The sequence below is a fragment of the Bradyrhizobium sp. SBR1B genome (genome assembly GCF_014198205.1).
Classification (GTDB): Bacteria; Pseudomonadota; Alphaproteobacteria; order Rhizobiales; family Xanthobacteraceae; genus Bradyrhizobium.
Genome location: NZ_JACIHC010000024.1, coordinates 1 through 55,217, shown reverse-complemented (window position 1 = coordinate 55,217; position 55,217 = coordinate 1). Strand labels below are relative to the sequence as shown.

General features: G+C 64.9%; 56 protein-coding genes (1 of these 56 running past the window's edge). 29 read left to right on the top strand and 27 right to left on the bottom strand.

What is annotated here, in order from left to right; translation table 11 throughout:
- Positions 1–760, top strand: partial view of a DNA-processing protein DprA gene (gene dprA / locus GGD61_RS35920; protein ID WP_092257616.1) — the 3' portion only. Its footprint begins 383 nt before the window's first position; the window shows 760 of its 1,143 coding nt (coding positions 384–1,143); its start codon lies off the left edge, out of view; its stop codon occupies positions 758–760.
- On the opposite strand, the gene GGD61_RS35915 is transcribed toward dprA, so the two are convergent.
- Positions 757–1,179 (bottom strand): helix-turn-helix domain-containing protein, encoded by a 423-nt coding sequence (locus GGD61_RS35915; RefSeq protein ID WP_092257620.1) that lies wholly within the window; start codon positions 1,177–1,179, stop codon positions 757–759. The genes dprA and GGD61_RS35915 overlap by 4 nt on opposite strands.
- An 83-nt stretch (positions 1,180–1,262) precedes the next feature.
- On the opposite strand from GGD61_RS35915, the gene GGD61_RS35910 reads away from it, so the two are divergent.
- Positions 1,263–1,871: an FMN-dependent NADH-azoreductase gene (locus GGD61_RS35910; protein ID WP_092257623.1), complete on the top strand. Its 609-nt coding sequence runs from the start codon at positions 1,263–1,265 to the stop codon at positions 1,869–1,871.
- A 71-nt stretch (positions 1,872–1,942) separates the two neighbouring features.
- Here the strand turns inward: GGD61_RS35910 and GGD61_RS35905 are convergent, their stop codons facing one another.
- Positions 1,943–2,716 carry an SDR family oxidoreductase gene (locus GGD61_RS35905; protein WP_026202489.1) on the bottom strand — a complete coding sequence of 258 codons (774 nt, stop codon included), beginning with the start codon at positions 2,714–2,716 and terminating at the stop codon, positions 1,943–1,945.
- Between the two features lie 121 nt (positions 2,717–2,837).
- Here GGD61_RS35905 and GGD61_RS35900 point away from each other — a divergent pair, with 121 nt between their 5' ends.
- Entirely contained in the window at positions 2,838–3,305 is a 468-nt protein-coding gene (locus tag GGD61_RS35900) for a helix-turn-helix domain-containing protein (RefSeq protein ID WP_018321112.1), read from the top strand.
- A gap of 206 nt (positions 3,306–3,511) precedes the next feature.
- The gene (locus GGD61_RS35895) at positions 3,512–4,039 is read left to right on the top strand and encodes a flavodoxin family protein (RefSeq protein ID WP_246786133.1); all 528 of its coding nucleotides are present in this window, start codon (positions 3,512–3,514) and stop codon (positions 4,037–4,039) included.
- A 311-nt stretch (positions 4,040–4,350) separates the two neighbouring features.
- Here GGD61_RS35895 and GGD61_RS35890 read toward each other — a convergent pair whose 3' ends face one another.
- Positions 4,351–4,614, bottom strand: a complete 264-nt coding sequence (locus tag GGD61_RS35890) for a hypothetical protein (protein ID WP_183232104.1) — start codon at positions 4,612–4,614, stop codon at positions 4,351–4,353.
- A gap of 227 nt (positions 4,615–4,841) precedes the next feature.
- On the opposite strand from GGD61_RS35890, the gene topA reads away from it, so the two are divergent.
- The 4 genes from topA to GGD61_RS35870 are packed head-to-tail and all read left to right on the top strand — an operon-like array spanning position 4,842 to position 11,193.
- Positions 4,842–7,586, top strand: coding sequence for a type I DNA topoisomerase (topA, locus tag GGD61_RS35885; RefSeq protein WP_092257632.1), 2,745 nt, complete (start codon positions 4,842–4,844; stop codon positions 7,584–7,586).
- Between the two features lie 20 nt (positions 7,587–7,606).
- Positions 7,607–9,976, top strand: a complete 2,370-nt coding sequence (gene rnr, locus GGD61_RS35880; RefSeq protein WP_092257635.1) for a ribonuclease R — start codon at positions 7,607–7,609, stop codon at positions 9,974–9,976.
- Positions 9,970–10,410 carry a DUF983 domain-containing protein gene (locus tag GGD61_RS35875; RefSeq protein ID WP_092257638.1) on the top strand — a complete coding sequence of 147 codons (441 nt, stop codon included), beginning with the start codon at positions 9,970–9,972 and terminating at the stop codon, positions 10,408–10,410. Before rnr ends, GGD61_RS35875 begins: the two co-directional genes overlap by 7 nt.
- A 30-nt stretch (positions 10,411–10,440) precedes the next feature.
- Positions 10,441–11,193 (top strand): NUDIX domain-containing protein, encoded by a 753-nt coding sequence (locus GGD61_RS35870; RefSeq protein WP_018321117.1) that lies wholly within the window; start codon positions 10,441–10,443, stop codon positions 11,191–11,193.
- Between the two features lie 102 nt (positions 11,194–11,295).
- Here GGD61_RS35870 and GGD61_RS35865 read toward each other — a convergent pair whose 3' ends face one another.
- Complete coding sequence (locus tag GGD61_RS35865; RefSeq protein ID WP_183232103.1) at positions 11,296–12,597, bottom strand: metallophosphoesterase; 1,302 nt, start codon at positions 12,595–12,597, stop codon at positions 11,296–11,298.
- A 63-nt stretch (positions 12,598–12,660) separates the two neighbouring features.
- On the bottom strand, positions 12,661–13,203 hold the full coding sequence (locus tag GGD61_RS35860) for a hypothetical protein (protein WP_092257644.1): 543 nt from the start codon (positions 13,201–13,203) through the stop codon (positions 12,661–12,663).
- Positions 13,204–13,415: 212 nt separating this feature from the next.
- Here GGD61_RS35860 and GGD61_RS35855 point away from each other — a divergent pair, with 212 nt between their 5' ends.
- The 3 genes from GGD61_RS35855 to GGD61_RS35845 all read left to right on the top strand — a co-directional run bounded on the left by GGD61_RS35855 (position 13,416) and on the right by GGD61_RS35845 (position 16,139).
- Positions 13,416–14,741, top strand: coding sequence for an LLM class flavin-dependent oxidoreductase (locus tag GGD61_RS35855; RefSeq protein ID WP_183232106.1), 1,326 nt, complete (start codon positions 13,416–13,418; stop codon positions 14,739–14,741).
- 208 nt (positions 14,742–14,949) lie between these two features.
- Complete coding sequence (gene rpmG / locus GGD61_RS35850) at positions 14,950–15,117, top strand: 50S ribosomal protein L33 (RefSeq protein ID WP_007603295.1); 168 nt, start codon at positions 14,950–14,952, stop codon at positions 15,115–15,117.
- Between the two features lie 470 nt (positions 15,118–15,587).
- Entirely contained in the window at positions 15,588–16,139 is a 552-nt protein-coding gene (locus GGD61_RS35845) for a hypothetical protein (protein ID WP_177237156.1), read from the top strand.
- Positions 16,140–16,332: 193 nt separating this feature from the next.
- On the opposite strand, the gene GGD61_RS35840 is transcribed toward GGD61_RS35845, so the two are convergent.
- Positions 16,333–17,571 carry an MFS transporter gene (locus GGD61_RS35840; RefSeq protein ID WP_092257647.1) on the bottom strand — a complete coding sequence of 413 codons (1,239 nt, stop codon included), beginning with the start codon at positions 17,569–17,571 and terminating at the stop codon, positions 16,333–16,335.
- A gap of 129 nt (positions 17,572–17,700) precedes the next feature.
- Between GGD61_RS35840 and GGD61_RS35835 the strand changes: the two genes are divergently transcribed.
- Positions 17,701–18,309 carry a TetR/AcrR family transcriptional regulator gene (locus GGD61_RS35835; protein WP_092257799.1) on the top strand — a complete coding sequence of 203 codons (609 nt, stop codon included), beginning with the start codon at positions 17,701–17,703 and terminating at the stop codon, positions 18,307–18,309.
- Between the two features lie 326 nt (positions 18,310–18,635).
- On the opposite strand, the gene GGD61_RS35830 is transcribed toward GGD61_RS35835, so the two are convergent.
- Together GGD61_RS35830 and GGD61_RS35825 are read right to left on the bottom strand one after the other, a co-directional pair.
- Positions 18,636–20,009, bottom strand: a complete 1,374-nt coding sequence (locus GGD61_RS35830) for a PleD family two-component system response regulator (RefSeq protein WP_183232102.1) — start codon at positions 20,007–20,009, stop codon at positions 18,636–18,638.
- Positions 20,010–20,023: 14 nt separating this feature from the next.
- Complete coding sequence (locus GGD61_RS35825; protein WP_008566616.1) at positions 20,024–20,389, bottom strand: response regulator; 366 nt, start codon at positions 20,387–20,389, stop codon at positions 20,024–20,026.
- Positions 20,390–20,630: 241 nt separating this feature from the next.
- Here GGD61_RS35825 and GGD61_RS35820 point away from each other — a divergent pair, with 241 nt between their 5' ends.
- The 3 genes from GGD61_RS35820 (at position 20,631) to GGD61_RS35810 (ending at position 22,982) form a co-directional block, all read left to right on the top strand.
- Positions 20,631–20,930, top strand: a complete 300-nt coding sequence (locus GGD61_RS35820) for a DUF3572 domain-containing protein (RefSeq protein ID WP_092257650.1) — start codon at positions 20,631–20,633, stop codon at positions 20,928–20,930.
- A complete protein-coding gene (locus GGD61_RS35815) occupies positions 20,927–22,216 on the top strand; it encodes a DNA polymerase IV (protein ID WP_092257653.1) in 1,290 nt (429 codons plus the stop codon). Before GGD61_RS35820 ends, GGD61_RS35815 begins: the two co-directional genes overlap by 4 nt.
- 364 nt (positions 22,217–22,580) lie before the next feature.
- On the top strand, positions 22,581–22,982 hold the full coding sequence (locus tag GGD61_RS35810; RefSeq protein WP_183232101.1) for an ACT domain-containing protein: 402 nt from the start codon (positions 22,581–22,583) through the stop codon (positions 22,980–22,982).
- 37 nt (positions 22,983–23,019) lie between these two features.
- Here GGD61_RS35810 and GGD61_RS35805 read toward each other — a convergent pair whose 3' ends face one another.
- Both GGD61_RS35805 and GGD61_RS35800 read right to left on the bottom strand, forming a co-directional pair.
- Complete coding sequence (locus tag GGD61_RS35805; RefSeq protein WP_183232100.1) at positions 23,020–23,421, bottom strand: RidA family protein; 402 nt, start codon at positions 23,419–23,421, stop codon at positions 23,020–23,022.
- Positions 23,422–23,679: 258 nt separating this feature from the next.
- Positions 23,680–24,540 (bottom strand): cell envelope integrity EipB family protein, encoded by an 861-nt coding sequence (locus GGD61_RS35800; RefSeq protein ID WP_183232099.1) that lies wholly within the window; start codon positions 24,538–24,540, stop codon positions 23,680–23,682.
- Positions 24,541–24,787: 247 nt separating this feature from the next.
- On the opposite strand from GGD61_RS35800, the gene GGD61_RS35795 reads away from it, so the two are divergent.
- The 4 genes from GGD61_RS35795 (at position 24,788) to GGD61_RS35780 (ending at position 27,981) form a co-directional block, all read left to right on the top strand.
- Entirely contained in the window at positions 24,788–25,255 is a 468-nt protein-coding gene (locus tag GGD61_RS35795) for a RidA family protein (RefSeq protein WP_018321130.1), read from the top strand.
- A 5-nt stretch (positions 25,256–25,260) separates the two neighbouring features.
- Entirely contained in the window at positions 25,261–26,007 is a 747-nt protein-coding gene (locus tag GGD61_RS35790) for a glycerophosphodiester phosphodiesterase (RefSeq protein WP_183232098.1), read from the top strand.
- Positions 26,008–26,219: 212 nt separating this feature from the next.
- On the top strand, positions 26,220–27,491 hold the full coding sequence (locus GGD61_RS35785) for a GNAT family N-acetyltransferase (RefSeq protein WP_183232097.1): 1,272 nt from the start codon (positions 26,220–26,222) through the stop codon (positions 27,489–27,491).
- Positions 27,492–27,555: 64 nt separating this feature from the next.
- Entirely contained in the window at positions 27,556–27,981 is a 426-nt protein-coding gene (locus GGD61_RS35780) for an HIT domain-containing protein (protein ID WP_092257674.1), read from the top strand.
- A 45-nt stretch (positions 27,982–28,026) separates the two neighbouring features.
- Here GGD61_RS35780 and tsaA read toward each other — a convergent pair whose 3' ends face one another.
- The 4 genes from tsaA to GGD61_RS35760 form a co-directional block, all read right to left on the bottom strand.
- Positions 28,027–28,518 carry a tRNA (N6-threonylcarbamoyladenosine(37)-N6)-methyltransferase TrmO gene (tsaA, locus tag GGD61_RS35775; RefSeq protein ID WP_018321134.1) on the bottom strand — a complete coding sequence of 164 codons (492 nt, stop codon included), beginning with the start codon at positions 28,516–28,518 and terminating at the stop codon, positions 28,027–28,029.
- 32 nt (positions 28,519–28,550) lie between these two features.
- Complete coding sequence (locus GGD61_RS35770; RefSeq protein ID WP_018321135.1) at positions 28,551–28,901, bottom strand: AzlD domain-containing protein; 351 nt, start codon at positions 28,899–28,901, stop codon at positions 28,551–28,553.
- A complete protein-coding gene (locus GGD61_RS35765; protein ID WP_018321136.1) occupies positions 28,898–29,638 on the bottom strand; it encodes an AzlC family ABC transporter permease in 741 nt (246 codons plus the stop codon). The genes GGD61_RS35770 and GGD61_RS35765 overlap by 4 nt, the downstream gene beginning before the upstream one ends.
- Before the next feature lie 159 nt (positions 29,639–29,797).
- Complete coding sequence (locus GGD61_RS35760) at positions 29,798–30,763, bottom strand: lytic transglycosylase domain-containing protein (protein WP_092257679.1); 966 nt, start codon at positions 30,761–30,763, stop codon at positions 29,798–29,800.
- A 76-nt stretch (positions 30,764–30,839) separates the two neighbouring features.
- Between GGD61_RS35760 and GGD61_RS35755 the strand changes: the two genes are divergently transcribed.
- Entirely contained in the window at positions 30,840–31,478 is a 639-nt protein-coding gene (locus GGD61_RS35755; protein ID WP_092257682.1) for an HAD family hydrolase, read from the top strand.
- Here the strand turns inward: GGD61_RS35755 and GGD61_RS35750 are convergent.
- Positions 31,475–32,515: a phenylacetaldoxime dehydratase family protein gene (locus tag GGD61_RS35750; RefSeq protein ID WP_092257685.1), complete on the bottom strand. Its 1,041-nt coding sequence runs from the start codon at positions 32,513–32,515 to the stop codon at positions 31,475–31,477. The two genes, GGD61_RS35755 and GGD61_RS35750, sit on opposite strands and share 4 nt — an antisense overlap.
- Before the next feature lie 28 nt (positions 32,516–32,543).
- On the bottom strand, positions 32,544–33,560 hold the full coding sequence (locus GGD61_RS35745) for a carbon-nitrogen hydrolase family protein (RefSeq protein WP_092257802.1): 1,017 nt from the start codon (positions 33,558–33,560) through the stop codon (positions 32,544–32,546).
- A gap of 196 nt (positions 33,561–33,756) precedes the next feature.
- Here GGD61_RS35745 and GGD61_RS35740 point away from each other — a divergent pair, with 196 nt between their 5' ends.
- The 5 genes from GGD61_RS35740 to GGD61_RS35720 all read left to right on the top strand — a co-directional run bounded on the left by GGD61_RS35740 (position 33,757) and on the right by GGD61_RS35720 (position 38,319).
- Positions 33,757–34,713: a helix-turn-helix domain-containing protein gene (locus GGD61_RS35740; RefSeq protein WP_183232096.1), complete on the top strand. Its 957-nt coding sequence runs from the start codon at positions 33,757–33,759 to the stop codon at positions 34,711–34,713.
- Positions 34,714–34,805: 92 nt separating this feature from the next.
- A complete protein-coding gene (locus GGD61_RS35735; RefSeq protein WP_183232095.1) occupies positions 34,806–35,042 on the top strand; it encodes a hypothetical protein in 237 nt (78 codons plus the stop codon).
- Positions 35,043–35,155: 113 nt separating this feature from the next.
- Positions 35,156–36,181: an aldo/keto reductase gene (locus tag GGD61_RS35730; RefSeq protein ID WP_183232094.1), complete on the top strand. Its 1,026-nt coding sequence runs from the start codon at positions 35,156–35,158 to the stop codon at positions 36,179–36,181.
- 137 nt (positions 36,182–36,318) lie between these two features.
- Positions 36,319–37,740, top strand: a complete 1,422-nt coding sequence (locus tag GGD61_RS35725) for an MFS transporter (protein ID WP_092257696.1) — start codon at positions 36,319–36,321, stop codon at positions 37,738–37,740.
- Positions 37,741–37,869: 129 nt separating this feature from the next.
- Positions 37,870–38,319 carry a PEGA domain-containing protein gene (locus tag GGD61_RS35720; protein ID WP_092257699.1) on the top strand — a complete coding sequence of 150 codons (450 nt, stop codon included), beginning with the start codon at positions 37,870–37,872 and terminating at the stop codon, positions 38,317–38,319.
- 75 nt (positions 38,320–38,394) lie between these two features.
- On the opposite strand, the gene clpA is transcribed toward GGD61_RS35720, so the two are convergent.
- Both clpA and clpS read right to left on the bottom strand, forming a co-directional pair.
- A complete protein-coding gene (gene clpA / locus GGD61_RS35715; protein ID WP_092257702.1) occupies positions 38,395–40,803 on the bottom strand; it encodes an ATP-dependent Clp protease ATP-binding subunit ClpA in 2,409 nt (802 codons plus the stop codon).
- Positions 40,804–41,085: 282 nt separating this feature from the next.
- Positions 41,086–41,418, bottom strand: a complete 333-nt coding sequence (clpS, locus tag GGD61_RS35710; RefSeq protein ID WP_026202494.1) for an ATP-dependent Clp protease adapter ClpS — start codon at positions 41,416–41,418, stop codon at positions 41,086–41,088.
- Between the two features lie 483 nt (positions 41,419–41,901).
- Here clpS and GGD61_RS35705 point away from each other — a divergent pair, with 483 nt between their 5' ends.
- Positions 41,902–43,263 (top strand): TadE/TadG family type IV pilus assembly protein, encoded by a 1,362-nt coding sequence (locus tag GGD61_RS35705; protein ID WP_092257705.1) that lies wholly within the window; start codon positions 41,902–41,904, stop codon positions 43,261–43,263.
- A 74-nt stretch (positions 43,264–43,337) separates the two neighbouring features.
- Here GGD61_RS35705 and GGD61_RS35700 read toward each other — a convergent pair whose 3' ends face one another.
- Complete coding sequence (locus GGD61_RS35700; protein WP_028143975.1) at positions 43,338–43,676, bottom strand: phasin family protein; 339 nt, start codon at positions 43,674–43,676, stop codon at positions 43,338–43,340.
- A 389-nt stretch (positions 43,677–44,065) separates the two neighbouring features.
- On the opposite strand from GGD61_RS35700, the gene GGD61_RS35695 reads away from it, so the two are divergent.
- Positions 44,066–45,904, top strand: coding sequence for a D-alanyl-D-alanine carboxypeptidase (locus GGD61_RS35695; protein WP_092257708.1), 1,839 nt, complete (start codon positions 44,066–44,068; stop codon positions 45,902–45,904).
- 219 nt (positions 45,905–46,123) lie between these two features.
- On the opposite strand, the gene GGD61_RS35690 is transcribed toward GGD61_RS35695, so the two are convergent.
- From GGD61_RS35690 to GGD61_RS35675, 4 genes are all read right to left on the bottom strand, one after another.
- Complete coding sequence (locus GGD61_RS35690) at positions 46,124–46,852, bottom strand: DnaJ domain-containing protein (protein WP_018321151.1); 729 nt, start codon at positions 46,850–46,852, stop codon at positions 46,124–46,126.
- 64 nt (positions 46,853–46,916) lie between these two features.
- On the bottom strand, positions 46,917–47,666 hold the full coding sequence (locus GGD61_RS35685; protein WP_092257711.1) for a hypothetical protein: 750 nt from the start codon (positions 47,664–47,666) through the stop codon (positions 46,917–46,919).
- Between the two features lie 133 nt (positions 47,667–47,799).
- Positions 47,800–48,660, bottom strand: coding sequence for an alpha/beta fold hydrolase (locus GGD61_RS35680; protein WP_018321153.1), 861 nt, complete (start codon positions 48,658–48,660; stop codon positions 47,800–47,802).
- Between the two features lie 353 nt (positions 48,661–49,013).
- A complete protein-coding gene (locus GGD61_RS35675; RefSeq protein WP_183232093.1) occupies positions 49,014–49,937 on the bottom strand; it encodes a division plane positioning ATPase MipZ in 924 nt (307 codons plus the stop codon).
- Between the two features lie 279 nt (positions 49,938–50,216).
- On the opposite strand from GGD61_RS35675, the gene panC reads away from it, so the two are divergent.
- Complete coding sequence (gene panC, locus GGD61_RS35670; RefSeq protein ID WP_092257714.1) at positions 50,217–51,068, top strand: pantoate--beta-alanine ligase; 852 nt, start codon at positions 50,217–50,219, stop codon at positions 51,066–51,068.
- Here panC and GGD61_RS35665 read toward each other — a convergent pair.
- From GGD61_RS35665 to GGD61_RS35650, 4 genes are all read right to left on the bottom strand, one after another.
- A complete protein-coding gene (locus GGD61_RS35665) occupies positions 51,065–51,505 on the bottom strand; it encodes a DUF1489 family protein (RefSeq protein ID WP_092257717.1) in 441 nt (146 codons plus the stop codon). The two genes, panC and GGD61_RS35665, sit on opposite strands and share 4 nt — an antisense overlap.
- A 42-nt stretch (positions 51,506–51,547) precedes the next feature.
- Positions 51,548–52,537: a hypothetical protein gene (locus tag GGD61_RS35660; RefSeq protein WP_092257720.1), complete on the bottom strand. Its 990-nt coding sequence runs from the start codon at positions 52,535–52,537 to the stop codon at positions 51,548–51,550.
- Between the two features lie 159 nt (positions 52,538–52,696).
- The gene (locus GGD61_RS35655) at positions 52,697–52,900 is read right to left on the bottom strand and encodes a hypothetical protein (RefSeq protein ID WP_018321158.1); all 204 of its coding nucleotides are present in this window, start codon (positions 52,898–52,900) and stop codon (positions 52,697–52,699) included.
- Positions 52,901–53,206: 306 nt separating this feature from the next.
- Positions 53,207–53,869, bottom strand: a complete 663-nt coding sequence (locus GGD61_RS35650; RefSeq protein ID WP_092257723.1) for a glutathione S-transferase family protein — start codon at positions 53,867–53,869, stop codon at positions 53,207–53,209.
- A 122-nt stretch (positions 53,870–53,991) separates the two neighbouring features.
- Between GGD61_RS35650 and GGD61_RS35645 the strand changes: the two genes are divergently transcribed.
- Positions 53,992–54,708 (top strand): DUF599 domain-containing protein, encoded by a 717-nt coding sequence (locus GGD61_RS35645; RefSeq protein WP_018321160.1) that lies wholly within the window; start codon positions 53,992–53,994, stop codon positions 54,706–54,708.
- Positions 54,709–55,217 lie beyond the last annotated feature (509 nt).

Here is a 55,217-nt window from a genome sequence, read left to right as displayed (position 1 = left end):
CGCCATCGTCGGCTCGCGCAACGCCTCCGGCGCCGGGCTGAAATTCGCAGGCCTGCTGGCGCGCGAGCTCGGCGAAGCCGGATTCATCGTCATCTCCGGGCTCGCCCGCGGCGTCGATCAGGCCGCCCATCGCGCCAGTGTCGCAAGCGGGACGATCGCGGTGCTCGCCGGTGGACATGATTGCGTCTATCCGCCCGAGCATGGCGACCTGCTCGCAGCGATCCTCGACCACGCGGGGGCTGCGATCTCCGAGATGCCACTCGGCCACGAACCGCGCGCCCGCGACTTTCCCCGGCGCAACCGCCTGATCTCGGGCGCCTCGCTCGGCGTCGTCGTGGTGGAAGCGGCGCACCGCTCGGGCTCGCTGATCACCGCGAGGATGGCGGCCGAACAGGGCCGCGAGGTGTTCGCCGTGCCCGGCTCGCCGCTCGATCCGCGTGCCGCCGGCGCCAATGATCTGATCAAGCAGGGCGCGACCCTCGTCACGGAAGCTGCCGACATCATCAATGCTGTCGCACCGATCATGGAGCGGCCGCTGATGCACCCCGTGAGCGAGCCCGACAGCGAGCCGTTCGAGAGCGATCCGCAGGGCCACGACCGCAACCAGATCACCGGCCTGCTCGGCCCCACCCCGATCTCGATCGACGATCTCGTGCGGATGTCCGGCGCCTCACCTGCGATCGTGCGCACCGTGCTGCTGGAGCTCGAGCTCGCCGGCAAGCTGGAGCGTCACGGCGGCGGGCTGGTGTCGCTGATCTAGCGATCGTTGCGCTCGTCGAAGCGCATGCGCGCCGAAGCGATCTGCTGCTGATGCGCGATCGCCCACTCGCCGAGTGCCTTGACCGGCTGTTGGAGACCACGGCCGAGATCGGTCAACTCATAGTCGACCCGCGGCGGGATGGTGGGGAAGATCGTGCGCGTAACGAGGCCGTCGCGCTCCAGCCCCCGCAGCGTCAATGTCAGCATGCGCTGCGAGATGCCGTTGATCATGCGCTTAAGCTCGTTGAAGCGCTTCGGCCCGTCGCTCAGCATCATGATGACGAACACGCTCCATTTGTCACCGACCCGAGACAGCACGGAGGCGACCCCACGGCAGTCCGCATGGTCGGGATGCGGCATCGGATCGGGCCTCGGCGTCGCAGGAAAACCGGTGTTCTTAGGTTTCAAAGATGTGCCCATGGCTCAAAAAAGTGCGTTCTTGCGGGGTTTTCGATAGTCACTCATGTAGCTCTGGTTACAAACTTATACCAGGGTGACTCCAAATGAAACTGCTTCATCTCGACTCCAGTGTGCTCGGCCCCCACTCCGTCTCCAGGCAGGTCTCCGCCGCCATCGTCGACCGGCTCCGGCAGGCGACGCCCTCACTGGACATCACTTATCGCGACCTGACCCAGACCCCGCTGGCCCACCTCTCGGGATCGCACCTCGCCGCCGCGCAAGGCGCGCCCGCGCCGGCGGAACTCGGACCCGACCTCGCCGCGAGCGCAGCTGCGCTGGATGAGTTCCTGGCCGCCGACATCGTCGTGATCGGCGCGCCCATGTACAACTTTACCATTCCCAGCCAGCTCAAGGCCTGGATCGATCGCATCCTGGTGGTGGGGAAGACCTTCAAATACGGCGCAGCCGGGCCCGAGGGGCTCGCCGGCGGTAAGCGCGTGATCGTGGCGATCTCACGCGGCGGCTATTATGGCGCGGAGACGCCGTATGCGGCCGGCGAGCATCTCGAAACCTATCTGCGCTGGGTGTTCGGCTTCATGGGCATCACCGGCGTCGAATTCATTCCGGCCGACGGCGTCCAGGTCGGCCCGGACCACCGCGAGAAGTCGCTGGCCGGCGCCCTTCAGGCAGCGACCAGCCTGCGCGCGGCATAGTCCTCGCGAGCGCAGAACCGTCCGGCGCAACACACGATCTGCGCCGGACGACTTAAGGCTCGGAGGAGCGATCAACCGCGATAGATCGGCGCGCCGCTCGGCGAGGCCACCGCGCCGCCGTCGACGAAGATCTCCTGGCCCTGTACGTGCGCGGAATCATCGGAGGCGAGGAACAGCACCGTCTTCGCAACGTGATCGGTTTCGCCGATGCGCCCCAGAGGCGTCGACAGCGCGATCCGCTTCTCGAACGCCTTCTCGGCTTCCGGTGTTGCCGTTGCAGGTCCCCAGATCGGCGTGCGGGTCGCGCCGGGCGCGACCACGTTGACGCGGATGCCGCGCGGCGACAGCTCCGAGGCCATGATCCGCGCCATCGCGCGCACGCCGGCCTTCGCGGCGCCGTAAGCCGAGTAGCCGGGAATGCCGAGGACTGAGATCACCGAGCCGTTGAGGATGATCGAGGCATTGTCGCTGAGATAAGGCAGTGCCGCCTGCACCGTGAAGAATACGCTTGTCAGGTTCGTGCTGATGACCTTCTCGAAGACCTCGAGCGTGGCCGAGCCGAGCGGCGTGCCGCCGGCGATGCCGGCGTTGGCGAACACGATGTCGAACTTGCCGAACTTCTCGGCGCCCTGCTTGATCGCAGCTTCCGTCGCGGCGATGTCGGTGGCGTCCGCGGCGAGCGCGAGCGCGTTCGGCCCGAGCTCCTTGGCCGCCGCCTCCAGCGTCTGTTTGTTGCGTCCGGTGATGACCACCTTGGCGCCTTCGGCCACGAACAGTTTTGCGGTCGCAAGGCCAATGCCGCTGTTGCCGCCGGTGATCAGGGCCGTCTTGTTCTTCAGTCTCACGTTCGCCTCCAGTGGTTGCATCATAAAACTATGTTGCCATCTAGGGCATATGGTTTTATCATGCAACCACACAAGCGCGTGATCGGCACACCGGTCGTGCGAACGCGACAGGACCGGAACGATGGTGAAACGAACTAGCTTCGAGGGCGATGCCTGCCCGATCGCGAGATCGCTGGACGCGCTCGGCGATTGGTGGTCGCTGCTGATCATCCGCGAGGCGCTGTTCGGCCTGCGCCGCTTCGGCGAATTCCAGAGCAAGCTCGGCATGGCCAAGAATATTTTGTCGGTCCGGCTGCGCTCGCTGGTCGACCACGGCATCCTGGCAACCGCCCCGGCCTCCGACGGCAGCGCCTACCAGGAATATGTGCTGACGCCGAAGGGCCGCGGTACCTTCCCGATCCTGGTGGCGCTCAGGCAATGGAGCGAGGAGTTCGACGACGCGCCTGAGGAGATCGCGACCATTTTGGTGGATCGCGCCAAGGGCCGCCCGGTGAAGAAGCTGGAAATGCGTGCGGAGGATGGCCGGCTGCTTAGCCCGGCGGATACGACACTGAAGCCACGGCCGGCGTCGCGACGGCGGTCGGCGTGACGAGCCCGGCTCTCGCCACACCGTCAATGCGAGGAGCCCTTGCGACGAAGCAATCCAGACTGCCCCCCGCGGAAAGACTCTGGATTGCTTCCGCCTTCGCCAAGGCTTCGGCGGACAAGTCGCTGAGCTCGCAATGACGGGGTGGCGGGACTTGTGCAAAGTCTCGGCAACGTCAAAGATGGCTAGGCATCCCAAAGCGTCATCCCATGCCCCTGCTCGCCATCGTCTATTTTTCCATCTCCGGCACCACTGAGACGCTGGCGCATGCAGTGGCGCGCGGAGCGGATGGCATAGCGCACGTCGCGCTTTGTCGCATCACAGGCGACGATATCGTGTCGGGCCGCTTCCAGAATGAGAGCTTATTGAACACGATCGACCGCGCCAGCGCGGTCGCATTTGGCAGCCCGACCTACATGGGCGGAGCAGCGGCGCAATTCAAAGCCTTCGCAGACGCCTCAAGCGACCGGTGGACCCAGCAGCGATGGGCCAACAAGTTCGCAGCTGGCTTCACCACGGGGGCTCTCGCGGGGGGCGATCAACTCCACACCTTGACCTACTTCTCCATTCTGGCTGCGCAGCACGGCATGCTCTGGTGCTGGATATTCCGGGCGGGGAGGATCCGAGCGGCCGGAATCGGTTGGGCAGCCAACTTGGCTTGGCCACACACTTGGTTGGCGGCTTGTTACCCCAAAGCGACGTCAGCACGGCCGAATATCTCGGCCAGCGATTGGTGACAATGGCCAGCCGCAACGGCTAACCTCACCGTCCATTGAGCACGGCGAAGCAATCCAGACTGCCGCCGCGGAAAGACTCTGGATTGCTTCCGCCTTCGCCAAGGCTTCGGCGGACAAGTCGCTACGCTCGCAAATGACGGGGATAGAACGGCGCCCATATCTTGCACCGTCACCCTGAGGTGCTCGCCTCTTCGGCGAGCCTCGAAGGGCGACGGCCCGGCTGCATCCCGGCCGTGCATCCTTCGAGGCTCCCGGCGCGATGCCTTGCATCGCGCCACTCGCGCCTCATGATGACGGGTTGGATAGTGCCCTCACGACAGCTTGCGCTTGCTCCGCAGCCTCACATGCTCGTCGGCCTCGAGCTTGGTCATGCCCAGGAGATAGTGCAGCACGTCGAGCTTGTGGCGCTCGGCGAGCTTGCGCAAGGCCCCGACCTGCTCGGCGATGAAGGCCCCGACCTGCTCGGCGATGAAGGCGACGGCCTCGTCGACGCCGCCTTCCCCCGGTTCCTCGTGACGCGAGCCTCCCGGCGCGCCTGATGCGGCGCGCGCCCGTTTCTTTCCCGGCCTAGTCACCAGACCCCACCCGAATCCATGCCCCGCCGAAACATTACGCCGACATCGACCGCAACTCCAAGGTGGTATTTTGCAACTTTCTCGATATGAAACTTTTCTCATCCGGGCGGCTTTCAACAGCCTTCGATTTGACAGCGAGGGCCTCACCACCCATGTTCGGGGCGAAACGGCCGACCCGAGTCCTTTCGTTTTCGGCCTCAGATTTTCCCGTAAGTTACTGGAACTACATGAATATCGTCATTGTGGAGTCGCCGGCGAAAGCCAAGACGATCAACAAATATTTGGGCTCGTCCTATGAGGTTCTGGCCTCGTTCGGCCATGTCCGCGACCTGCCCGCGAAGAACGGCTCCGTCGATCCCGACGCCAATTTCAAGATGATCTGGGAGGTCGACCCCAAGGCGGCCGGCCGGCTCAACGACATCGCCAAGTCCCTGAAGAACGCCGACCGCCTGATTCTCGCCACCGACCCTGATCGCGAGGGCGAGGCCATCTCCTGGCACGTGCTCGAGGTGCTGAAGGAAAAGCGTGCGCTGAAGGACCAGAAGATCGAGCGGGTGGTGTTCAACGCCATCACCAAGCAGGCGGTCTCGGACGCGATGAAGCATCCGCGCCAGATCGACGGCGCGCTGGTCGACGCCTATATGGCGCGCCGGGCGCTGGACTATCTGGTCGGCTTCACCCTCTCCCCGGTGCTGTGGCGGAAGCTGCCGGGCGCCCGCTCCGCCGGCCGCGTGCAGTCGGTGGCGCTGCGCCTCGTCTGCGACCGCGAGCTCGAGATCGAGAAGTTCGTGCCGCGGGAATATTGGTCGCTGATCGCGACCCTGCTCACCCCGCGCGGCGATGCGTTCGAGGCCCGCCTGGTCGGCGCTGACGGCAAGAAGATCCAGCGCCTCGACATCGGAACCGGCGCGGAAGCCGAAGACTTCAAGAAGGCGCTGGAGACGGCCGCCTACACCGTGACCTCGGTCGATGCGAAGCCGGCCCGGCGCAATCCGCAGGCGCCCTTCACCACCTCGACGCTGCAGCAGGAAGCCAGCCGCAAATACGGCTTTGCGCCGGCGCACACGATGCGCATCGCCCAGCGCCTTTATGAGGGCATCGACATCGGCGGCGAGACCACCGGACTCATTACTTATATGCGTACCGACGGCGTGCAGATCGCCCCCGAGGCGATCACCCAGGCGCGCAAGGTGATCGGCGAGGATTACGGCAACGCCTACGTGCCGGACGCGCCGCGCCAGTACCAGGCCAAGGCCAAGAACGCCCAGGAAGCGCACGAAGCGATCCGCCCGACCGACATGTCGCGCCGCCCCGACAGCATGAGCCGCAAGCTCGATGCCGATCAGGCGCGGCTTTATGAGCTGATCTGGAAGCGCACCATCGCCAGCCAGATGGAATCGGCCGAGCTGGAGCGCACCACCGTCGACATCACGGCGAAGGCAGGCTCCCGCACGCTGGAGCTGCGCGCCACCGGCCAGGTGGTCAAGTTCGACGGTTTCCTCGCGCTCTACCAGGAAGGCCGCGACGACGAGGAGGACGAGGACTCCCGCCGTCTGCCCGCGATGAGCCCGAACGACGCGCTGAAGCGACAGTCGCTTGCCGTCACCCAGCACTTCACCGAGCCGCCGCCGCGCTTCTCCGAGGCTTCGCTGGTCAAGCGCATGGAAGAGCTCGGCATCGGCCGGCCCTCGACCTATGCCTCGATCCTCCAGGTCCTGAAGGACCGCGGCTACGTCAAGCTGGAGAAGAAGCGCCTGCACGGCGAGGACAAGGGCCGCGTCGTGATCGCGTTCCTCGAGAGCTTTTTCGCTCGCTACGTCGAATACGACTTCACCGCGGGCCTCGAAGAGCAGCTCGACCGTATCTCCAACAACGAGATCTCCTGGCAGCAGGTGCTGAAGGATTTCTGGACCGGCTTCATTGGCGCCGTCGACGAGATCAAGGATCTGCGCGTAGCCCAGGTGCTCGACGTCCTCGACAATATGCTGGGCCAGCACATCTATCCGCCGCGCGCGGATGGCGGCGATATCAGGCAGTGCCCGAGCTGCGGCAATGGCCGGCTGAATCTCAAGGCCGGCAAGTTCGGTGCCTTCGTCGGCTGCTCGAATTATCCGGAGTGCCGCTACACCCGTCAGCTCGCCGCCGATGGCGAAGCGACCGCTGACCGTTCGCTGGGCCAGGACCCCGAGACGGGGCGCGATGTCTGGGTCAAGGCCGGCCGCTTCGGGCCCTATATCCAGCTCGGCGATCAGAAGGATTATGAGGACGGCGAGAAGCCGAAGCGCGCCGGCATTCCGAAGGGCACCTCGCCCGGCGATGTCGAGCTCGAGCTTGCGCTGAAGCTGCTGTCGCTGCCGCGCGAGATCGGCAAGCATCCGGAGACTGGCCAGCCGATCACCGCAGGCCTCGGCCGCTTCGGGCCGTTCGTCAAGCATGAGAAGACCTATGCCAGCCTGGAGGCCGGCGACGAGGTGTTCGACATCGGTCTCAACCGCGCGGTGACGCTGATCGCGGAAAAGGTCGCCAAGGGCCCGAGCCGCCGGTTCGGCGCCGATCCCGGCAAGGCGATCGGCGATCATCCCTCGCTCGGCACCGTCACCGTGAAGAGCGGCCGCTACGGCGCCTATGTCACCGCGGGCGGCGTCAACGCGACGATCCCCGCCGAGTTCGAAAAGGACACCGTCACGCTGGCCCAGGCGATTGCGCTGATCGACGAGCGCGCAGCCAAAGGCGGCGGCAAGAAGCCGAAGAAGGCGGCGAAGCCGGCCAAGGCCAAGAAGACTACGGCGAAGGCTGCGGACGGCGATGACGCCGCACCGAAACCGAAAAAGGCCGCCGCGAAGAAGGCGGCCAAAACCAAATCCGAATCCACCAGCAAGGCGCGCGCAGCCGTGTCGTCGACCGCAAAAACGTCGCCGACCAAGGCCGCCGCCCCCAAGGCTCCGGCCAAGAAGAGCGCCGGCAAGACTTGAGATCAAGAATTAGAGGTTAAGTGAAACGCAAGAATGACCGTGGCTTTCCCGACAGGCAAGCCATCGTCGCCTTCATCAAGGCAAATCCCGGAAAGGTCGGGACCCGCGAAATTGCGCGCGAGTTCGGCCTGAAGAACGCCGATCGCGTCGAGCTCAAGCGCATATTGCGCGAGCTCGCCGACGACGGAACCATCAAGAAGAAGCGCCACAAGGTGTCCGAGCCGGACGCGCTGCCGCCGACGCTGGTCGCCGACATTACCGGCCGCGACGCCGACGGCGAATTGATCGCCTCCCCCACCGAATGGGACGAGGTCGAGAGTGGCGAGCCCCCCAAAATCCGCATCCAGATGCCGCGCCGGCCGAAGCCAGGCACCGTCGCCGGCGTCCGCGATCGCGTGCTGCTGCGCGTCGAGCGCACGGACGACACCGAAGGCCCGGCCTATCGCGGCCACATCATCAAGGTCTTCGACAAGGCCAAGAGCCGCATCCTCGGCGTGTTCCGCGCGCTTCCCGAAGGCGGCGGGCGGCTCGTCCCCGTCGACAAGAAGTCCGCCGACCGCGAGCTGAACATCGCCGCGGCCGACACGCATGGCGCGCAGGACGGCGATCTCGTCAGTGTCGACATTGTCCGCACGCGCAGCTTTGGGCTGGCGTCCGGCCGCGTGAAGGAGAAGCTCGGCTCGGTCAAGTCGGAGAAGGCGATCAGCCTGATCGCGATCTACGCCCACGACATCCCGCTGCAATTCTCCTCCGCCGCGATGCGCGATGCGGAAGCGGCGGAGCCCGCGAACCTGAAGGGCCGCGAGGATTGGCGCGACGTGCCGCTTCTCACCATCGATCCGCCCGACGCCAAGGATCACGACGACGCGGTGCATGCTGAGGCCGATCCCGATCCCAACAACAAGGGCGGCTTCATCGTCAACGTCGCCATTGCCGATGTCAGCTTCTACGTACAGCCGGGCAGCGCGCTCGACCGCGACGCGCTCGATCGCGGCAATTCGGTCTATTTCCCCGACCGCGTCGTACCGATGCTGCCCGAGCGGATCTCGAACGATCTCTGCTCGCTGGTGCCGGGCGAGCCGCGTGGCGCGCTCGCGGTGCGCATGGTGCTCGGCCCCGACGGCCGCAAGCGCTCGCACAGCTTCCACCGCATCCTCATGCGCTCGGCGGCAAAGCTGAGCTACGCGCAGGCGCAGGCCGCGATCGACGGACGGCCCGACGACACCACCGGCCCCCTGCTCGATCCGATCTTGCGGCCGCTCTACGCCGCCTATGCCTGCGCCAAGCGCGCGCGAGACGAGCGCGATCCGCTCAATCTCGATCTGCCCGAGCGCAAGATCCTCTTGAAGAGCGACGGCACGGTCGACCGCGTCGTCGTCCCTGAGCGACTCGATGCGCACAAGCTGATCGAGGAGTTCATGATCCTCGCCAATGTCGCGGCGGCCGAGATGCTGGAGAAGAAATCGCTGCCGCTAATCTACCGCGTGCACGACGAGCCGACCTTGGAGAAGGTCCACGCACTCGCCGAATTTCTGGAAACGCTCGACGTTCCCTTCGCCAAATCAGGCGCGCTGCGTCCCACCACATTCAACCGCGTGCTGGCCCAGCTCGAAGGCCATGATTACTATCCGCTGGTCAGCGAGGTCGTGCTGCGTGCCCAGGCGCAGGCCGAATACTCGTCCGAGAACTATGGGCACTTCGGCCTGAATTTGCGCCGCTACGCGCATTTCACTTCGCCGATCCGCCGCTATGCCGACCTCGTCGTGCACCGCGCGCTGGTCCGCGCGCTCGGCCTCGGCGAAGGCGCCCTGCCCGACAGCGAGACGCCGGAAACCTTAAGCGAGGTCGCAGCCCACATCTCGGTGACCGAGCGACGCGCGATGAAGGCGGAACGCGAGACCGTCGACCGGCTCATTGCCCATCACCTGGCTGATCGCATCGGCGCGAGTTTCCAGGGCCGGGTCTCCGGCGTCACCCGCGCCGGCCTGTTCGTCAAGCTCGCTGAGACTGGTGCGGACGGCCTGATCCCGATCCGATCCCTCGGCACGGAATATTTCAACTATGACGAGGGCCGACACGCCCTCGTCGGCACGCGCAGCCGCACCATGTATCAGCTCGGCGACGTGGTCGACGTCCGCCTGATCGAGGCAGCGCCGATCGCGGGCGCGCTGCGCTTCGAGCTGCTGTCGTCCTCCAGTGAGACCGCGCCGCGCGAACGCAGGTCATCCGGTCCGCAGCGCCGCCCCTCATTCAAGGCGCATCCCGGACGCAGCCCGGATAGAAAACGCAAGCCGCCGAAGCCAAAATCCGGCAAACCGAAGAAGGGCCAGGGAAAGAATAAAGGAAAGAACAAGGGAAAAGGCGGCGGTAAAAAGGGCAAAGCATGGTGACGATGAGCACGGCCCCAAAAATCTGGACGCGCGAGACGGGTCTCGTCGAGAAGCGCGATCTCTGGACGGCGATGAAGCGCGGCTTTCGCGGCCGCTGCCCGCGCTGTGGCGAGGGCAAGCTGTTCCGCGCCTTCCTGAAGACCGCAGACGATTGCGCCAGCTGCGGCCTCGATTTCACGCCGCACCGCGCCGACGATCTGCCCGCCTATCTCGTCATCGTCATCGTCGGTCACATCGTGGTGCCCACGATCCTCTGGATCGAGACCAATTACACGACGCCGGTCTGGCTCAGCTTCGCGGCCTATCTGCCCTTCACCTTCGTCGCCTCGCTTGCGCTGCTGCAGCCGGTGAAGGGAGCTGTGGTCGGCCTGCAATGGGCTCTGCGCATGCACGGGTTTGACGAGAACCCTCCGGATGGTATTCCGCCTGTGTAAGCAAGAAGCAAAAAGCGTTTGGGTGAGGACATGACGGATATTGCGCAGGTCGCGGAGAAGGCCAAGGTCCACGAGGAGAAGGAAGCCGATCATCATCCCTATTTCCGTCCGAGGGATGCGGCAACCCTGATCCTGGTCGACCGCAGCGGCGCCATTCCGAAGGTGCTGGTCGGCAAGCGCCACGACAAGGTGGTGTTCATGCCCGGCAAGTTCGTCTTCCCGGGCGGACGCGTCGACAAGGCCGACTATCGCGTGCCCTGCGCTGCGCCCATCACCGCCGAGCTGGAGGCCAATCTCGCCAAGGGCAGCCCGAAGACGCCGGCCTCGCGCGCGAAGTCGCTCGCCATTGCCGCGATCCGCGAGGCCTGCGAAGAAACCGGTCTCTGCCTCGGGCGCACGGCCGAGGGCAAAGTGTCAAAGCTCGACGGGCCCTGGAAGCCGTTCGCCGATGCAGGCCTCCTGCCCGATCCCTCCAGCCTGTTCCTGATCGCGCGCGCGATCACTCCGCCCGGCCGCGTCAAACGGTTCGACACGCGCTTCTTCACGGCAGACGCCTCCGCGATCACCCACCGCGTCGACGGCGTGATCCATGCAGATGCCGAACTGGTCGAGCTGGTCTGGGTCGAGCTCGGCTCGAAGCCGCTGGCCGATTTGCATCCGATGACGCGCAATGTACTCAACGAGCTCCATACCCGCCTTGCCACCGGCCCGCTGCGCCACGACGCGCCGGTGCCGTTCTTCCATTTCTACGGCGGCAAGATGCAGAAGGATATTTTGGGCTGATCTCAACGGACATCGCGGCAGTCGCCACAAGCGGACTTCCGCGCGTCACGCGATGAGCAAACTCAGGGCATCCCCCCTGAAGGCACGGTCTTCGCTGCCGCTCTATCCGTGGCCGATCGCCCAATGCCGGGGCCACACAAGCTGCTCCAGCCCTCGCGCCGTCGCAGAGGTGAACGACGACCAGCGCGTGGAGTCCTGACGACGGTACAATAGACCGCCGGGGCCCATATTCGGGTAGATCGCGACGTGAATATCGAAACCCTCGCCCGCCGGAACATCAGGTCCAAACCAATAGGTTGGGCTTCGCCCCGGCTCACGACCAACGATGGCTGTCAGAGTTTGCCTTGGTCCCCGAAGCCCAAGCCAGAACGGCGCGATCGAACCAGGCGCGAAGGCCGTGAAAATCGTCTGGGCCGTTGCAACATCGGCCGCAGCGCTTTGCCCCACAAGCCTCAGCTCGATCCGACGCCCGCTCTCCAAACGTCCGCTAAACGGTGCCTCGACATCTCCGTGCCGCAGCACTTTCCACCCGGCGGGATCAGGATCCGGTAGCGGCCATTCCATCCTCTCCCTGACGACGCCGTCGGTATCCAGCACCTGATAACGCAAGCCTTCCTCGTCAAGCGCGGCTTGAATGCAATGCAGATACTCGACGCCTTCCGGCATCCTGTGAGCCGTTCCTGCGCCCGCAGTGCAAATCTGCAGGACACCACGATGTGCCTGGACGTCGAAGGCGAGGATGTGGCTGCACAGATAGGCAAGCACGTTTTCCTTCACCAGAAGGTCCCAGAACGGACGCGCATATTCGTGGCCGATCTCGCGCTGATACGTCCCGGTAAAGCCGTTGACAGGAAACACCGGGTGATGGCCAAGGACGAGCTTGTGTCGGGCATCACCATGTTCTCTGAGCGTGACTTCCAGCCACGCGAGCTCAACATGGCCCTCACCTCCAAGGCCACTCCAGAGCGTGTTGACGAACACCATCAGGAGGTCGCCGCGCCGCACGAAGTAAGAGAGACCGGCTTGCCCCGGCGGCCCATTGTCCGGCAGGTCCAACACTGCGCGAAACACCGCCTCGCTCATCACGTCATAGGTAGTATGGTTGCCGGTGGTGTGCCAGATCGGAGTGGCCGCACGGTCGAGCCACGCCATTTCCGTTTCCAGCCAGTATCGCCACTGCGCACGCAGAGCGTCCGGGTCCGGCGTGAGTCCGATGATCTCATCGCCCGGAAAGAGAATGAAGTCAGGCTGCGGTATCAGGCGTTGAACGACTGCGTTGACCGAGGCGAAGGTCTTTTCGTGCAAGGCACCGGGCACGCCCGAACACGAGTCACCATACAACAGAAACTGGTGGCCCTTGCCGCGCGGCAGAAGCGCGGGAATGGAATTATTCGCAGAGGTCATGGCCTTCCATCGCGTTGTTCGGCCGCGAGGATGGCAATTTCCGGAACGGGTCGCAACTAGGCCTTAGCTCTCGTCAGGCTCGGTGCCGACATAGTCGCGCGCCGGCAGTTTCAGGAGGCGGCCGATCTCGCTCGCCAACTTGTCCGCCTCCTCGCGCCTAGTGAAGCTCACCAGCGTGATCGGCTCGGTGCCCTTGTTGCCGCAGAGATTGACGTCATAGGTCGTCAGCTCGGGATCGTAGTCGTCGGTGATGCTGATGAAGTGATAATCGGCGAGATCGCGCGATGAGCGGATATTCAGCAGGCCGAACTGCCTTGTGATGACGATCTGGCGCAGCGTCTCGTTGAGCACGACGAAATAGCGGAACGTGAGCAGGATGAGGCCAGGAATGCCGACCAGCAATCCGAGCCCCGTAAACACCAGCACCGGCATGAGGTCATCGGCGAGCCTTCCGAAGCCGAAAAAATCCTGCCGCAGCCCGAGCGCGACATTCCACAGCAGATAGCCGCTCGCCGCCAGCAGCGGCAGCGACAGCAGCCGGCCGACCCATGGCATGGGCCGGTCGATGCGAACGATGCCACCGTCCACGGTCATTGCGCGGGCCATTGAAGCGTCTCCTCACGAGGTCACGGCTTAGGTCGGAGCCAGCGGTGGATTGGTTCGATGGCTCCTGCGGGCTTGCCGCGTGCCCCCCGAAATGACGCGATTGTGCTAACCGCGTCGCGAAAAACAAAAGATTCTTCCCGCCTCCCCCGATGGCGGAGTTCCGTCGCATGCCTATGTCTTTCCCCAACGTCACCAAGAACGGACACCGGGCGATGGCACAACGGCAACTCAAGCTTGGCGCGTTCATGCGCCCGATCAGCATCCACACCGGCGCCTGGCGCTATCCCGGGGCCTGGCCGGACGCCAATTTCAACTTCTCGCACATCAAGACGCTGATCCAGAAGCTCGAGGCCGGCAAGTTCAACGCCTTCTTCATGGCCGATCACCTCGCCGTGCTGAACATGCCGGTCAATGCGCTCAAGCGCAGCCACACGGTGACCTCGTTCGAGCCGTTCACGCTGCTGTCGGCGCTCTCGGCGGTCACCGAGCGGATCGGCCTGATCGCGACGGGCTCGACCACGTTTGACGAGCCCTACCACGTCGCGCGCCGCTTCGCCTCGCTCGATCATCTCAGCGGCGGCCGCGCCGGCTGGAATATCGTCACGACATCGAACCCGGACGCGGCCCTGAATTTCGGCCTCGATGATCACATGGAGCATGCCGAGCGCTACAAACGCGCCCGCGAGTTCTACGATGTCGTCACGGGCCTGTGGGATTCCTTCGCCGACGACGCCTTCGTGCGCGATGTCGAGAGCGGGCTATTTTTCGATCCCGCGAAGATGCACACGCTCGACCACAACGGCAAATATCTGAAGGTGCGCGGCCCCCTCAACATTGGCCGTCCCGTGCAGGGCTGGCCGGTGATCGTGCAGGCCGGCGCCTCCGAAGATGGCAAGCAGCTCGCGGCAGAAACGGCGGAAGCCGTGTTCACCGGCGGCGGCAGCCTCGCCGACGGACAAAAGCTCTATGCCGACATCAAGGGCCGCATGGAGAGGATCGGCCGCGATCCCGAGCATCTGAAGATCCTGCCCGGCGCATTCGTGGTGGTCGGCGACAGCGTCGATGAGGCCAAAGAGAAGCGCACGCTGCTCGACAGCCGCGTGCATTACGACAGCGCCATCGCCTCGCTCTCGGTCATCCTCGGCACCGATGCCTCGGGCTTCGACCCCGACGGCCAACTGCCTGACATCCCCGAGACCAACGCCAGCAAGAGCGGCCGGCAGCGCATGGTCGACCTTGCCAAGCGCGACAAGCTCACCGTGCGCCAGCTCGCCCAGCGCGTCGGGGGCTATGGCGGGCTGTCCTTCGTCGGCACGGCCAAAACCATCGCCGACCAGATGGAGGAATGGCTGGTCGGGCGCGGCTCCGACGGCTTCAACATCATGTTCCCGTTCCTACCCGCAGGCCTCGACGATTTCGTCGACAAGGTCGTCCCCGAGCTGCAGCAGCGCGGGATTTTCCGGAAAGAGTATGAAGGGCCCACTTTGAGGGAGAATCTGGGCCTGCCGCGGCCGAAAAACCGGTTCTTCGAGGGGTAATCGGGCCGTTTTGGGGGGCTTTTGCCGCTAGAGCCCCGTACGGGGGCTCTAGGTTGTTGTTTTTGACGCGTTTTCTTGACGCGAACCGGTGCCCACTTCGCTTGAAAACGCTTCGAAACCTTGACATCAGGCGGTTTCTGGCTAGGTTGCCGGCCAACGCGGGCCGTTTGGCCGGCTCCAGATTCCCTTCATTCCTGAGGTTCTGAACATGGCCAAAGCGGTCACCATCAAGGTCAAGCTCGTGTCCTCGGCCGACACCGGCTTCTACTACGTCGCCAAGAAGAATTCGCGCACCATGACCGACAAGCTGGTCAAGAAGAAGTACGATCCCGTGGCGCGCAAGCACGTCGAATTCCGCGAAGCCAAGATCAAGTAAGATCGCGGACAAGCTGCTGAGTTTTGCGGGGCCTTCACGGGCCCCGTTTTTCTTTACCTATCCTTCTCCGTTATCCTGAGGCGCGAGCCGTGCGATGCAGAGCATCGCGCGGAGAGCCTCGAAGGATGAACGGCCGAGATGCGGCCGGGCTGTCGCCCTTCGAGGCTCGCCCTGCGGGAAACCGCAGGACGAGCACCTCAGGGTGACGGTGAGAGAGCGCGAGCCACAGCCATATCGGCGCGCTGCGCTGCAGAGTCGTTCCCAACCGCTTCGCTTCCGCCTTCGTTCTTCGAGCTTCAGTGGACAAGCCGCCCGCATGGCGGAGCAAGCGCATTCTCTTGTTGGTTGCCATGGCGATGGCGAATTTATCGCTAAGCGATCCCTCAACCCCCGGTTGCTCAATCCTAAATGTCTGTTACCGTGCACTTACCGGCACGGAATTTCCGTCCGGATTTGGGAAGGACATGGTCATGAGATTGTCATCGAGCCTTGTCGTGCCTTCAACCATCGCTGCCTTGTCGACTGCCCTGCTGTGCGCCCCGGCCGCGTCGCAAATTCCGACCGGCTCCGCCGCTACGCTTCCCCCTGTTACGGTCGATGCGCCGAAACAGGTGGCAAAGCCGCACGTGTCGGAGCGGGGAGCAAACACAACGGCGCCGCGTCGAACTGCGTCAACCACTCGAACGGCAACCGCGCGCACGCCTTCCTATGCACCGGGTTCTGTGATGGGGAGGATAGCCAGCCTGGAGAAAGTCGCCAGCAGCTGCAACGGTGGCTGTGCATCAAGCTTCCGGCACGGCAAGGAGCCGTGGATCGGATGCAGCGAGTCGGGCGGCAATGTGAACTATGGACCCTTCTCGCCAACGTGCCGAGACACCATCACCCATTCATCCTACGAGAATTGCGTCGAGACGAAGGTGTTCCTGGGCGAGTTTCGAAACAGAGCCCACTGGTTTTGCAGCAGCCTGCAGGCCGGCAACAGGTTCAAGGTCGCCGATCTCAAGCGCTCAGGACATCGCTAGTCCATACCGCTCGCCGATTGCTGCAAGCGCTTATCCCGATCCGTCATCCTGAGGTGCGAGTGGCGCGATGCAAGAGCATCGCGCCGGGAACCTCGAAGGATGAACGGTCGAGATGCAGCCGCGCCGTCGCCCTTCGAGGCTCGCCGAAGGCGAGCACCTCAGGGTGACGGTGAGAGATACTAATCCCAGAAGCCTACGCCGCCTTCAACACTGGCGTCGGCGGCTGCGACGGCCTGACAAGCGCGAACGCCACCTGCACGATGCCCCCGGCAAGGCCGAGCGCCACGCCGATGCGCCAGGCCATGGTGTAGGAGCCGAGCGCGTCGTAGAGTACCCCGCCTCCGTAGGCGCCGAGGAAGCTGCCGATCTGGTGGCTCATGAAGGCGAGGCCCTGGATCATCGCCTGCCAGCGCAGGCCGAACATCTCGGCGACCGCGCCCGCGACCAGCGGCCCGACGCCCATCCACAGGAAGCCCATGATGGCGCCGAACAGCAGCGTCGAGAACGGCGTTGCCGGCAGCATGAAGTACCAGGCGAGCGCCAGCGAGCGCAGGATGTAGATCGCCCCCAGCAGCGCCAGCTTGTTCCAGCGCTGGCCGGCCCAGCCGAAGAACAGCGAGCCGAGGACGTTGAAGCCGCCGATCATGCCGAGCGTCTGCGCGCTCAGCATCGGATCGAGGCCGCAGATCGCGAGGTATGACGGCAGATGCGTGGTGAGGAAGACCAGTTGCATGCCGCAGACGAGATAGGCGCAGGTCATCACCACGAAGGAGGCATTGCCGAACGCGGTCCTCGCCGCGGTCGCAGCCGTGGCATCGTCGATCTCGTCGGCAGCCGGCTTCGGCAGCGGGACCTGGTCGACGCGCCCCGCGTACCACGCGGCCGGAATCATCAGCACCGACATGACGACGAAGCCGGCAAGTCCGACGCGCCAGCCAAACCCCTCATTGAGCATCTGTCCGATCGGCGCCGACAGCAGCGCGCCGAGCGAACCCGCGCCGGAGACAATGCCGAGCACAGTCGAGCGCACCGTTTCGGGCACCGCGCGCGCCGCCACCGACATCGCGATAGCGGCCGCAGTGCAGGCCAGCGACGTCCCGATCAGCACGCCCGCGCCGATCATGATGCTGACGAGGCCGTTCGCGGTCGCCATCAGAATGAGGCCCACGATGTACATCAGCGCGCCGACGATCATGATCGGGCGGAAGCCGTAGCGCACCGTCATCGCGCCGGCGAGCGGCTGGAGAAAGCCCCAGGCGAGGTTCTGCACCGCCAGCGCCAGCGTGAAATCCGAGATCGAAATGTGGATGTCGTGCGTCAGCGGCTGCATGAAGATGCCGAGGCTCTGCCGCAGCCCCATGCTCAGCGTCAGCATGATCGAGGCGCCCATCAGGATGGGCAATGTCGGACGCAGGACCTGCAGCAGGGGCATTTTCGTCTCCCTCGGGGGCACGGCGCAAATGCCGTCGTCTGAAATATCGGTTGATTTTGGTTACACAGACCTGTGTACCTAGGCTATGTTGCGCCCCAGCTGTCAAGCCAAGAGGATGCGCGTCGCTGCATGGCTCCCCCGCCCGCCCCACAGACGATGAAAGAGCGGATCCTTCAGACCGCCGACAAGCTGTTCTATCTGCAGGGCATTCGCGCCATCGGCGTTGACACCATCGCGGCCGAGATCGGCATCTCCAAGCGCACGCTCTACAACCACTTCCCGTCCAAGGACGCGCTGATCGCGGCATATCTCGAGCGCCGCTTCGTGCACGCATCCCCCTCGGACAAGCCGCCAGCCGAGCAGATTCTCGCAACCTTCGATTCGCTGGAGCGGCGGTTTGCGGCCAAGGACTTTCGCGGCTGCCCGTTCGTGAACGCGGTCGCCGAGCTCGGCCCGGCCGACCGCGCCGTGAAGAAGATCGCGGTCGCCTTCAAGGAAAGCCGCCGCCTCTGGTTTCGCGACCGCCTGGACGAGCTTGGTGTGACCGAGGCGGATGCGCTCGCAACGCAGCTGGTGCTGCTGGTCGACGGCTCGATCGCGCAGGACCTCGTGCGGGACGATCCGGCGATGGCGCGCGCGGCGAAGGAAGCGGCGAAGGTGCTGTTGCGGAATGCAGGGGTGGATGTGGGGGATGCGGGGAAGCCGGCGGAGAAGCGACGCAAGCCGACGCCACAATAACCCTCGCCGCATCGTTCGGTGTCATCACCCGCGAAAGCGGGTGATCCAGTATTCCAGAGGCAGCTGTGATTGAACCGAGAGGCCGCGGCGTACTGGATTCCCCGCTTTCGCGGGGAATGACAGCGGAGTTTGTGGAGGAAGCGTGGACGCCTGACTCCACGTCAGGCCATTTCGCGACGCTACCAACATCCTCCCTGTTTTGCCCGACGGGTCAAAGGGCGCGACGGTCCGCGCAAGCTATCTTTGCCGCGCACGTAACCCGTTGATCCGGCTAGCGCCGGCTACTGCGCATGGGGTTGTTTTCGCGAATTTTGCGCGGGCGGCCCTCACGCCGCCTGCGATACCACGCGGTTGCGCCCGTCGTGCTTGGCCCGATACAGCGCGGTATCGGCGCGCTTGAGGACGTCGGCGACCGCCTCGCCCTTCTGCTCCAGCGTGGTCAGGCCGATCGAGATCGTGACCTCGATGCGCTTGGCGCCTTTGTGGATCGCGAACGGCTCGCCCGCGATCGAGCGGCGCAGGCGCTCGGCGACCATGCCGGCGACGTGGAGATCGGTCTCCGGCATCACGATGACGAACTCCTCGCCGCCGTAGCGGCAGGCCAGGTCAATGCCGCGGATCGACTTGCGCACCCGCACCGCGAATTCACGCAGCACGTCGTCGCCGGCGTCGTGGCCGTAATTGTCGTTGATGGACTTGAAGAAGTCGATGTCCAGGATCATCAGCGCCAGCGGCTTGCCGCGGGTCGAAGCCTGCTCGGCGAGCGTCGCCAGATGGCTCTCCATGTAGCGGCGATTGTGCAGGCCGGTGAGCGCGTCCGTGATCGCCATCTCGATCGAGTTCTGCACGTTGTCGCGCAGATGATCGGTGTAGCGGCGGCGGCGGATCTGGGTGCGGGCCCGCGCCAGCAGCTCGGTCTTGTCGATGGGACGCAGCAGATAGTCGTTGACGCCGATCTCGAGGCCGCGGAGCAGCCGCGTCGAGTTCTCGGGGTCCGCAATCGCCAGGATCGGCACATGGCGCGTGCGCTCCAGCGAGCGCGCCTGGCTGCAGAGCCTCAGGCCGTCGAAATTGTTGAGGTCGAGCGAGACGATCAGCAAATCGTAATTGCCCTCGGCGGCGTGGAACAGCGCCTCCGTCGGGTTCGGCTCGACGTCGATGGTGTGCTCGGCGGCGAGGATCGTTGCCAGCGGCTCATAGGAGGACGGACGGTCGTCGACCAGCAGGATGCGGCCGCCCTTGCCGGTATCGGCCACGGCGCTGCGCTCGGGCGCCTGCATGCCGATCTCGAGCGAGGTGATGGCGCGCATGCGCAGCTCGTCGGTCATCATCTTCAGCCGCGTCAGCGAGCGCACCCGCGCGATCAGCACGACGTCGGAGACGGGTTTGGTCAGGAAGTCGTCGGCGCCCGCTTCCAGCCCCCGGTTACGGTCGGACGGACTGTCGAGCGCCGTCACCATCACGACGGGAATGTGGTGCGTGGCCGGATCGCTCTTGAGGCGGCGGCAAACTTCAAAACCGTCGATGTCGGGCATCATCACGTCGAGCAGGATGATGTCGCATTCAGCGCGATGACAGATCGCCAGCGCCTCGGTGCCGTTCGAGGCGGTCATCACGTCGAAATATTCGGCGGACAGGCGGGCTTCGAGGAGTTTGACGTTGGCAGGGACGTCATCGACAACCAGGATACGCGCGGACACTGTGAACTCACTTCCTATCCGATAAAACGCCGGACCGTCTCAATGAATTTGCCGACCGAGATCGGCTTGGACAAATAGGCCTCGCAGCCGCCCTCGCGGATGCGCTCTTCGTCGCCCTTCATCGCGAACGCCGTGACCGCGACGACGGGAATGGCGCGCAGCTCCGGATCGTCCTTGATCCAGCGTGTCACCTCTAGGCCGGAGACCTGCGGCAATTGGATATCCATCAGCACGAGGTCGGGCCGCATCTTGCGAACGAGGTCGAGCGCCTCGTAGCCGTTGCTGGTGCCGGAGGTCTGGTAGCCGTGCGCCTCCAACAGGTCGCGGAAGAGCTTCATGTTGAGCTCGTTGTCTTCCACGATCAGGACGGTCTTAGCCATCCCGCCCTCCTGATTGGTCCGCAGACCCATACATGTAACGCCTCAGGCGCCGCTCGCCGGCGCTTCGAAAACTGGATTCAAACTAGCCTCAGATTCGCTTGAGTTTCGTTAAACCCGAGGGTCGACTTTCTGCGATGTGGTTTCCAGTTGCTTGCCTGGGGTCGGAAGACTCAGGGCCGAGACTCGGGCATGATGATTCCAAATTAGAGACCGAAAGTTAACGGAAAGGCAAACCGTCCCCTTGAAAAAGCCTGTTCACAACCCCCGCGAAGTCGCTGAAATCGTTGCGATTCAGGCGCTCTCTTTCGTTGCGAGCGATCCCGAGCGGCTGGGCCTGTTTCTGGCCGAGACAGGGGTCGGTCCGGAGACCCTGCGCAATGCCGCCGCGGACCCCAATTTCCTGCTCAGCGTGCTCGATTTCGTGCTGCGCGATGACGCCACTGTGAAGGCCTTTGCCTCGACCGCGGAACTGCATCCGACCAACGTCGCGGCGGCGCGGCAGGTCCTCGGCGACCCCTCCTGGGAGCGCGACGTGCCGTGACCGTTCCCGACCCGGCCGGGCCTCGTTGCTTCTGCCGGGATTGTTCGGCCGATCTCGACATGGGCACGCGGCGCTGTTCCGCCTGCGGTTCCCCTCGCCTCGTCCGCCACCGCGCGCTCGCGGGCCTGACCATCGCCCACATCGACTGCGACGCCTTCTATGCGACGGTCGAGAAGCGCGACAATCCTGACATTGCCGACAAGCCGGTCATCATCGGCGGGGGAAAACGCGGCGTGGTGTCGGCCGCCTGCTACATCGCCCGCACCTACGGCGTGCGCTCGGCCATGCCGATGTTCAAGGCGTTGGAGGCCTGCCCGCACGCGACCGTGATCCCGCCGGATATGGCCAAATATGTCCGCGTCGGCCGCGAGGTGCGCCAGGCCATGCAGGCGCTGACGCCGCTGGTCGAGCCGCTCTCGATCGACGAGGCCTTCCTCGATCTCTCCGGCACCGAACGGGTGCACGGCATGATCCCGGCAAAGGTGCTGGCGCGCTTTGCCCGCGACGTCGAGCGCGACATCGGCATCTCCGTCTCGGTCGGCCTGTCCTGCAACAAGTTTTTGGCCAAGATCGCCTCCGACCTCGACAAGCCGCGCGGCTTCGCCGCGCTCGACCAGGAGGAAGCGCGATCGATGCTTGCCGAGAAGCCAGTCGGCTTCATCTTCGGCGTCGGACCTGCGACGCAGGAGCGCCTGGTGCAGCGCGGCTTCCGCATCATCGCCGATCTGCAAAAGGCCGACGAGATCGAGATGATGCGGCAGTTTCCGAGCGATGGCCGCCGGCTGTGGCGGCTCGCGCGCGGCATCGACGACCGCCGCGTCGAGCCTGACCGGGGCGCCAAGACGATATCGAGCGAAACCACCTTCGAGACCGACATCCGCGATTTCGCGACGCTGGAGAAGATCCTGTGGCGGCTGTGCGAGAAGACCTCGTCGCGGCTCAAGAGCAGCGAGCTCGCCGGCTTGACCGTCACGCTGAAGCTGAAGACCGCAGATTTCCGCCAGCGCACCCGCTCGCAATCGATCGCGGCCCCGACCCAGCTCGCCGCAAAGATCTTTGCGATCTGCCGCGAGATGCTGGCCAAGGAGATCGACGGCACCGCCTTCCGCCTGATGGGCGCCGGCGTCAGCGCGCTGCGCGAGGGCTCGCCCGCCGACGACACCGACATGCTCGACCGCCGCGCCGCCCACGCCGAGCGCGCGGTGGACAGCCTGCGCAAGAAATTCGGCAGCGCCGCGGTGATCCGCGGGATCGCGTATGAGGGGCCGGAGAAGGCGCAGGAGTGATCGGGACCTGCTCTGCTCAGTCGCGTTCAAAGATCCGTGCACCCGGATAGGCGCGCCTGGCATACTGGACGACCAGCTGCCGATCCTGCGTTTCCAGGAACGGAGTTCGGATCTGACAAGACCCGACAATGAGGTGCCACAAACCGTTGAGCTTTCGAATGACGACATTCATTGAGCTTCCTCGTAGTGACCCGAGTGGACTCAAATTGTAAGAATCCGCCGCCGTCACTCAATTGTACGAGCGTAAGGTCAGGGCATGAGAAGGATTCGGGGAGATATACGAACGTATGCCTGTCATGGCCTCAACAGCCGCCGGCGCCGATAGCTGCGCAAGGGCTCAAACGATCCTGCAGGAGCTGGCACCATGACGAGCGAGCACAATCTCGGCGCGCTGCTGAGACACATGAGGCCAAAGATGCTGGACGGGACCTTCGTATTTTGCACGATCCCGACCAGCGAGGCCATTCCCGAAGCACTCAAACCGCTGCTGACGTTCCGCGAACAGGAAGGCACGACGCTCGTGATCCCTCGCGAAGAGGCCGAAGCGGCGGGGCTTCGCTACGCGTTCCCCTCACGCCTGATCACCCTGACGGTTCACTCTGCGCTCGATGCGGTCGGCTTCCTGGCTGCGATCACGGCGCGCCTCGCCGACGCCGGCATCAGTGTGAACGCCGTGTCGGCCTTCCATCACGATCATCTGTTTGTGCCCGACGACAGGGCTGAGGAAGCGATGGCTGTTCTGCGAGATTTGTCTGCAACCAAGTAGGATGGGTTTCGCTGCGCTCTACCCATCCTACGCAACCTCAATCCGCGACGGCCACCGCCTCGATCTCGATTAGCCACTCCGGGGCTGCCAGCGCGGAAACGCCAACGAGCGTGGACGCCGGCGGCTCCATGCCTTCGAAGAAGGCCGAGCGAGCCTTGCCGATGATCGGGCGCAGCTCCGGCTTGTAGTTCACGACGAAGGTCGTGATCTTCACGATGTTGGAATAGCTCGCACCGGCCGCTTTCAGCGCGTGTCCGAGATTCTGCATCACCTGCGTGGTCTGCGCGGCGATATCGCCCTCGCCGACGATCCGCCCCTCCTCATCCACCGACACCTGGCCCGAAATGTAGATGGTGCGCGCGCCGGTGGCGGTGACGACGTGGGAATAAGCGGGATTGTGATGCAGGCCGCTGGGGCGGAGATGATCGAGCTTGGGCATGGGCTGGCTCCCTGAGGTTTTTGGTTAGGAGGGAGCGTAGCGGGAGATCATGACAAGAGCTAGATGCGACGCGCAACACTCGTGCACCGTCATCCTGAGGTGCGCGCCATGCGACGCGAAGCGGCGTATGGGAAGCCTCGAAGGATGCACGGCCCCGCTGATACGGCCGGGCCGTCGCCCTTCGAGGGCCGCTGAAGAAGCGGCCACCTCAGGGTGACGGTGATGGTGTGCGCGGTACGCAGCTGTAGCAACAATCCCTCAATTACAGGGCTTGCTGTCCTTGACGTCGAACTTGCCCATCGCGCCGGAAATGACAAAGTCGTTGTAATCGAGCACGAGCTGGCGCGAGACGCCGTTTTCGTAGAGCTCGAACGCCATCGCATAGACCGGCGTCTGCTCGCCCTCTTTCTGCTGGGCCTCACGGTCGAAATAGCTGACCGTAACGGGCCAGCGCTTGAGCGATTTCATGTGCTCGTCGGAGGTCGACGGATCCGGCGCGGCGGCGCGGTCGGCGGGGATCGGCTGGCCGATCACGGTCAGCGTGTTGTAGACCTTCTGGCCGTCGTCGGAGCCGTCATAGACGGAGAGCTCGAGCAGCGGCTTGCCATCCTTGGCGGCGGCGATGATGCGCTGGATCTGCTCGGTCGGGAACACGATCTTGCCGTCGAGCGTGAAGTTCTTGGGCGCCGGCAGCTTCAGCTTGACGTTGATGTGGTCGCCGTCGCGCTCGGCCGAGCCGTCGACGCGGCCGGCATCGGCCTCGTTCATGCGGGTCTCGATCTTGAAGCGGTAGCTTTTCCCCCCGGCATCTTCCCACGAGTTGGAGCGGAGGTCGCTCAGCGTGACCTTACCCTCGCCGCTGTCGAGCTCGGACACCTGGCGGAATTCAGAGGTGTAGCCCTCGCACGAGCTTCCGGTGAAGTTGTAGAGAATTCGGCCCCGCGCGCTGCTCACCGAATTGGAGCGCGATTTCACCAGGCTCAAGTCGTAGAGGGCCTGGTGCGCGAGGAACGGACCATTGGCGGCCTGCGCGGCGTCGCCAAGGCCTAAATCGCCAAGTCCGAAACTGGCCGCCGCGAGCGCCATTACACCGAGCGAAGTCCGGAAAAGGTGCACCATGTCTGTTCCTTGGGGGCGCGTCCTTGGGATGCGCAGATTCGACATTTTAATGACCGTTCCATTGCGTCGCAACTGAGGCCGTTTCACGTAAAGTTGCGGCCCTGCCGTTGAACCTGCGGCCTCGCCTCGGCAAAGGCAGCCTGCTGCGGTTTGCTTGCATGTGGCGGCACGATGGGCGAAACAGGGCGCGGCCGGCCTCCCACGGATGCGCCGGGGCGAATGGAATTTCTGGACAACGAGGTCGAACATGGCGGGCACGGTCGAGCAAAAGCTGGCGGAACAGGGCATCAAGCTGCACGAGGCCCCTACCCCTGTGGCCAATTACGTCCCGTTCGTGCGCACCGGTAATTTGCTGTTCGTCTCCGGCCAGGTCTGCTTCGACCCCGCCGGCAAGCTGATCGCCAAGGGCAAGTTGGGCGCCGGCGTCTCGATCGAAGACGGCGCGGCGGCGGCCCGCGGCTGCGCGGTCAATTTGCTGGCCCAGGTCAAGGCGGCGCTCGGCGACCTCGACAAGGTGGTGCGCGTGGTGCGCCTCGGCGGCTTCATCAACTCGGCCCCCGATTTTCTGGATGGGCCGAAGGTGCTCAACGGCGCCTCCGACCTGATGGTCGCCGCCTTCGGTGACAAGGGCCGCCATGCCCGCACCACCGTCGGCGTCGCCTCTTTGCCGGCAGACGCGGCGGTCGAGGTCGATGGCGTGTTCGAGGTCGCCTGACGCGCATGCGCGCTCCTGATTGGCTGACAGCCCGGCCGGTCGCTCATCGCGGCCTGCATGACATTTCCCGCGGCGTTGTCGAGAACATGCCCGGCGCGGTGCAGGCTGCGATATCGGGCAATTTTTCGATCGAGGTCGATATCCAGCTCTCGGCCGACGGCGAGGCCATGGTGCATCACGACCATGCGCTCGGCCGCCTCACCGAGGCCACCGGCGAGGTCGTGTCGAAGACCGCGGCGGAGCTGAAGGCTGTCAAATTCAAGGACACGGACGAGCGAATGATGTCGCTGTCCGACCTCTGCGCCATGGTCGCCGGCCGGGTCCCGCTGGTGATCGAGGTGAAGAGCCATTTTGGCGGCGACCGCAAGCTGGTGAAGCGGATGGCCGAGGTGCTGGCGTCCTATGACGGCCCCGCCGTCGGCATGTCGTTCGATCCCGACCAGGTGCTGGCACTGCGCAAGCTGTTGCCCTCCCGCCCGCGCGGCATCGTCGCGCAGCGGACCTATGAGGACGACTATTGGGCCAAGCTCACGCAGGAACAGCGCGACAGCATGCTGTATCTGCGCCACGGCTTTCAGACCCAGCCCCACTTCGTTGCCTTCAGGGTCGACGACCTCCCGGCCCCCGCTCCCTGGATCGCCCGCAACGTCTTCGGCTGCGCCCTGCTCGGCTGGACCGTCCGCACCCCGGAGCAGCGGACACGGGTCGGGCAACATGCCGATCAGATGATCTTTGAGGGGTTCGTGCCGTAGGAATGGTCTCGTGTCCCGGACAAGCTGCAACGCTTTGGCGTTGCGGCGCAGAGCCGGGACCCAGAAGGCGGCACGCTACGCGGTGAGATGGGCCCGGCTCTGCAGCGCGGACGATGCCTCGCATCGCCGGAGCGCTACGCTGCGTCCGGGGCACGAGAGCTGCGCTCCCGCCCCCTTGAAGTCGCTGCTGCAATGCACGATCTTGGGCAACAATGGCATCATCCGAAATCACGCTCGAGGCCGTACCTTCGATTGGTGAGGTATCCCCGGAGGACTGGGACGCCTGTGCCAATCCCGGCAAGGCTCTTAACGAAAAGGCTCTTAACGAAAAGGCCTGCAACGGGCTTGGCGCGGGAACCTCATCTGGACTTCCAGGCGACTCCCTCGGCCTTTTAAAACCCGCCTATAACCCTTTCGTCTCGCACGCCTTTCTGTCCGCCGTCGAGAAATCCGGTTCGGCGACAATCCGCACCGGCTGGGGACCGCGGCATCTCGTGGCCAAGGTCGACGGCCGCGTCGCCGGTGTCGTGCCCTGCTATCTGAAATCGCATTCGCAAGGCGAGTACGTGTTCGACCGCGGCTGGGCGGACGCCTATGAGCGCGCCGGCGGGCGCTACTATCCGAAGCTGCAGGTCTCGGTTCCCTTCACGCCGGCCACAGGCCCGCGCCTGCTGGTCCGTGACGGCGTCGATCACGAGCGCATCATGGACGCACTGGCGAGCGGGCTGGTGGCGCTCTGCGGCGTCAGCAAGGCCTCCTCCGTCCACGTCACCTTCGCACAGGAGGCCGAGTGGAAGCTGCTCGCCGAGCATGGATTCCTGCAGCGCACGGACCAGCAGTTCCACTGGCACAATGAGGGCTTTACTGGCTTCGACGACTTCCTGGCGACGCTGAACTCGCGCCACCGCAAGTCGATCAAGCGCGAGCGGCGCGACGCGCTTCCCGCCGGGATCACGATCCACTGGCTCACCGGCAAGGACATCACCGAGGACGCCTGGGATGCGTTCTTCATGTTCTACATGGAGACCGGGTCGCGCAAATGGGGCCGTCCCTATCTGACGCGCGAGTTCTTCTCGCTGATCGGCGAGACCATGAGCGAGGACGTGCTGCTGGTGATGGTCCGCCGCAACGATCGCTGGATCGCGGGCGCGATCAACTTCATCGGCTCGGACACGCTGTTCGGCCGCAACTGGGGCGCGGTCGAGCATCATTCGTTCCTGCATTTCGAGGTCTGCTATTACCAGGCGATCGATTTCGCGATCAAACGCGGCCTCACCCATGTCGAGGCCGGCGCGCAAGGCGAGCACAAGATCGCGCGCGGCTACCTGCCGCGCACCACCCATTCCGCGCACTTCATCGCCGATCCCGGCCTGCGCCGCGCGATCGATGATTACCTCAAGCGCGAGCGCGCGTACGTCGCAGAGGCCGGACGGGAGCTTGCCGGTCTCGGCCCGTTCCGGAAAGGCGCCGACGAGGCGCCTTGACGATTTGCCGCGGCTGGTGACAGTAAGCGCAAAATTCCAAGCGCAAAGTTCTTGGGGAGCCGCCATGACCGCCTACGACACCAACAATATCTTCGCCAAGATCCTGCGCGGCGAGCTGCCCTGCTCCAAGGTCTATGAGGACGAGCACGTCTTCGCGTTCCTCGACATCATGCCGCGCGTGCCTGGCCACACGCTGGTGATCCCGAAGGCCCCCGCCCGCAACATCCTCGACATCAAGCCTGACGATTACGCCCACGTCGCCCGCGGCGCGCACAAAATCGCGGCGGCTGCAATGAAGGCGTTCAAGGCCGACGGCATCACCATCCAGCAGTTCAACGAGCCCGCCGGCGGACAAGTGGTGTTTCACCTGCACATGCACGTGATGCCGCGCCACGACGGCGTGGCGATGCTGCCGCCCGCCAGCCGCAAGGAAGACGCCAAGGTATTGGAAGAGCACGCGGCGAAGCTGATCGCGGCGTTGAAGAGCTGATTGTCATTCCGGGCTCGCGCCTTCGCCACGCCCCGGAATGACAGATTACTCCGTCTCGAAATCCCCCGGCTGCGGCGCCGCCAATGGCGTGAACTCGCAGCGGTCGGGCTTGATGTCGATCAGCGGCGTGTTGTCGATGCAATCGAGACCGCGCACCAGGATCGCATTGCCCTCGATGCCGACCAGCTTCACGATCGACGTGCCGATCGGATTGGGCCGCACCGGCGAGCGCAGCGAGAACGTGCCGCGGGTCTTTTCGTTGTTCTTCGGGCTCTGCAGGATGATGTCGCGGCGCGACTGGTCGAGCCAGTAGAGCACTTCGAGATTGCTGTAGAAATCGACCCCCTTGATGGCCGGCACGAACGGCTCGAAGATCTCGAGCCGGCAGATCGGACCATCCTGACGCCCCTGCCGCGGCGTCTCCAGCCGCGAGGTCCAGGGCGTACGAATACGCCCGATGAAGACGAGACCGGCATCTTGCGTCGGTGGCAGCTCGATGGCGACCTCGCCCTCGCGGAGCTCCTGTTCGCGAACCATATTTCCTGTTCCTTGACTGTTCGCCGGCGGTTTTAGCCCAACCACCACTTGCCGGCCAGCATGAAGACTTCACCGGTCACCACGCCCGCAAAGATCGAGCGGCGGGTCAGCAGGAAGACGACGAGGCCAGCGCCAACCGCGCCATAGCGTAGGGTATCGGGCACGCTCGCCAGCGCCCCCGGCGGCTCGACCACGATCTGGGCGATGACGCCGGCCAGAATCGCGGTGGCGACCGCCCGCACCCAGACCAGCAGTTCGGAGCCTTCGTCGATGCCGCCGCCGAACCACAGTCCCAGCATGCGCCATATCTGGTTGGGAATGACGCCGGCGACGAACAGCACCGCCAGCGCGTGCCAGTCGCCGATCGCTTGCGCAAAGCTCATGCGCGCACCTCGCGCCACCAATGCACGCCATAGGCGATCGTGCCGGCCACCACCCCGCTGATCAGGATATCGACGCCGGAGCTCATCTTCGCGGCGAGCGGATACAGCAAGATGCCCAGCACGAGCGCGACGACATCGGCCACTTCGCGGCTGTTGCGCGCAGTCGAGAACAGGAAGGACAGCGGCGTCAGCAGTAGGATCGCCGCGCCAAGAGTCTGCGTTAGATTAGCGGCGAGGAAATAGCCGACCGTGTTGGCGACGAGGCACACCGAGACGAGGCCACAGCCGAGCCCGTGAACGAAGGCGATGCGCCGCTCACGCGGCACAAGCGGCAGGAAGCGGTGGCATTCGACCCACAACGTCACCGCGGTGAGATGCGCGGCAAAGACCAGCTCGCGCCGTTTGGTCGTCGGCGTGCGCATCAGCGGCAAGACCGAGACCACCATCGGAAACAGCCTGATAGCGCTGACGGTCACCGCGATCGCGGACTGGATGATGGTGGCGCCGGAGCCCAGTGTGGTGATCAGGATGATCTGCGCCGGCCCCGCCCAGACGAACAGCGTCGAGGCGAGCGCCCAGACCAGGCTGAAATGGGTGTCATGGGCCAGCGCACCGATGCCGAGATAGGTCACGAACAGCACGATGGTGAGGATCGTCTGCGTGATCGAGCGCAGCCCCCAGCCGAAAGCAAGCCAGGGACTATTCCATTGCGGTGAATCGAGCGGAGGGAGCGCCACGGAAGTCTTGGCCGGGTGAGGAATCGTGCTTGCATAACGGGCGATGCGGCGGCTCGCGTCAAGGAAACAGGCGGCGGGGCTGGCATGCGCGACACACCCACCGCACCGCTGTCATTCCGGGCTCGTGCCCAAGAAGGCACCCCGGAATGACGATTGGAGCTACCCGCTCACGCCCTTGTTCTTCAGCACGAAGCACGCCCCGCCGGCCTTCCGGATCCGGTTACAGAGATCATCCGCCTCGCTGCGCGTGTCGGCACCGATGCGCACCTGGTAGAACGCGCGGGTGCCGCGGCTGCGCATCACCGAGCTCAAAAGGCTCGGATCGTGGTCGCCGATTGCGGTGCCGAGCCGCGTGACGGCGCGGGAATACATCGCCAGCGCCCTGTTGCGGTCGAAACCGGCGGCGAGCTGCACGCCCCAGGCTTTTGCGGCCGCCAGCTCGACATGCTGCTCGAGCTCGGCGACGAAAGCATTCGGCGCGCGCTTGAGCAGCGCCATCAGGTCGCGACAGCTGGTCGGCGGCGCGCTCGGCGGGCCCTTGCCGGTCGCACCCGCCTTGGCCCAGGCATCGACGCTCGTCCCAGTGATCGCGTAGACGTAGTTGCGGGTCTGCTCCGGCATGCCGCCGGTGCCGGCGAGCCATTCCTGCACGCGCCGCGGACCTGCGTTGTAGGCAGCGGCCGCAAGGCCGAGATTGCCGAACTGGTTGCGCAGCTCATTCAGAAACTCTGCCGACTTCGGCAATGCCTGCACCGGATTGAACGGATTAAGCAGACCGCGCTCGCTCGCGGTGCCTGGCATGAACTGCGCGATCCCCTGTGCGTGCTCGCCGCTGCGTGTCGTCGGGCCTACCGCGTCGGCCTGGAAGCGGCTTTCCTGCCAGATCACCCGGGCGAAGAATTCCAGCGGGAGATTGGCATCGCGTGCGGCGGCCTCGATGATCAGGCAGATCGACTCCCGCGTGTCGCTCTCGCGCGCCGAATCGGGCGATGGCGACGGTTTTGCGGGGGCTTCGGGGCCGAGCTGCGTGGGAGGAACCGGTGCGTCCTCGGCCAGCGCCGGCGTGCAGACGAACGCTGCCACGAGCAACTGCCAGATCAGCTTCTGGACCCCACCAAGCTGCATTTCGCTCCAAGCCCTTGAACTCGGGCCCCAAGGCAACTAGCAACGGCCGGAACAATCAACGCTGAGCTCGGCCAAAATGCGGACAATCTATTTTGATCTCGACGGCACACTCACCGATCCAAAGCCCGGGATCACCGGTTCGATCCAGTATGCCCTGAAAAAACTCGACCAGCCGGTCCCGAGCCAGGACGAGCTGACCTGGTGCATTGGGCCGCCGCTGCATGCCAGCCTAAAGAGGCTCGTCGGAACCGACGAACTTGCTGACCGGGCGCTGCTACTCTACCGCGAGCGGTTTTCCGAGGTCGGCCTGTTCGAGAATGCGCTCTACCAGGGCATCCACGACACGCTCGCCGCGGTGGCCGCCACGACGCCGCGGATGTTCGTCGCAACCAGCAAGCCCGCGGTCTACGCCACCCGCATCGTCGATCATTTCGGCCTGAAGCCGTACTTCGAGCGTGTGTTCGGCTCCGAGCTCGACGGCACCCGCGTTGACAAGCGCGATCTGCTGCGCTACGCGCTCGACGAGACCAAGGTCGACGCGAGCAGCGCCATCATGATCGGCGACCGCAGCCACGATGTGATCGGCGCCCGCACCAACGGCATGACCGCGATCGGCGTGCTCTATGGCTATGGCAGCGAGACCGAGCTCAGGGACGCCGGCGCGCATCACATCTGCGCCGCACATCCCGAGCTGCTCGGCCACTGCGTCGTCTAAGCGACGACCGTCTCGATCGCCGCCAGCATCCCGGTCTTCGGGTGACAGTCCAGATATTCGAAGAACTGCTCGTCGGCGGCCGCCACCGTGACCTCGTGATAGAGCCGCAGCTTGGCTGACGGCCCGAGCGTCGACAGATATTTCATCGCCGCGCCAAAAATCCTGACATGGGTCGGATGCGACTCCGCCCAGCGTTCGAGCGCCGCCAGGCTCTTCCACCAGCTCTGGCCGTAGGACTTTTCGCTCACGCGGCCGTCGGCCTGGAGCACCTGCATGTAGCGGTTGGCATAGCAGCCGATCGCAAGACCGTCGTCGCGCAGGAAATCCATGCCTTCGCGCAGCACCGGCTCGACATCGTCGAGATAGAGCTTTCGCTCGGATGCCTCGGTATCGCTCCAATCCTGTCCGGATCTGATCAGGCAGAGATTGTCGTGCGCCCTCACGCGTAGCCGCGCGCCGTCCCGGATCAGCTCCGGCGCGCCGCCGGGCGTCATCGCGTCGGTTTGCGACAGCGGGATACGGTCGCGCATGCCGCCCCAATAAGCGTGCTCCTGCACCTCGCCGCTCATGCCGCCAGCGATGGCCGCGACACCCTCGGTCCGGTCGGGCGAAGAGAACAGCGTCTCGTGTCGCGCCACAATGGGACGCAGCACCTCGATGAAGGTGCCGACACCCTCGCGCCGCCTCCCGGTCCATGCCGCGCGTGCCGGTTCGAACCAGGCGTCGAAGCGCGCAACGTCGTCCCAATAGGCGACCGAGACGAAGGTCTCGTGCCCGGCCTGGTCGACATAGCGCGCGCGATCCCAATGGGAGGGTCCGCCTTGCGCAGCGAACCGCCCCGCGATTTCGGCAAGCGCCTCCGTTGCGGCCGCCGGCGCCGCGCCGCGATACTGCACGCCGAAATAAGCCATCACGACGCGGCTCACGGTCGGCTTGTAGCGCGCCACGAAGGACGGATATGGCGGCTGGTAATCATCAGGCACGCGCTTGTGGCGCGTGCGCTGGGTCTCGAGATGCTGAGGAATTGCGGATTCCATGATCGTACCCTCCTCTCGATCTCGGTGATCAGCTCGCTGCCGCAGCAATGTCCGTGGGCTCGACGGTGTCCACCGGCAACGCAAATTGCTCGACGCGTTGGTACCGCCTCTTGTTCAGGAGCAGCCGCGTCACGTCGGGCCGCGAATAATGCCCGGCCGGATCTGCCGCGTTCTTGGCAACGCCGATGGCGCCGAGGTCGATCTCGGCGATCAATAGCCCCTCCTGATCCGGCGCCAGCTTGTCGCCGATCTGGCTGCCGTCGGGACCGTAGATCGCGGCAAAGCCGCCGCCGGCATGCAGCAGCGCATGCTTGTCCGGCCGATCGCAGAGCTCGTCGATCATGGCCTGCGAGACCGTCGCGCAAGGCGCCAGCACGAAGCAGGAGCCCTCCACCGCATAGACGCGCGAGGCGGCGTTGTTGACCTCGGCCCCGAGCGCCGGCGCAAAGGGATCGTAGAGCGAGAAGCTCGGCCAGGCCGCGACGTGCACCTGCTCGTTTTGGGCGTACATCGCGTATTTGGACAGCGGCTGCAGATGCTCCCAGCAGCACAGCGCGCCGAGACGGCCGATGTCGGCCCTCGCGTGGACTGCGAGATCGCTGCCGTCGCCCTCGCCATAGACGGTGCGCTCGGCATGGGTCGGCCGCAGCTTGCGGCGCTTGGCGATGGTCTCGCCGTCGGGCCCGATTAGCCATTGCGCGAGATAAAGGCTGCCGCCGTCGCGTTCGGACAGGCCGATCACGGCGGTGAGCTTGGCCTTGCGTACGGCATCGCGCAACCGCTCGGCCTGCGGGCTGTCATAGGACAGCGAGTTGTCGAAATAGCGCTGCACGAAGCCGCGGCCGATTGCCCAGGCCGGCGAGTCCATCCAGATATGCCAGGGGTAACCGGGGATGAAGGCCTCGGGAAAAGCGATCAGCCTGGCGCCCTTCTCGGCGGCGTCCCGGATCAGCGCGATCGACTTGTCGATGGAGGCGTCGAGATCGAGCCAGGCCGGCGCCGCCTGCACCACCGCCACCTTGTATTTCGGATGTTCGATGCCCATTGCCGCCTCCATTGCCGGTTGATCGGAAGCCATCTCCGATGCAGTCTATTGGGCCAAAGCGGGCAACCGGCCGCTCGACCGCGGCGGAACAAAAACTCGACCGGCCAGGATTTCGGCCCGGTACGGGTTTTGCCTCGGATCGGGCTGGATCTGCGCCAACATGCGATTTCGCTGGATGTGAAAGGGAGGCCTGCCGATGCCAATCCAGTTCACGACGGACGGCAGCCCCGGCTACCGGCGGCTCGCCCTCTGGCAGGACATCGTCTGCGACGTCTTCGTCGGGCTCGACTGCAAGTCCGATCTCGGCAGCGCCTTTCGCGGCTCGGTGACGCAAATCCCGCTCGGCAAGGCGGTGTGCTCCGAGGTCTGCTCCGACCGCCAGCATGTGTTCCGCACGCCCTCCCGCATCGCGCGCTCGGATCAGGATTTCGTCCTGGTCGCGCTCGGCCATCGCGGCGATGGCGGCGTGGTGCAGGACGGCCGTGAGACCGTGGTTCATCCCGGCGAGTTCGCGCTCTACGACACCACGCGCCCCTATGAGCTGAAGTTCAACGATGCTTTTACGCAGACCATCTTCAAGGTGCCGCGCGAGATGTTGCAGCGCCGGCTCGGCGGCACGGAGACGCTGACGGCGATGTCGTTCGGCACTGAGGCACCGCTCGAGCGGCTCGCCTATGATTTCATCTTCCGGCTTTGCCAGAGCGCCGACCGGCTCGCCCCTGGCAACGCCGCCGTTCTGTCCGAACAGGCGGTCGACCTGCTCGCGATGGCGCTGAGCGAGCGGCTCGGCAAGACGTCGCTGCCATCCTCGACCCATCGCTCCGCGCTGATCTACCGGCTCAAGGCGCATGTCCGCGCCCATCTCGCCGACCCCGACCTTTCATTGCCGGAGGCCGCCGCCGCGCTCGGCATCTCGCCGCGCTATGTGAATGATCTTCTCGCCGACGAGCAGACCTCGTTCCAACGTTACGTCCTCGCCGAGCGCCTTGCGCAGTGCCGGCGCGACCTCACCTCGCCCATGCTCGTCCATTGCCACATCAGTGAGATCGCCTTCGCCTGGGGTTTTAACGACCTCTCGCATTTCGGCCGGGTCTTCCGCGAGCACTTCGGGATGTCGCCGCGCGATTTCAGGCAGAGCCAGCTGCGGCACTGAGCAGCCATCTTCACAAGCCTTCGTCCTGGCCGAAGGCAACGCTCGCCAATTCCAGATTGTCTTGCGTTGCGGCGTGGATCAGGCTGCCACGCATGAGGACTCAGACCACGATCAGCGGAACGGACCTGTTACTGAGCGTCATCGCGATCCGTCTCGCGGTGCTGGTCGTGGTGGGATGGGGTTTGACTCTCCTGCCGCAGCAGACGCGCAATCGAGAGCTCGGCTGCGCTCTCCCATCCCAGGCAAGGGACGAGGCGAAACTTTCGGCGAAGATTGTCGGCCCGCACATCGTTGATGCCGCGTTCGACGACATGCTTCGGCACGATTAGGGCGTCCGAGCAAGGCCGGTATGTGAGCGCGTGATAGGACAAGGCACCCGCTTGCGCTAACCTCAGCGCCAAGGCGACAACGATCAATCAGCGGCCAGCCGAGGAGCATATCGATGGAATACCGACGCTTGGGCCGGTCAGGCCTCATGGTGCCCGCTTTGAGCCTTGGCACCGGCACGTTCGGCGGCGTCGGCCGCCTTGCCGCGTGGGGCACGACCGACGCGACCGAGGCGCGGCGCCTGCTGGACATCTGCCTCGAGGCCGGCGTGTCGATGTTCGACACCGCGGACGTCTATTCGCTCGGCGAGTCCGAACGCGTTCTCGGCGGGGCCATCAAGGGCCGCCGCGACAAGGTGCTGGTCTCGACCAAGGCCACGTTTCGCTTCGGCGACGGCCCCAACGACATTGGCTCGTCACGGCAGCATCTGCTCGCAGCCATCGACGGTTCGCTGAGCCGGCTCGGCACCGACTACATCGACCTGTTCCAGCTCCACGGCTTCGACGCCTTCACCCCGCCCGAGGAGGTGCTCGCGACCCTCGATACGCTCGTGCGCGCCGGCAAGATCCGCTATGTCGGCGTTTCGAATTTTTCGGGCTGGCACCTGATGAAGTCGCTCTCCGTTGCCGACAAGCACGGCTTTCCGCGCTACGTCGCCAACCAAACCTATTATTCGCTGATCGGGCGCGATTACGAATGGGAGCTGATGCCGCTCGGCCTCGACCAGGGGCTGGGTGCCGTGGTCTGGTCGCCGCTCGGATGGGGACGCCTCACCGGCAAGATCCGCCGCGGCCAGCCGAAGCCCGAGGTGAGCCGCCTGCCCAAGACCGCCGAGTTCGGCCCGCCGGTGCCGGACGAACACGTCTATCGTGTCGTCGATGCCATCGACGAGGTCGCGAAGGAAACCGGCAAGAGCGTGTCGCAGATCGCGCTGAACTGGCTGCTGCAGCGCCCGACCGTATCGACGCTGATCATCGGCGCGCGCAACGAGACGCAGCTGCGCGAAAATCTCGGCGCGGTCGGCTGGTCGCTGACCAACGACCAGATCGCCAAGCTCGACGCCGCGAGCAACGTGACGCTGCCCTATCCCTACTGGCACCAGCGCACGACCTTTACCGACCGCAATCCGCCGGCGGTCTAGCGCAAGAATCTTTGTGTTTGCCGAGCCGCCACGAGTGCTTCCGTTGCGGGAACTGCGGAAAGCCTGACGGGTTGCCGTCAATCCGGCAATTTCCTATCCGGAGATGAAACACGGCTCGAATCAAGCGCGCCTCCATCATGTCGTCCGCCCCCATCGAGCATGCCGACGGCCTGCCGCAGCCACAGCGCAACCAGGCGGTGCTGACCATTGCGCTCGGCATCATCATGGCGGTGGTCGACAGCGCCATCGCCAATGTCGCCCTGCCGACGATCGCGGCCGACCTCGACGCCAGTCCCGCCTTCTCGATCTGGATCGTCAACGGCTACCAGCTCGCGATCACGATCTCGCTGCTGCCGCTGGCTTCGCTCGGCGAGATCGTCGGCTATCGCCGCGTCTATCTGGTCGGGCTGGTGCTGTTCACGCTGGCGTCCGCCTTCTGCGCGCTGGCGCATACGCTGCCGCTGCTCACGATCGCGCGCATCATCCAGGGCTTTGGCGCGGCCGGCATCATGAGCGTCAACGCGGCGCTGGTGCGCTTCACCTACCCGCGCAGCCAGCTCGGCCGCGGCATCGGGCTCAACGCGCTCGTCGTCGCCTTCTCGGCCGCCATCGGCCCGACGCTCGCCGCAGGCATCCTTGCGGTCGGAAGCTGGCCGTGGCTGTTCGCCATCAACGTGCCGCTCGGCGCGGTGACGCTGGTGCTGGGCCTGCGCAGCCTGCCGCACACAAAGCCCGCCAGCCATTCGTTCGACTGGCAGAGCGCGGGGCTTTCGGCGATCACCTTCGGCGTCGGGATCGCGGCCGTCGACAGCGTCGGTCATGGCGAGGCCGCCATCACCTGCCTCGTGCAGTTCGCCATCGCCATCGTCGCAGGCGCGCTGCTGATCTGGCGCGAAACCCACATGACCTCGCCGCTGCTGCCGGTCGACCTGTTGCGCATCCCGGTGTTCGCGCTGTCGATCGCAACCTCGATCGCCTCGTTCTGCGGGCAGATGCTGGCCTTCGTCGCCATCCCCTTCTACCTCCAGAGCCGCTTCGGCTATTCGGCGGTCCATATGGGCCTCCTGATCACGCCATGGCCGATCGCCGTGGCGTTCGCAGCGCCCCTCGCCGGCCGCCTGGTCGAGCGTTATCCGGCCGGCCTGCTCGGCGGCATCGGCCTCACGCTGTTCGCCTGCGGCCTTGCCGCGCTCGCCTTCCTGCCCGCAGACCCCACACCGTTCGACGTGATCTGGCGCATGGCGTTGGCGGGCGCCGGGTTCGGTCTGTTCCAGACGCCCAACAACCGCACCATGATCGCAGCCGCCCCGCGGGAGCGCGCCGGCGGCGCCAGCGGCATGCTGGGCACGGCACGCCTGCTCGGCCAGACCACTGGCGCCGCGCTGGTGGCGCTGTTGCTCGGACGGTATCTGGTTGAGGGGACCAGGCTGGCGCTGCTCGTGGGCGTCGGGTTTGCACTCTGCGGCGCGGTGCTGAGCATGCTGCGATTGTCTCCGGCCGGCGCGCGCGGCGCCGAACACGTCCGCGTGCAGGACGATCAGCGCCTGCGGGGCGACTGACGGAGCCCCACGTCCAGGTACCGGCCATTCCCGTGCACAACCCCTGCGTGGCTTAACTATCCGGACCAATGACCTATTGCCCTCGCGCTCCGGTTGCGCTTGATTGGCGCGGGGAATAAGGGGCACTTCATGCGTTCATTGGGAATTGTGGCGCTCAGCGTCATGCTGGGCGGCTGCGCGTCTGTGACGCGCGGCACGACCGAAAACATCAGTATCTCTTCGACACCGTCAGGCGTGGAAGCCGTCGTCAGCGGAATGGAAGTTCCGACCACCTGCACGACGCCCTGCTCCGTGGTCGTCAAGCGGAATGCCGACATTTCGATCACCTTCCAGAAGGAAGGCTACGAGCCGCAGATCGTGCCGCTCAGCCGGGACGTACAGACATCAGGGGCCGCGGGCTTCGCCGGCAATCTCCTGCTCGGCGGCGTGGTCGGCATGGGCGTCGATGCCGCAACGGGGGCGGCCACCGATCACAAGCCCAATCCGGTCATCGTGACGATGCAGCCGTCGGTTCGCGCACGGCCGGCCGCGCCGAAGAAGCCACGGCCGCCTGCGGCCGCACCCGAAGCCGGAACGTAGGGGCTCTCACCCCCAGCCACAGAAACAAAAAGGCCGGCTTTTCAGCCGGCCTTTTCAATTCTCATGGCGTGCCGATCAAGCCTTGACCAGCGGGCCCTTGGAGGTCGGCCCCTTCGAGCCGCCGGGGCCGCCCGGCTTGGACTTGCCCGGCGGGCGCTTGCGGGTGCCCGGGAGCTTCTCCTGCTTCGGCGTGACCGGCCCCTCGACGTATTCGAAGCCGATCTTGTCCTTGGTCTCGTCAGCCTCGTCCTTGACCAGGATGACGCGAACATGGCCGCCGCCCTTCAGCTTGCCGAACAGCACCTCGTCAGCCAACGGCTTCTTGATGTGTTCCTGGATCACGCGGGCCATGGGACGTGCGCCCATCTGCTCGTCGTAACCATGCTGGACCAGCCAGGCCTTGGCGGGCTCGGACAGCTCGATGGTGACGTCGCGGTCGCCGAGCTGGGCTTCGAGCTGAAGCACGAACTTCTCGACCACGGTGCCGATCACCTCGACGCTGAGATGGCCGAACGAGACGATGGCATCGAGACGGTTGCGGAATTCCGGCGCGAACTGCCGGTTGATCGCCTCGTGGTCGTCGCCTTCCCGCTTCGAGCGCGTGAAGCCGAACGCCTGCTTGGCGAGATCGGAAGCCCCCGCGTTCGTGGTCATGATCAGGATCACGTTGCGGAAATTGACCTGCTTGCCGTTGTGGTCGGTGAGCCGGCCGTGATCCATGATCTGGAGCAGCACGTTGTAGAGATCGGGATGCGCCTTCTCGATTTCGTCGAGCAGCACCACGCAATGCGGATGCTGGTCGACGCCGTCGGTGAGCAAGCCGCCCTGGTCGAAGCCGACATAGCCGGGAGGCGCACCAATCAGGCGCGATACGGTGTGCCGCTCCATATATTCGGACATGTCGAAGCGCAACAGCTCGACGCCGAGGCTTGCCGCCAGCTGCTTTGCAACCTCGGTCTTGCCGACGCCGGTCGGACCCGAGAACAGGTAGCAGCCGATCGGCTTCTCCGGCTCGCGCAGGCCGGCACGCGCCAGCTTGATCGATGCCGCGAGCGACTCGATCGCCTTGTCCTGGCCGAACACGGTGCGCTTCAGCGTCTGCTCGAGATGCTTGAGCACCTCGGCATCGTCCTTCGACACGCTCTTCGGCGGAATCCGCGCCATTGAGGCGATCGTGGTCTCGATCTCCTTGATGCCGATGGTCTTCTTGCGCTTGTTCTCGGCCACCAGCATCTGCGCCGCACCGGACTCGTCGATCACGTCGATCGCCTTGTCCGGCAGCTTGCGGTCGTGGATGTAGCGCGAGGAGAGCTGAACCGCGGCCTCGATCGCCTCGTTGGTGTACTTCAGCCGGTGGTAGTCCTCGAAGTACGGCTTGAGACCCTTGAGGATCGCGATCGCGTCCTCGACCGTCGGCTCGTTGATGTCGATCTTCTGGAAGCGCCGCACCAGCGCGCGGTCCTTCTCGAAGTGCTGACGGTATTCCTTGTAGGTGGTCGAGCCCATGCAGCGGATGGTGCCCGAGGCCAGCGCCGGCTTGAGCAGGTTCGAGGCATCCATCGCCCCGCCCGACGTCGCGCCCGCACCGATCACGGTGTGGATCTCGTCGATGAACAGGATGGCGTTGGGATGCGCCTCGAGCTCCTTCAGCACTTGCTTCAGGCGCTCTTCGAAGTCGCCGCGATAGCGCGTGCCCGCGAGCAGCGTGCCCATGTCGAGCGAGAACACGGTGGCAGCCGCCAGAACTTCCGGCACCTCGCTGTCCACGATGCGCTTGGCGAGGCCCTCCGCGATCGCGGTCTTGCCGACGCCGGCTTCGCCGACGAACAGCGGGTTGTTCTTCTGCCGGCGGCACAGCACCTGGATCGCACGGTTGATCTCGGAGTTGCGTCCGATCACCGGGTCGATCTTGCCGTCGCGCGCCTTCTTGTTGAGGTTGACGCAATAGGTCTCGAGCGCCTCGCCCTTCTTCTTGGCGTCCTCGGCACCCTTGGTCTCGGTCTCCTCGTCGACGCCGCGCACCGGCCGCGCCTCGGAGACGCCAGGCCGCTTGGCAATGCCGTGGCTGATGTAGTTGACCGCGTCATAGCGCGTCATGTCCTGCTCCTGCAGGAAATACGCGGCGTGGCTCTCGCGCTCGGCGAAGATCGCGATCAGCACGTTGGCGCCGGTCACCTCTTCACGACCGGAGGATTGCACGTGAATCACGGCGCGCTGGATCACGCGCTGGAAGCCGGCGGTCGGCTTGGCGTCGTCGGCGCCATCGGTGACCAGATTCTCGAACTCGGTCTCAAGATAATTAACCAGGCTCGTGCGGAGCTTGTCGAGATCGACACTACAGGCGCGCATGACGGCGGCTGCATCGGAGTCGTCGATCAGGGAGAGCAACAGATGCTCGAGCGTCGCGTACTGGTGATGACGTTCGTTTGCGATCGCCAGTGCACGATGCAGGGATTGTTCAAGGCTTTGGGAAAAAGTCGGCATTCGCGTCCTCTATGGCCCCCACCATCATGGTCGTGATCGCCCGGTCAGGCAACAACAACCTTTGTCACATATAGTTATACAAGACCGCCGCGAAAGACCGGTTCCGCGACTCCGGCAGCGACACACCCGCGGTATTTTCGATGCAAAACCCGTTCCGATTTGGGCAGACTACCCATTTGGGCAGGGTTGACGCCGGCGCCGAAGTTCACCGGATCATGCAGCAAGTTGTGCTGCCATCACACGCCACGCGAACAGAACCACGCTAAGGAACGCGACCGGCGACTATTTCTTTTCCATCACGCATTGCAGCGGATGCTGGTGCTTGCGGGCGAAATCCATCACCTGCGTCACCTTGGTCTCCGCGATCTCGTAAGTGAACACGCCGCACTCCCCGATGCCATGATGGTGGACGTGCAGCATGATCTTGGTCGCGGCCTCGATGTCCTTGTTGAAGAACTTCTCCAGCACGTGGACGACGAACTCCATCGGCGTGTAGTCGTCGTTCAGGATCAGCACGCGGTAGAGGTTCGGCCGTTTGGTCTTGGGCTTGACCTTGGTAATGACCGAAGTGTTCGGACCCGAGGGGTTGCCCGAACGGTTCTCGTCATTGCTCATGCGAGGAGCGTAGGCAGCGGCTGGCGCGGACAGGTCGAGTCTGGAAGTCAATTGCGGCATGGCTCAGGCGTTCAAATTCCCCATGGAAGCGAATGGCAGTCGCCGCGCGACCCCGCCCTTCGGAGCCTGGCGCAGGCGCGCCGCCTTGTTGGATCGCCGCTCCCGACAATCCGGTCCAAGCCGGATCGTTCGCCAGCAATATGGGCCTGCCCCCGGCCCGCCGCAAGCGTGCAAAGGTCCGGCCGATGCGGCCACAGCAGTCCCGATTCCCGGTCCGGGCGATCGGGAGCAAGGTTAAACAATCCGGACCGATTTGACAAAAATTTCGCCCCCGCGCGTTTAGAACATGTTGACCAGGAACCCCGGCTGTTAACCCGGCTGCGGCGGTTTCACGCGGGTCGCTCCGGTTTTCTACGGTCCAATTTACCTGCCGTTCAATGGCGTGGCGCGAAATCGGGCAAAACACAGATTTCGGGGATTGTCATGTCTCGCCCGCCCCTCGTCAGCCGCCTTGGTCGACTATTCGCCCGCTTTGCAGCGGCCGAGCAAGGCAATATCGCCGTGATCTTCGCCATCGCGCTGGTCCCGGTGCTGAGCTTCGTCGGTGCCGCGATCGATTATAGCCGCGCCGCCCAGGCCCGCGCCTCCATGCAGTCGGCCCTCGACTCCACCGCGCTGATGCTCTCCAGGGACCTGTCGGCCGGCACGATCACGACGTCGCAGATCAGCAGCAAGGCGCAAACCTATTTCAATGCCCTGTTCACCAACACCACGACCCTGCCATCGGTCACCGTTGGGGCCACTTATACCGCAAGCACCAGCATCGGCTCGACTATCCAACTCACCGGAACCGGCACCTACACGACCAGCTTCATGAAGATCGCCGGCTTCCCGACACTCGGCATCGACACCACCTCCACCAGCGCCTGGGGCCTGACGCGCATGCGCGTGGCCCTGGTGCTCGACGTCACGGGATCGATGGCCGACGACGGTAAGATGCCGGCCATGCAGACGGCCGCGAAGAACCTGGTCGACCAGCTCAGCACGCTCGCCAAGACCAACGGCGACGTCTACATCTCGGTGGTTCCGTTTTCCAAGGACGTCAACGTCGGCAGCAGCAACTATGACAAATCCTGGATCGACTGGAGCGACTGGGAAGCGGTGAATGGCAGCTGCAGCGACAATTGGTACAAGCAACAGTCGGGCTGCGTCAGCGCGGGCAAGACGTGGACGCCGAAGAACCACAACAAATGGACGGGATGCGTCACCGACCGCGATCAGGACTACGACACCAAGAATACGACTCCGGTTATCAGCAACTCGTCGACGCTGTTCCCGGCGGAGCAGTATTCGTACTGCAATTCCAGCAATTCGGCCTACATCCAACCGATCATGCCGCTGAGCTACGACTGGTCCGCGCTCAAGACGTTGATCGGCAATCTGGTCCCGACCGGCAACACCAACCAGGGCATCGGCCTCGCCTGGGGCTGGATGACGCTCTCGACCGGCGATCCCATGAACGCGCCGGCCAAGGACACCAACTACACCTACAAGGACGCGATCGTCCTGCTCTCCGACGGCATGAACACGCAGAACCGCTGGTACAGCGACTCCTCGCAGATCGACGCGCGGGAGAAGAAGCTGTGCGACAATGCCAAGGCCCAGCCCAACAACATCACGATCTACACGGTGCAGGTGAACACCGGCACTGATCCGACCTCGAGCGTGCTGCAATATTGCGCCAGCAGCGCCGACAAGTTCTATCTCGTCACGTCGGCCAGCCAGACCGTTTCGGTGTTCAAGGACATCGGCACCTCGCTGTCGAAGCTGCGTGTGGCGCGCTGACGGATCGAGCGCGTGCAAACAAAAAGCCCGGCTGGTTCAGCCGGGCTTTTCGATTCCAGGACGTCCTGAAAAATTTACTGAGCCGCCGGGGTGAACTTCGACACGATGGTCTCGACCGGCTTGAACGCCTGCTTGGCGAGGTCGCTGTAGAGGCCGGCGATCTTCTGCGATTCCGCAACGAAGGTCTCGTAGGAGGAACGCGCGAAATCGGTCTGCGCTTCCATGGCCTTGTCCAGCGATTTCACGCCGGAAAGCTTCTCGACGAAGGACTTGGTGTCTTCGAACGACTTCTTCGTATAGTCGCCATAGGCGCTGGCGATCGCCTGGAGGCCGTGCTGCACCGAGGTCGCGGAGGCGACGTACTGCTCGAAGTGCTCTTTCCCGTAGTTCTGAAAGTCTTCAACCTTGAACATTTCGGAATCCTTTTCCCTGGCTCTCGTCGGGAAGCCCCGGCTCCCTGACTCTGCCCACAATTAGTGCAACGCACAAAAAAGTCAAGAATCTTTGTGCGACGCACAAATTTAGACTCACTTCGCGGAGATTCCCGGGGTTTCCCGCAAGGGTTCTTTAAGCATTTGGAAACCGCGGGCCCCTACCCTGATTCCCTGGACGTGTTCAGCTTCCGCAGACGGTCAAAAGCCGTTTGAGACCATCACCTTAGCCAGAATAGCGGTTCAGGCCCAACGTCCCCCGCGGCGAACACCAGCGGAGGGACAGCCTGAGCAGGTAATGATCCCGGGTCCAATGGGCACAATTTCGCCTCACGAGCCGGTGATCAGTTGAGAAACGGGGACGGGGTTCCATGCTTCGTAAAAACTTGTCTTCCTCGCGCTTGGCGCGGGTTGGCGTTTTCGGGCTTCTTACGGTCACCACCGCGGTCATCTTCACCACCGATGCCGCCGAGGCGCGGCGTCATCGCCGCCATTACGCGCACCACCGGGTGCAGCGCGATGTGTCCGAGAGCTCCAGCCCGAAATTCGCGTCCATCATCGTCGACGGCAATTCCGGCGCGGTGCTTCAGTCGAACGCCCCGGACGGCATCCGTCACCCCGCCTCGCTCACCAAGATCATGACGCTCTATCTGCTGTTCGAGCGTCTCGAGTCCGGCAAGATGAAGCTCGACACCGAGATGCCGGTGTCCCAGCACGCCGCCGATCAGGATCCGACCAAGCTGAATTTGCGTGCCGGCCAGACCATCCGCGTCGAGGACGCGATCAAGGGTCTCGTCACCCGCTCCGCCAACGACGCCGCGGTGGTGATCGCGGAAGCGATCGCCGGCGACGAGGACGACTTCGCCCAGATGATGACGCGCAAGGCGCGCTCGCTCGGCATGTCCAAGACGGTGTACCGCAACGCCAACGGCCTTCCCAACGACGAGCAGGTCACGACCGCGCGCGACCAGGCTACGCTCGGCCGCGCCATCCAGGAGCGCTTCCCGCGCTACTATCGCTATTTCGCGACCGCGACCTTCAACTGGCGCGGACAGTCGATCCGCAACCACAATCACCTGCTCGGCAATGTCGAGGGCGTTGACGGCATCAAGACCGGCTACACCCGCGCCTCCGGCTTCAATCTCGTGACCTCGATGCGCCGCGGCAACCGTCATTTGATCGGTGTCGTGCTCGGCGGCCGCAGCGGCGGCTCGCGCGATGCGATCATGCGCAACCTGCTCGCGGAGAATCTTGAGAAGGGCGCGACCACCCACACCGTCGCCGCGGTCACGGAGCGCAACGGCGCTGACGCCAGCACCGAGGTCGCCGATGCGTCGCCTATCCCGGCCCGCGCTGTTCCGCAAGTTCAGGCCGCTTCTGCCCCTGCTCCTGAAGCCGCTCCGTCGCGTCTGGCCGCACGCCTGTCGACGCTCGCGGCTGCGACTGCCGCGGTGCCGCCGACGCAGCCCAGGTCCGAAGCCAAGCCTGAAGTTCGGCCGACGGAATCCAAGATCGAGCCGGCGCCGCTCACCAATGGCGTGATCTCGAGCCAGCCGCTCTCGATCATCCCCGGCTCGTCCGAGCCGATGAAGCCGGTTCGGGTCAAGACGGTTCAGGTCAAGGCCGGCGCCGTGAAAGTCGCCTCCGCTGCCCCTGCTCAGGTCGCACCGCCGGTCACCAACGCCATTTCGTCCCGTTCCGACGTCGCGGAAACCTCCACCGCCGTCGTCGCCCGGGCCGATCTCATCAACAAGCCCGAGGTCGTCAGCCAGCCGGAAGCGCCGAAGGCCGAGGTGGCGCGCACCGAGCTGCCGCGGCAGCCGGCGGGCTTCGGCACCGGCAACGGCATCCTCGGGGTGCTGCCGGCCGCAACGGCTGCCGCGCCCACCCCGGCCGCTCCGAAGCTCGCCTCCGCCGATCCGATGCCGGTCCAGATGAGCGCCACCACCAAGCCGGTCGTCACCCACAGCGGCTGGATCGTCCAGGTCGGCGCGCTCGAGAGCGAGAACGAAGCCCAGCAGCGCATCGACGCCGCGCGCAGCTCGGCCCGCGGCCTGCTCAGCAAGGCCGATCCGTTCACCGAGGTCGTCGCCAAGGACAATCGCAAGCTCTATCGCGCCCGCTTCGCCGGGCTCGAGCGCGACCAGGCCGAAGCCGTCTGCCGTACCCTGAAGCGTGCCGACATCTCCTGCATCACCGTCCGCAACTGATCTTTCGCAACGCTCCGATCAAAATGCCCGCGCTGTGCCGCGGGCATTTTTGTTTTTGGCGGGTCTCGATGCCAGTTCCGCGACAACTTCTCGTCAAGGATTTACGGTTAAAACTTTACTCAAGAGATCAACCACGCCGACAATGGCGGGTGTCAGGGCGACGGCAGACAGAGCAAGCGGAGCTCACGCGGTACGGGCGTTTGTAGCGTGGTGCCGGAGTTAGCCGTTATGCGTACGAAGCAGAGTATCCTTGGCCTCGTTTACACGGGCAGCGAGGTAGTTCGACCCCCCCTGGTCGGGATGGAGTTTCTTCATCAGGGTCTTGTGGGCCCGGCTGATGTCGTCACGCCCCGCCCCCGGCTGCAAGCCAAGGATCTGATAGGCCTCCTCCGCCGTCATTTTGCCGCTCGCCGCCGTTCGGCGCTGCCCCCCTGCCGCATCGCTCTGCGCGTTCTGACGCCAGGCGGGAAACCGGCGGTCCAGATAGCTTTCAAGTAAGGCCACGCTCTCGGCGTCGAATGTCGGGACCATGGCCAGCAGGCTAGCGAGATCGAACTCGCCGAGATCGCGCCCGGCGTGAGGCCCGGCGACGATCTGCCCGCCGAGCTGGCCAGAGCCGTGGTCGAGCCGCATATCCAGGAATTGCGAGCGCACGCGTGAGGACTGCCCTGACGCCGGCGCAGCACCACCGCCGCCGAACAGCCCGCCGACATTGCCGAAGCCGGCGTTTGCCAGCGGTGTCCAGCCCAGCAGGCCAGCGCCAAAAATCCCGAGCGGGATCGCCACCACCAGTTCGCCCCGCAAGCCCGTGAAGGCTGCGACCGCCAGCGCCACCACGCCGCCACCGAACCTGATGGCCCTCGCCAGCACCGCTGGGTTGGCGGCTCGGAACATCTGGAGCAGCAGATAAAGCGTGATAACAGCGACAGCGCCGGCGATCAGGGTCATGACCGGAATATAGTCGCCCTCGCGGCAAAATGCATGGCATACGCCTCGCCGCGATGCTTGAGCGCTATTTCATCTGGCCGATCAGCCTGGCCGCGCCGCTCGCGGTCTGCGCCAGTTTCAACAGGGCCTCGCGACCGCCGGCGGCATAGGCCGCAGCGGCCCGCAGCAGTTCGCGCAGTTGCGCCGCCGCGCCCGGATCGAAGCGGCACCAGGCACCGCCGGTCAACCGCGCGATCTCGCGAAAGGCCTGCTCGGCGACGGCATCATGACCTTCCTGAAACACGAACACGGGCACTTTGAGCATGCCGAGCTCGCCGGCCTTGGCGCAGAGCTCGTCGACCTTCTCCTCCATGGCATCGCCGACGAAGACGACGGCGCGCACGCCCGATGCGACCGCTTCGCGCCGCGCCTCGGTCAGCACCTTGCCGATCTGGGTGTCGCCGCCGCGGCAATCGATCTTGCTCATCAACGCCGCAAGCCTGGTGCTGTCGGAGATCCACCCCGTGGCGCGGCACTCGTTGAAGCCGCGATAATAGACCAGGCGGATGTCGAGACTGCCGAGCGCGGCGGTCTCGCGAAACATGTCGGCCTGCAGCGCGCAGGCCATGTCCCAGGTCGGCTGCCGGCTCATGGTCGCATCCAGCGCGAAGATCAGCCGCCCCTTCGCGCCCGGCCCATGCGGTGACATCGCCTGCGCCTTGGCAACGAAGGCGGCGATGTCTTCCGCAGTCGACGTTCCGGCCTGCGGCACCGCGCGGCCTGCCTGCGCCGAGACGGCATCGCCGCTGCGCGGTTTGATGGGTTCGCCCGACATGCCTTGACCCTGCGTGGGCAGCTAATGTGGTTAGCGCAAGCTGCCCGGTCAATGTGCAAAGCCCCCGCCGGCAGAGGCTGGCGGGGGCTTTGCAGATCGTGACTGACGATGAGGGACCGTCAGGGAGAAGACGTCAGCTCTTGGCAGGCCCCATCAAGGCGACCGGACCGGGCTCGAGGATGTTGGGAGGCGAGGATTGCGTGTCGACCGGCGCGATCTCGCTGTCGGTCGCGCTCAGGAATTTGTCGAGCATGCCCTGGATCGAGTTCTTGGCGACGTCCGGACCGGTGTCGCGCATGTCGTTGTGCTGGAATTCCGTCTTCACGACCTGGATACCCGCCTTCTCGCATTCCTCGTCCGTCGGGATCACGCCCGCATCGGCCTTGAACTGCGGATCGGTGGAGCGGAACGACAGGATCTTGAACTTGCCGGCGGTGACGAAGGGCACGCGCAGATTGTCGAGCGTGACGACCTTCTTGACTTCATCCGGATACTGCTTGGCGAAATACATGGTGATGTCGCCGCCCATGGAATGGCCGACCATGGTGACCTTGTCGTAGTCGGCGTTGGGCTGAAGCTTCCTCATTTCCTGCACGGCGAGATGGATGTTGGCGACACCGCGCAGGATCTGCGGCAGCCGGCCGACATAGAGCTCGCCGGGCTTGGTCACCATCGGAGGATCGGTCGGCAAGTCGTGCTGCGGGCTCAGGACCATGTAGCCGCGCGCAGCGAAGATGTTGGCGAGGAAGCCGTACTCGGTGTTCTTGACGGTGTTGCCGTGATTGATCACCGCGACCGGCAGCGTGATCATGCCGGCATTGGCCTGCATTTCCTTGTCGCGACGCACCGCGATGTCGACGGGCACCGGGCGATTGTCGCGCGAGGCGTCGTAGAAGGTAATGGTCTCGTGCTTGATCGCCCACTTGCTCGCCGTGAAATAGGCGATGCCGCAGAGAGCACTGACCGAAACCAGAACGGCAATTCCACGCTTCATTTTCGTCCTCAGCCTCAGGCTCTTGCGGCCTGAATCCCTGTTGAAAATCGTGTTCTTCCGGGGCTCTTCGGCCCCTTGTCGCCTATTCGCTAATATATGTCACAGGCGCGTGACAGGAAGGCCAAATATTGTGAACCGACAGCCCTTTCATTGTGCGCCGCACACGTTTTATGGGCATCCCGTCCTCGCCAGGCTACGTCAAGGTGTACTTCACCATCCGACGCAACCGGTCTCAATTGGGTTCAATTTCACGGTCAACGTAAGGTGAAAACGGCGAAACGCGGCCGCAGTTCCCTGGAGAGCCCGGCCCTCAGATCGATCGGATCGATCGGAAGTAGTGGCATACCGCCGGCTCAGGCGCCGAGGATGTCGTGGACCTCGAGCGGCTTGTCGACCTGGTTGAACCACTCGGCCCGGTTGGCGGCGCGGCGGCGGCCGCGCTCGTCCAGCGGCAGCTTGAGCTGGCGGAGCAGGCTCGTCACCTCCTCCCGTGCGGTGAGATGGCCGAGATTGGGGCGCATGCCGAGCGTGGCCTCGTCGATCTCGTCGAGCGCGGTCAGGCCGCGCGGGAAAAATTCGCGATAGACGACGCGTTCGGCGAAGCCGTCGACGTAGCGGAAGCCGAGCCGCAGCGACAGATCCTTCAACCCCTCGGCGACGAGCTGCTTGTTGCGCGAGCCGAGCATCGACAGGCGGTTGCGCACGACGATCCAGTCGGTGGTCGAGCCGTCGAGCTGGCGGCGCTTGCGCCTGACGTCGCGCACCATCTCGGCGTAATGGCTCTCGCCCGTCACCGCGTAGTTGGCGGGATCGACGGTGCCGAGCACGTCGAAATCGAGGAAGCTGTCGTTGATCGGCGTGACAAGGGTGTCGGCCATCGAGTGCGCCAGCCGCATCAGATAGCTGTCGGTGCCCGGCGTATCGATGACGATGAAGTCGAAGCTGCTCTCGACTGCCGAGACCGCCTCCATGAACTGCTGGAACTCGGAATTCTCGTTCTCGGCGATCTGCATGGTCTCGCCGAGCTTGATACAGCGATGCACCGGCAGTTCGAGGTCGAGCTTGGTGCGGCGCGCCCAGGCAGAGCGGTTGCCGATGTAGCGGGTGAAGCTCTGCTGACGGCAGTCGAGGTCGATGGTAGCGACGCGCTGGCCCGCCTTCAGGAGCGCAACCGCGATGTGCACGGCGGTGGTCGACTTGCCGGAACCGCCCTTCTCGTTGCCGAGCACGACTACATGCGCCGAGCCGGATTGGCCTTGGCTAGCCTGCACAAGCATGGCGATCCTCAACACCCCTGATGAATATCTTCGAGTTGGCCGCGTCTGCGGTCAAGTGAAATGCGTGACAGGTAATGCAAATCGTATTGCGCCGTTCTTCATGAATCGCGGCGTCGTCTTTCGTCTGTGATCCAGCCATAATGTCGCGACATCGCGCGCGCCTTGCGCGGGATGCTGTGCCGCATCCGGATGCATGGCGTCCACGATCGCCGCTTGTTAAGGTTAGTCGCCCCTGGCGCCAGGTCATGCCGGGCCGATTCCCAACCCTGTCGAGTCCTGATGTCAGCAAGCCCCTTGATCGCCCGCACGGTCCCAACCTTGCGCCGCGCCGTCGACAATCTCCGCAAGCGAAAAGCCACGATCGCGCTGGTCCCGACCATGGGGGCCCTCCATGACGGGCATGTGTCTCTCGTCCGCCTCGCCAAGCGGCGCGCCAGCCGCGTCATGGTTTCGATCTTCGTCAACCCGACCCAGTTCGCCCCGACCGAGGATTTCGGTGCCTATCCGCGCACCTGGAAGGCCGACATCGCCAAGCTCGCGGCCGAGGATGTCGATATCGTCTGGCACCCCGGCGTCGCGGCGATGTATCCGGAGGGCTTTGCCACCCGCATCATGCCGGAGGGACCGGCGCTCGCCGGCCTCGAGGACCGCTTCCGCCCGCATTTCTTCGGCGGCGTCGCCACCGTGGTCGGCAAACTGTTCACGCAGTGCCGGCCGGACTTTGCGATCTTCGGCGAAAAGGACTTTCAGCAGTTGCGGGTGGTGACGCAGATGGCGCGCGACCTCGACCTCGGCGTCAAGGTCGTCGGCTCCCGCACCGTGCGCGAGCGCGACGGGCTCGCGATGTCCTCGCGCAACGTCTATCTGTCGCCCGAGGAGCGGCAGACCGCCCCCATCCTCTACCGTGCCATGAAGGACAGCGCCGGCCGCATCCGTGCCGGCGAAGCCGTTGCGTCGGCCATGAAGCGTGGCGCCGCGACGATCGAGGCGGCCGGCTTTGCGCTCGACTATTACGAAGCGCGCCATGCCGAGACGCTGGCGCCCCTCACCTCGCGCAAGGACGGCCCGTTGCGAATCCTGGTCGCCGCCAAGCTCGGCAACACCCGGCTGATCGACAATGTCGCGGTTTAGAGCAGCCCGAGATCGCGCAACTCGCGCCGCATCGGCTCCGGCATCGCCGCGATCGAGCCGGCGGCGGACTTGCCGAGATCGGGCGGCACGGAATCGTCGGTGAGATAGCGCCAGCCCTGGAACGGGCGCATCGGCCGCGGCGACACCGAGACCACCTTCGGCTGCATCACGATCCGGCAGCGGCCGATGCCGTCCTTGTCGCGGAACGGCTCGATGCCGATGATCTTTTCCCGCGCGGCGATCTCGCCCTTGATCACCCAATAGAGCGACCCGCCCGAGAGGATCTCGGCATCGCGCTTGGGGACCATGCGGGTGATGTGGATGTGACGTTGCGGCAGACCCTTCTTCTTGGCGGTCTGCATCCGTTCGGCGATCCACTCCTTCAATTCCTTGACGGAGTCGCAACCGACGGCGAGCTTGATCAGATGTAGCGGCATGCCCAAGCATTAGCCGGGCAGCACCGCATTTGGAATGCCGATCTACTCGTTATCCGCAGCCGCGGGCGCGGCCGCCGAGGCTGGCGGCGGAGCGAGCGGAACCGGTGCTGCCGCGGGAGCACGCGCAGCCTTCGGGGCCGGCGGCTTCTTCGCGGCCGGTGGTGCGGCGGCCTGTGCCGACGTCGCGGCGGGCGCGCGCGGTGCCGGCGCTGCGTTCGCGGCGGCGGGCGCCGCCTGGCGCGTCGTCGCCGTGGGCTCCGGATTCATGATGCTGACTGGCGGCGTCGACGAGGCGCTCGGGAACTCAGCGCTGGTCGGCTTGCCCGTCGGCATCGCGGGCGGCAGCCCGGCAAGCGCGGCCGTGGCCGGCATCCCCTGCGCCGTTGCAGGCGCGTTCCAGGTTGGCGCGTAGCGCGCGACCAGCATGTCGTAGAGATGGGCGTCCATGTTGGCGGCAACCCGCTGCTGGTCGGTCAGCGAGCGGAACGCGGCGCAGTCGAACTGCGTGCAGCCGTCGCGCACGACCAGCACCTGCGCGACGAGGCCGTAGCGATCGTGCTCCAGCGCCTTGCGCAGCACCTTCATGTCCGTCGTGAGGCTCTTCTCGGCGGTCGCGGCATCACCGAGCGCGGTCAGCCGGTCGATTCGGGCCGCGGTGTAGGAGACGGCGGCAGCCGCGGCATCCGGCGAGCCGAACAGCGCCTTCTCGCAGCCAATGGCGACCGCATCGCCGGCGAGATCGTCGAGACAGGACAGCGCCGGCAGGCTCGCGATGACGGCACCTTGCGCGCGCACTTCGGTCGGAGCGTCCTGCCCCGCCGGTCCATAGACGCGCACGGTGGCAGCTCCGGCGATCGCGATGGACAGCAGCGTGATCACGGTCAGCGCGCCGTTGGCGACCGACCTATCGGCGCGCAGCAGCGTGATCAGCAGGATCAATCCGAAGAATCCGGCAGCCGCCAGCGTCATCCACATCGGAAAGGCCGGCGAGCGCCAGATTTGGTCGAGCGAAGTGGCCCATGCCCAGTTCATGCGCGACGTCCCCTCACGCGAGCAGAGAACGAATGGTCAAGCGAGCACCGCGAGTCGGCAACTGCCCCCCAGGCCCACCTTGCGAAGGTGAAGCGGGCCTTTTGACGGCGGCAGGACACAATTCCGCAGAGGGCGCGAATGCGCGGGGAGCGTCGGTCTTCAGGAGAGCGCGAGCTGGCTTTCCTTGGCGACACGTTCGAAAGCTTCGGTCGAGCTCTTGATCCGGTACTGGCAGTCGTCGCCGTCGGTCGGCAGCAGGCGGATGACCTCGTACGAGCCGCTGGCAGCAGGGCGCGCGACGTTGCTGGCCGTGAACAATACGCGCGTTCCAATCGGGAATTTGTGCTTCAACACCCTCTCCATCACTCAAACAACGCCTGCCTCGCCCATGGTCCCACTGCGACGGCCGGCCAGAAACCCAGGCGCTGTATAGCACGCGACCTGCCGTTTTGGCCAGCGCCATGCCACCATGGCAAGCGCGTAAATCCTGCAGTCTTTTCAGAATGATAGGGATGGAACCGGCCGGTCGATGATACCGCCGGGGCCGCATGTTCAGGCGGCATGTCGCAGGGCCGGTCGCAGCCCGAATGGCATATGGCGCCAGTCAATGTCCGTAAAGTGAGCGCCGCCGGCCGGCACACAGCCAGCGGCCTCGTTCGGACCGACCGGTCAGGCATCCTCGAACTTCGCGATGACAAGGGTTTCGGCCAGCCCGTCGCGGGTCCATTCCTGGAACGCCGGCAGCGCCATCATCGTCTCCATGTAGGCCTTGGTGTCCGGCGCGACGTCGATCGCGTAGGTGCGCAGGCGATGCACCACCGGCGCGTACATCGCATCGGCCGCGCCGAAGCGGCCGAACAGGAACGGACCCTTGGCACCATAGCGCGTGCGGCATTCGCGCCAGATCTCCTCGATGCGCGCGACGTTGGCCTTGGCGTCGGCCGACAGCGTCACGGGGCGGATCGGCCGATGCAGGTTCATGCCGCATTCGTTGCGCAGCGCCACGAAGCCGGAATGCATCTCGGCGCACACCGATCGGGCATGCGCGCGCGCGGCGACGTCGTCGGGCCACAGCTTCACTTCCGGATACCGCTCGGCGATGTATTCGATGATGGCGAGCGAATCCCACACCGTGACGTCGCCGTCGACCAGCACCGGCACCTTGCCGGCGCGACTGAAGGACAGGATCTGCTCCTTGTCCGCGGGATTGTCGGTGTAGAGCGGGATCAGCGTCTCCACGAACGGAATGTCGTTGGCGCGAAGCGCGAGCCAAGGCCGCATCGACCATGACGAGTAGTTCTTGTTGCCGATCGCGAGTTTCAGCGCAGCCATGTCATCAGTCCTTCCCGAGACGCGTTGAAGCGAGCCGCTTTTAACGCCATCGCGTGCCGCCAATCAATCGTTGCCGCATCCTACCATGCGTGGCAATCGTGGCGGCTTGCGAGGAGAGAGAGATGAGCAGGCATTGGGTCGACATCACCGCGGTCGGCTTCTTCATCATCGAATGGCTGGTCTATGCCCTGACGCTGGAGCATTCGGCCTACGGCCGCGACAGCTTGTCGGCACGCATGAACCGCTATCGCGAGGTCTGGGTGCGCCGGCTGCTCGACCGCGAGACGCGTATGGTCGACATGCAGATCATGGCCTCGCTGCAGAACGGAACCGCTTTCTTCGCCTCCACCAGCCTGATCGCGCTCGGCGGCGCACTGGCGCTGCTGCATGCCACCAACGACGCCATCACGATTCTGAGCAAGCTGCCGATCGACCTCAGCACGTCGCCGGCGATGTGGGAGCTGAAATGCGTCGGCCTCGTGCTGATCTGCGTCTACGCCTTCTTCAAATTCGCCTGGTCCTATCGCCTGTTCAACTATGTCGCGATCCTGTTCGGCGGCATGCCCCCGGCCGAGCGGCGCGACACGCCGGAGGCGGAAGCCCATGTCATCCGTACCACGCGCCTGTTCGAATCCGCCGGCCGCCATTTCAACCGCGGCCAGCGCGCCTTCTTCTTCGCGCTCGGCTATCTCGGCTGGTTCGTCAGCCCCTGGCTGCTGTTCGTGACCACGGCTGCGGTGGTGGTCGTGACCTGGCGCCGGCAATTCGCATCGAGCGCATGGGCGGCGATGGCACCGGAGGTGGTGGATGGCGCGGAGAGGATGAAGCGCGGTCATTGAGGCACGTGTCCCGGACAAGCTGCAACGCGCAAGCGTTGCGGCGCAGAGCCGGGACCCAGGGCAACACGGCGCGATGCGGATGGACGGCCCGGCTCTGCAGTGCACCGTCGAACCGGACGATGCTTCGCATCGCCGGGGACGCTGCGCTGCGTCCGGGGCACAAGAGCGGATTGTGGCGCATGCTCTTTCCACGTCTTCATTGCGATGCTCCAGTGCATATCCCAGCGGCGGTGCCGTAGGGTGGGCAAAGGCGCACTTGCGCCGTGCCCACGATCTCCGTCCATAAGCGACAAGGCGTGGGCACGCTGCGCTTTGCCCACCCTACGAGATCTGGTTTGTGGCACGTAGCTCAGCTCGCAGACACGCCTCTTCGGCCTCGCGGCGCAATTCGCCCGAGCTTTGCTTGGTCTCGCAACCCTCTCATCCAAGAGGGCGCAGGGAAGGCCGGGTGCTGGCTCGCACCCGCGGTCCGCTGCGCGAAAAGCACGCGCAGAAAGAACCGCACAGCA

What these genes read in the sequence shown, in the direction of transcription:
- GGD61_RS35915 (WP_092257620.1), bottom strand. Translation starts at nt 1,179, where the DNA reads ATGGGCACATCTTTGAAACCTAAGAACACCGGTTTTCCTGCGACGCCG.
- GGD61_RS35910 (WP_092257623.1), top strand. Translation starts at nt 1,263, where the DNA reads ATGAAACTGCTTCATCTCGACTCCAGTGTGCTCGGCCCCCACTCCGTC.
- GGD61_RS35900 (WP_018321112.1), top strand. Translation starts at nt 2,838, where the DNA reads ATGGTGAAACGAACTAGCTTCGAGGGCGATGCCTGCCCGATCGCGAGA.
- GGD61_RS35895 (WP_246786133.1), top strand. Translation starts at nt 3,512, where the DNA reads ATGCCCCTGCTCGCCATCGTCTATTTTTCCATCTCCGGCACCACTGAG.
- topA (WP_092257632.1), top strand. Translation starts at nt 4,842, where the DNA reads ATGAATATCGTCATTGTGGAGTCGCCGGCGAAAGCCAAGACGATCAAC.
- GGD61_RS35875 (WP_092257638.1), top strand. Translation starts at nt 9,970, where the DNA reads ATGGTGACGATGAGCACGGCCCCAAAAATCTGGACGCGCGAGACGGGT.
- GGD61_RS35870 (WP_018321117.1), top strand. Translation starts at nt 10,441, where the DNA reads ATGACGGATATTGCGCAGGTCGCGGAGAAGGCCAAGGTCCACGAGGAG.
- GGD61_RS35865 (WP_183232103.1), bottom strand. Translation starts at nt 12,597, where the DNA reads ATGACCTCTGCGAATAATTCCATTCCCGCGCTTCTGCCGCGCGGCAAG.
- GGD61_RS35860 (WP_092257644.1), bottom strand. Translation starts at nt 13,203, where the DNA reads ATGGCCCGCGCAATGACCGTGGACGGTGGCATCGTTCGCATCGACCGG.
- GGD61_RS35855 (WP_183232106.1), top strand. Translation starts at nt 13,416, where the DNA reads ATGGCACAACGGCAACTCAAGCTTGGCGCGTTCATGCGCCCGATCAGC.
- rpmG (WP_007603295.1), top strand. Translation starts at nt 14,950, where the DNA reads ATGGCCAAAGCGGTCACCATCAAGGTCAAGCTCGTGTCCTCGGCCGAC.
- GGD61_RS35845 (WP_177237156.1), top strand. Translation starts at nt 15,588, where the DNA reads ATGAGATTGTCATCGAGCCTTGTCGTGCCTTCAACCATCGCTGCCTTG.
- GGD61_RS35840 (WP_092257647.1), bottom strand. Translation starts at nt 17,571, where the DNA reads ATGCCCCTGCTGCAGGTCCTGCGTCCGACATTGCCCATCCTGATGGGC.
- GGD61_RS35835 (WP_092257799.1), top strand. Translation starts at nt 17,701, where the DNA reads ATGGCTCCCCCGCCCGCCCCACAGACGATGAAAGAGCGGATCCTTCAG.
- GGD61_RS35825 (WP_008566616.1), bottom strand. Translation starts at nt 20,389, where the DNA reads ATGGCTAAGACCGTCCTGATCGTGGAAGACAACGAGCTCAACATGAAG.
- GGD61_RS35810 (WP_183232101.1), top strand. Translation starts at nt 22,581, where the DNA reads ATGACGAGCGAGCACAATCTCGGCGCGCTGCTGAGACACATGAGGCCA.
- GGD61_RS35805 (WP_183232100.1), bottom strand. Translation starts at nt 23,421, where the DNA reads ATGCCCAAGCTCGATCATCTCCGCCCCAGCGGCCTGCATCACAATCCC.
- GGD61_RS35800 (WP_183232099.1), bottom strand. Translation starts at nt 24,540, where the DNA reads ATGGTGCACCTTTTCCGGACTTCGCTCGGTGTAATGGCGCTCGCGGCG.
- GGD61_RS35795 (WP_018321130.1), top strand. Translation starts at nt 24,788, where the DNA reads ATGGCGGGCACGGTCGAGCAAAAGCTGGCGGAACAGGGCATCAAGCTG.
- GGD61_RS35790 (WP_183232098.1), top strand. Translation starts at nt 25,261, where the DNA reads ATGCGCGCTCCTGATTGGCTGACAGCCCGGCCGGTCGCTCATCGCGGC.
- GGD61_RS35785 (WP_183232097.1), top strand. Translation starts at nt 26,220, where the DNA reads ATGGCATCATCCGAAATCACGCTCGAGGCCGTACCTTCGATTGGTGAG.
- GGD61_RS35780 (WP_092257674.1), top strand. Translation starts at nt 27,556, where the DNA reads ATGACCGCCTACGACACCAACAATATCTTCGCCAAGATCCTGCGCGGC.
- tsaA (WP_018321134.1), bottom strand. Translation starts at nt 28,518, where the DNA reads ATGGTTCGCGAACAGGAGCTCCGCGAGGGCGAGGTCGCCATCGAGCTG.
- GGD61_RS35770 (WP_018321135.1), bottom strand. Translation starts at nt 28,901, where the DNA reads ATGAGCTTTGCGCAAGCGATCGGCGACTGGCACGCGCTGGCGGTGCTG.
- GGD61_RS35760 (WP_092257679.1), bottom strand. Translation starts at nt 30,763, where the DNA reads ATGCAGCTTGGTGGGGTCCAGAAGCTGATCTGGCAGTTGCTCGTGGCA.
- GGD61_RS35755 (WP_092257682.1), top strand. Translation starts at nt 30,840, where the DNA reads ATGCGGACAATCTATTTTGATCTCGACGGCACACTCACCGATCCAAAG.
- GGD61_RS35750 (WP_092257685.1), bottom strand. Translation starts at nt 32,515, where the DNA reads ATGGAATCCGCAATTCCTCAGCATCTCGAGACCCAGCGCACGCGCCAC.
- GGD61_RS35745 (WP_092257802.1), bottom strand. Translation starts at nt 33,560, where the DNA reads ATGGGCATCGAACATCCGAAATACAAGGTGGCGGTGGTGCAGGCGGCG.
- GGD61_RS35740 (WP_183232096.1), top strand. Translation starts at nt 33,757, where the DNA reads ATGCCAATCCAGTTCACGACGGACGGCAGCCCCGGCTACCGGCGGCTC.
- GGD61_RS35735 (WP_183232095.1), top strand. Translation starts at nt 34,806, where the DNA reads ATGAGGACTCAGACCACGATCAGCGGAACGGACCTGTTACTGAGCGTC.
- GGD61_RS35730 (WP_183232094.1), top strand. Translation starts at nt 35,156, where the DNA reads ATGGAATACCGACGCTTGGGCCGGTCAGGCCTCATGGTGCCCGCTTTG.
- GGD61_RS35725 (WP_092257696.1), top strand. Translation starts at nt 36,319, where the DNA reads ATGTCGTCCGCCCCCATCGAGCATGCCGACGGCCTGCCGCAGCCACAG.
- GGD61_RS35720 (WP_092257699.1), top strand. Translation starts at nt 37,870, where the DNA reads ATGCGTTCATTGGGAATTGTGGCGCTCAGCGTCATGCTGGGCGGCTGC.
- clpA (WP_092257702.1), bottom strand. Translation starts at nt 40,803, where the DNA reads ATGCCGACTTTTTCCCAAAGCCTTGAACAATCCCTGCATCGTGCACTG.
- clpS (WP_026202494.1), bottom strand. Translation starts at nt 41,418, where the DNA reads ATGAGCAATGACGAGAACCGTTCGGGCAACCCCTCGGGTCCGAACACT.
- GGD61_RS35705 (WP_092257705.1), top strand. Translation starts at nt 41,902, where the DNA reads ATGTCTCGCCCGCCCCTCGTCAGCCGCCTTGGTCGACTATTCGCCCGC.
- GGD61_RS35700 (WP_028143975.1), bottom strand. Translation starts at nt 43,676, where the DNA reads ATGTTCAAGGTTGAAGACTTTCAGAACTACGGGAAAGAGCACTTCGAG.
- GGD61_RS35695 (WP_092257708.1), top strand. Translation starts at nt 44,066, where the DNA reads ATGCTTCGTAAAAACTTGTCTTCCTCGCGCTTGGCGCGGGTTGGCGTT.
- GGD61_RS35690 (WP_018321151.1), bottom strand. Translation starts at nt 46,852, where the DNA reads ATGACCCTGATCGCCGGCGCTGTCGCTGTTATCACGCTTTATCTGCTG.
- GGD61_RS35685 (WP_092257711.1), bottom strand. Translation starts at nt 47,666, where the DNA reads ATGTCGGGCGAACCCATCAAACCGCGCAGCGGCGATGCCGTCTCGGCG.
- GGD61_RS35680 (WP_018321153.1), bottom strand. Translation starts at nt 48,660, where the DNA reads ATGAAGCGTGGAATTGCCGTTCTGGTTTCGGTCAGTGCTCTCTGCGGC.
- GGD61_RS35675 (WP_183232093.1), bottom strand. Translation starts at nt 49,937, where the DNA reads ATGCTTGTGCAGGCTAGCCAAGGCCAATCCGGCTCGGCGCATGTAGTC.
- panC (WP_092257714.1), top strand. Translation starts at nt 50,217, where the DNA reads ATGTCAGCAAGCCCCTTGATCGCCCGCACGGTCCCAACCTTGCGCCGC.
- GGD61_RS35665 (WP_092257717.1), bottom strand. Translation starts at nt 51,505, where the DNA reads ATGCCGCTACATCTGATCAAGCTCGCCGTCGGTTGCGACTCCGTCAAG.
- GGD61_RS35660 (WP_092257720.1), bottom strand. Translation starts at nt 52,537, where the DNA reads ATGAACTGGGCATGGGCCACTTCGCTCGACCAAATCTGGCGCTCGCCG.
- GGD61_RS35655 (WP_018321158.1), bottom strand. Translation starts at nt 52,900, where the DNA reads ATGGAGAGGGTGTTGAAGCACAAATTCCCGATTGGAACGCGCGTATTG.
- GGD61_RS35650 (WP_092257723.1), bottom strand. Translation starts at nt 53,869, where the DNA reads ATGGCTGCGCTGAAACTCGCGATCGGCAACAAGAACTACTCGTCATGG.
- GGD61_RS35645 (WP_018321160.1), top strand. Translation starts at nt 53,992, where the DNA reads ATGAGCAGGCATTGGGTCGACATCACCGCGGTCGGCTTCTTCATCATC.